General features: G+C 37.6%; 49 protein-coding genes (2 of these 49 cut by a window edge). 15 read left to right on the plus strand and 34 right to left on the minus strand.

The features are described 5' to 3' along the window. From CWD90_RS09165 to CWD90_RS09250, 18 genes are all read right to left on the minus strand, one after another. Window positions 1-325, minus strand: partial view of a PorP/SprF family type IX secretion system membrane protein gene (locus tag CWD90_RS09165; protein ID WP_103475654.1) — the 5' portion only. Its footprint begins 1637 nt before the window's first position; 325 of the gene's 1962 nt are visible here — the first part of the coding sequence; the start codon lies at window positions 323-325; its stop codon lies off the left edge, out of view. A gap of 258 nt (window positions 326-583) precedes the next feature. Next, a complete protein-coding gene (locus CWD90_RS09170) occupies window positions 584-1864 on the minus strand; it encodes a TolB-like translocation protein (protein WP_103475655.1) in 1281 nt (426 codons plus the stop codon). Between the two features lie 243 nt (window positions 1865-2107). Further along, window positions 2108-4663: a c-type cytochrome gene (locus CWD90_RS09175; protein ID WP_103475656.1), complete on the minus strand. Its 2556-nt coding sequence runs from the start codon at window positions 4661-4663 to the stop codon at window positions 2108-2110. A gap of 269 nt (window positions 4664-4932) precedes the next feature. Continuing rightward, window positions 4933-5307 carry a group I truncated hemoglobin gene (locus CWD90_RS09180; RefSeq protein ID WP_103475657.1) on the minus strand — a complete coding sequence of 125 codons (375 nt, stop codon included), beginning with the start codon at window positions 5305-5307 and terminating at the stop codon, window positions 4933-4935. A 361-nt stretch (window positions 5308-5668) separates the two neighbouring features. Further along, complete coding sequence (locus CWD90_RS09185) at window positions 5669-6457, minus strand: anti-sigma factor (RefSeq protein WP_103475658.1); 789 nt, start codon at window positions 6455-6457, stop codon at window positions 5669-5671. A gap of 1 nt (window position 6458) precedes the next feature. Beyond that, window positions 6459-6992 (minus strand): RNA polymerase sigma factor, encoded by a 534-nt coding sequence (locus CWD90_RS09190; RefSeq protein ID WP_103475659.1) that lies wholly within the window; start codon window positions 6990-6992, stop codon window positions 6459-6461. A 66-nt stretch (window positions 6993-7058) separates the two neighbouring features. Then, on the minus strand, window positions 7059-7646 hold the full coding sequence (locus tag CWD90_RS09195) for a superoxide dismutase family protein (protein ID WP_103475660.1): 588 nt from the start codon (window positions 7644-7646) through the stop codon (window positions 7059-7061). A 258-nt stretch (window positions 7647-7904) separates the two neighbouring features. Then, a complete protein-coding gene (locus CWD90_RS09200) occupies window positions 7905-8546 on the minus strand; it encodes a YceI family protein (protein ID WP_103475661.1) in 642 nt (213 codons plus the stop codon). Window positions 8547-8670: 124 nt separating this feature from the next. Continuing rightward, window positions 8671-9888 carry a bifunctional alpha/beta hydrolase/OsmC family protein gene (locus CWD90_RS09205; RefSeq protein ID WP_103475662.1) on the minus strand — a complete coding sequence of 406 codons (1218 nt, stop codon included), beginning with the start codon at window positions 9886-9888 and terminating at the stop codon, window positions 8671-8673. A 4-nt stretch (window positions 9889-9892) separates the two neighbouring features. Continuing rightward, on the minus strand, window positions 9893-10576 hold the full coding sequence (locus CWD90_RS09210; RefSeq protein WP_103475663.1) for a DUF2490 domain-containing protein: 684 nt from the start codon (window positions 10574-10576) through the stop codon (window positions 9893-9895). Window positions 10577-10792: 216 nt separating this feature from the next. Beyond that, window positions 10793-12169, minus strand: coding sequence for an amidohydrolase family protein (locus tag CWD90_RS09215; RefSeq protein WP_103475664.1), 1377 nt, complete (start codon window positions 12167-12169; stop codon window positions 10793-10795). Between the two features lie 115 nt (window positions 12170-12284). Then, window positions 12285-13019, minus strand: a complete 735-nt coding sequence (locus tag CWD90_RS09220; RefSeq protein WP_103475665.1) for an NYN domain-containing protein — start codon at window positions 13017-13019, stop codon at window positions 12285-12287. Between the two features lie 43 nt (window positions 13020-13062). Beyond that, complete coding sequence (locus CWD90_RS09225; protein WP_103475666.1) at window positions 13063-13635, minus strand: YdeI/OmpD-associated family protein; 573 nt, start codon at window positions 13633-13635, stop codon at window positions 13063-13065. A 3-nt stretch (window positions 13636-13638) separates the two neighbouring features. Beyond that, a complete protein-coding gene (locus CWD90_RS09230) occupies window positions 13639-15261 on the minus strand; it encodes a M1 family metallopeptidase (protein WP_103475667.1) in 1623 nt (540 codons plus the stop codon). Next, window positions 15258-16046 carry a dienelactone hydrolase family protein gene (locus CWD90_RS09235; RefSeq protein WP_103475668.1) on the minus strand — a complete coding sequence of 263 codons (789 nt, stop codon included), beginning with the start codon at window positions 16044-16046 and terminating at the stop codon, window positions 15258-15260. The genes CWD90_RS09230 and CWD90_RS09235 overlap by 4 nt, the downstream gene beginning before the upstream one ends. A 24-nt stretch (window positions 16047-16070) precedes the next feature. Then, complete coding sequence (locus CWD90_RS09240) at window positions 16071-17402, minus strand: M28 family metallopeptidase (RefSeq protein WP_103475669.1); 1332 nt, start codon at window positions 17400-17402, stop codon at window positions 16071-16073. A gap of 54 nt (window positions 17403-17456) precedes the next feature. Continuing rightward, window positions 17457-18626 carry an MFS transporter gene (locus CWD90_RS09245; protein ID WP_103475670.1) on the minus strand — a complete coding sequence of 390 codons (1170 nt, stop codon included), beginning with the start codon at window positions 18624-18626 and terminating at the stop codon, window positions 17457-17459. An 89-nt stretch (window positions 18627-18715) separates the two neighbouring features. After that, the gene (locus CWD90_RS09250) at window positions 18716-20935 is read right to left on the minus strand and encodes a bifunctional alpha,alpha-trehalose-phosphate synthase (UDP-forming)/trehalose-phosphatase (protein WP_103475671.1); all 2220 of its coding nucleotides are present in this window, start codon (window positions 20933-20935) and stop codon (window positions 18716-18718) included. Window positions 20936-21038: 103 nt separating this feature from the next. Between CWD90_RS09250 and CWD90_RS09255 the strand changes: the two genes are divergently transcribed. Then, window positions 21039-22850: a glycoside hydrolase family 15 protein gene (locus tag CWD90_RS09255; protein WP_103475672.1), complete on the plus strand. Its 1812-nt coding sequence runs from the start codon at window positions 21039-21041 to the stop codon at window positions 22848-22850. A 76-nt stretch (window positions 22851-22926) separates the two neighbouring features. Here the strand turns inward: CWD90_RS09255 and CWD90_RS09260 are convergent, their stop codons facing one another. From CWD90_RS09260 to CWD90_RS09270, 3 genes are read right to left on the minus strand one after another with little or no spacing between them, the layout of a single operon-like run. Beyond that, window positions 22927-23691, minus strand: a complete 765-nt coding sequence (locus tag CWD90_RS09260) for a TIGR02757 family protein (protein ID WP_103475673.1) — start codon at window positions 23689-23691, stop codon at window positions 22927-22929. Then, window positions 23688-24251, minus strand: a complete 564-nt coding sequence (locus CWD90_RS09265; RefSeq protein ID WP_103475674.1) for a CPBP family intramembrane glutamic endopeptidase — start codon at window positions 24249-24251, stop codon at window positions 23688-23690. The genes CWD90_RS09260 and CWD90_RS09265 overlap by 4 nt, the downstream gene beginning before the upstream one ends. Continuing rightward, window positions 24248-24910 carry an ABC transporter ATP-binding protein gene (locus tag CWD90_RS09270; RefSeq protein ID WP_103475734.1) on the minus strand — a complete coding sequence of 221 codons (663 nt, stop codon included), beginning with the start codon at window positions 24908-24910 and terminating at the stop codon, window positions 24248-24250. The genes CWD90_RS09265 and CWD90_RS09270 overlap by 4 nt, the downstream gene beginning before the upstream one ends. A gap of 270 nt (window positions 24911-25180) precedes the next feature. Between CWD90_RS09270 and folE the strand changes: the two genes are divergently transcribed. The 5 genes from folE (at window position 25181) to CWD90_RS09295 (ending at window position 28900) form a co-directional block, all read left to right on the plus strand. Beyond that, a complete protein-coding gene (folE, locus tag CWD90_RS09275; protein ID WP_103475675.1) occupies window positions 25181-25780 on the plus strand; it encodes a GTP cyclohydrolase I FolE in 600 nt (199 codons plus the stop codon). A gap of 80 nt (window positions 25781-25860) precedes the next feature. Beyond that, window positions 25861-26163: a hypothetical protein gene (locus tag CWD90_RS09280; RefSeq protein WP_103475676.1), complete on the plus strand. Its 303-nt coding sequence runs from the start codon at window positions 25861-25863 to the stop codon at window positions 26161-26163. A 118-nt stretch (window positions 26164-26281) separates the two neighbouring features. Beyond that, the gene (locus CWD90_RS09285) at window positions 26282-27502 is read left to right on the plus strand and encodes a sulfite oxidase (RefSeq protein ID WP_103475677.1); all 1221 of its coding nucleotides are present in this window, start codon (window positions 26282-26284) and stop codon (window positions 27500-27502) included. Then, window positions 27503-27988 (plus strand): monoheme cytochrome C, encoded by a 486-nt coding sequence (locus CWD90_RS09290; protein WP_103475678.1) that lies wholly within the window; start codon window positions 27503-27505, stop codon window positions 27986-27988. A gap of 30 nt (window positions 27989-28018) precedes the next feature. Next, entirely contained in the window at window positions 28019-28900 is an 882-nt protein-coding gene (locus CWD90_RS09295; RefSeq protein ID WP_103475679.1) for a sterol desaturase family protein, read from the plus strand. A 33-nt stretch (window positions 28901-28933) separates the two neighbouring features. On the opposite strand, the gene CWD90_RS09300 is transcribed toward CWD90_RS09295, so the two are convergent. The 7 genes from CWD90_RS09300 to CWD90_RS09330 form a co-directional block, all read right to left on the minus strand. Then, the gene (locus CWD90_RS09300) at window positions 28934-31150 is read right to left on the minus strand and encodes a TonB-dependent receptor (protein WP_103475680.1); all 2217 of its coding nucleotides are present in this window, start codon (window positions 31148-31150) and stop codon (window positions 28934-28936) included. Between the two features lie 732 nt (window positions 31151-31882). Then, the gene (locus CWD90_RS23450) at window positions 31883-32203 is read right to left on the minus strand and encodes a DUF6787 family protein (RefSeq protein ID WP_103475681.1); all 321 of its coding nucleotides are present in this window, start codon (window positions 32201-32203) and stop codon (window positions 31883-31885) included. Between the two features lie 30 nt (window positions 32204-32233). After that, on the minus strand, window positions 32234-32689 hold the full coding sequence (locus CWD90_RS09310; protein WP_103475682.1) for a DUF6146 family protein: 456 nt from the start codon (window positions 32687-32689) through the stop codon (window positions 32234-32236). Window positions 32690-32834: 145 nt separating this feature from the next. Continuing rightward, entirely contained in the window at window positions 32835-33467 is a 633-nt protein-coding gene (locus tag CWD90_RS09315) for a DUF937 domain-containing protein (RefSeq protein ID WP_103475683.1), read from the minus strand. A gap of 83 nt (window positions 33468-33550) precedes the next feature. Next, window positions 33551-34501 carry a D-2-hydroxyacid dehydrogenase gene (locus CWD90_RS09320; protein WP_103475684.1) on the minus strand — a complete coding sequence of 317 codons (951 nt, stop codon included), beginning with the start codon at window positions 34499-34501 and terminating at the stop codon, window positions 33551-33553. A 309-nt stretch (window positions 34502-34810) separates the two neighbouring features. Then, window positions 34811-35875, minus strand: a complete 1065-nt coding sequence (gene serC / locus CWD90_RS09325; RefSeq protein ID WP_103475685.1) for a 3-phosphoserine/phosphohydroxythreonine transaminase — start codon at window positions 35873-35875, stop codon at window positions 34811-34813. 213 nt (window positions 35876-36088) lie between these two features. After that, a complete protein-coding gene (locus CWD90_RS09330; RefSeq protein WP_103475686.1) occupies window positions 36089-37150 on the minus strand; it encodes an acyl-CoA reductase in 1062 nt (353 codons plus the stop codon). Between the two features lie 86 nt (window positions 37151-37236). Here CWD90_RS09330 and CWD90_RS09335 point away from each other — a divergent pair, with 86 nt between their 5' ends. Beyond that, window positions 37237-37587, plus strand: a complete 351-nt coding sequence (locus CWD90_RS09335; RefSeq protein ID WP_103475687.1) for a 4Fe-4S dicluster domain-containing protein — start codon at window positions 37237-37239, stop codon at window positions 37585-37587. 179 nt (window positions 37588-37766) lie between these two features. On the opposite strand, the gene CWD90_RS09340 is transcribed toward CWD90_RS09335, so the two are convergent. Further along, the gene (locus CWD90_RS09340) at window positions 37767-40442 is read right to left on the minus strand and encodes a TonB-dependent receptor (RefSeq protein ID WP_103475688.1); all 2676 of its coding nucleotides are present in this window, start codon (window positions 40440-40442) and stop codon (window positions 37767-37769) included. A gap of 171 nt (window positions 40443-40613) precedes the next feature. Here CWD90_RS09340 and ychF point away from each other — a divergent pair, with 171 nt between their 5' ends. Next, the gene (gene ychF / locus CWD90_RS09345; RefSeq protein ID WP_103475689.1) at window positions 40614-41708 is read left to right on the plus strand and encodes a redox-regulated ATPase YchF; all 1095 of its coding nucleotides are present in this window, start codon (window positions 40614-40616) and stop codon (window positions 41706-41708) included. Between the two features lie 128 nt (window positions 41709-41836). Here the strand turns inward: ychF and CWD90_RS09350 are convergent, their stop codons facing one another. Both CWD90_RS09350 and CWD90_RS09355 read right to left on the minus strand, forming a co-directional pair. Then, window positions 41837-42955, minus strand: coding sequence for a GTP cyclohydrolase (locus CWD90_RS09350; protein ID WP_103475690.1), 1119 nt, complete (start codon window positions 42953-42955; stop codon window positions 41837-41839). 68 nt (window positions 42956-43023) lie between these two features. Continuing rightward, a complete protein-coding gene (locus CWD90_RS09355) occupies window positions 43024-44100 on the minus strand; it encodes a transporter (protein WP_239986495.1) in 1077 nt (358 codons plus the stop codon). A gap of 88 nt (window positions 44101-44188) precedes the next feature. Here CWD90_RS09355 and CWD90_RS09360 point away from each other — a divergent pair, with 88 nt between their 5' ends. Genes CWD90_RS09360 through CWD90_RS09375 form a run of 4 tightly spaced genes read left to right on the plus strand, consistent with a single transcriptional unit; the run spans window position 44189 to window position 49647 of the window. Continuing rightward, window positions 44189-44452, plus strand: a complete 264-nt coding sequence (locus CWD90_RS09360) for a DUF4834 family protein (RefSeq protein ID WP_103475692.1) — start codon at window positions 44189-44191, stop codon at window positions 44450-44452. Window positions 44453-44471: 19 nt separating this feature from the next. After that, window positions 44472-46907 carry a YfhO family protein gene (locus CWD90_RS09365; RefSeq protein WP_103475693.1) on the plus strand — a complete coding sequence of 812 codons (2436 nt, stop codon included), beginning with the start codon at window positions 44472-44474 and terminating at the stop codon, window positions 46905-46907. Continuing rightward, window positions 46907-48187 carry a glycosyltransferase family 4 protein gene (locus tag CWD90_RS09370; protein ID WP_103475694.1) on the plus strand — a complete coding sequence of 427 codons (1281 nt, stop codon included), beginning with the start codon at window positions 46907-46909 and terminating at the stop codon, window positions 48185-48187. Before CWD90_RS09365 ends, CWD90_RS09370 begins: the two co-directional genes overlap by 1 nt. Then, window positions 48178-49647 carry an oligosaccharide flippase family protein gene (locus tag CWD90_RS09375; protein ID WP_103475695.1) on the plus strand — a complete coding sequence of 490 codons (1470 nt, stop codon included), beginning with the start codon at window positions 48178-48180 and terminating at the stop codon, window positions 49645-49647. Before CWD90_RS09370 ends, CWD90_RS09375 begins: the two co-directional genes overlap by 10 nt. Window positions 49648-49716: 69 nt before the next feature. On the opposite strand, the gene CWD90_RS09380 is transcribed toward CWD90_RS09375, so the two are convergent. Beyond that, the gene (locus CWD90_RS09380; RefSeq protein WP_103475696.1) at window positions 49717-51096 is read right to left on the minus strand and encodes a hypothetical protein; all 1380 of its coding nucleotides are present in this window, start codon (window positions 51094-51096) and stop codon (window positions 49717-49719) included. 216 nt (window positions 51097-51312) lie between these two features. After that, window positions 51313-54096 (minus strand): excinuclease ABC subunit UvrA, encoded by a 2784-nt coding sequence (gene uvrA / locus CWD90_RS09385; RefSeq protein WP_103475697.1) that lies wholly within the window; start codon window positions 54094-54096, stop codon window positions 51313-51315. A 243-nt stretch (window positions 54097-54339) separates the two neighbouring features. Here uvrA and CWD90_RS09390 point away from each other — a divergent pair, with 243 nt between their 5' ends. Then, window positions 54340-54921, plus strand: a complete 582-nt coding sequence (locus CWD90_RS09390; RefSeq protein ID WP_103475698.1) for an RNA polymerase sigma factor — start codon at window positions 54340-54342, stop codon at window positions 54919-54921. Window positions 54922-55661: 740 nt separating this feature from the next. Next, window positions 55662-56243, plus strand: a complete 582-nt coding sequence (locus tag CWD90_RS09395) for an RNA polymerase sigma factor (RefSeq protein WP_103475699.1) — start codon at window positions 55662-55664, stop codon at window positions 56241-56243. 232 nt (window positions 56244-56475) lie between these two features. Here the strand turns inward: CWD90_RS09395 and CWD90_RS09400 are convergent, their stop codons facing one another. Continuing rightward, window positions 56476-57141, minus strand: coding sequence for an endonuclease III domain-containing protein (locus tag CWD90_RS09400; RefSeq protein ID WP_103475700.1), 666 nt, complete (start codon window positions 57139-57141; stop codon window positions 56476-56478). 87 nt (window positions 57142-57228) lie between these two features. Between CWD90_RS09400 and bcp the strand changes: the two genes are divergently transcribed. Beyond that, window positions 57229-57671, plus strand: partial view of a thioredoxin-dependent thiol peroxidase gene (bcp, locus tag CWD90_RS09405; protein WP_103475701.1) — the 5' portion only. Its footprint extends 7 nt past the window's final position; 443 of the gene's 450 nt are visible here — the first part of the coding sequence; the start codon lies at window positions 57229-57231; its stop codon lies beyond the right edge, outside the window.

Genomic DNA, 57671 nt, shown 5'->3' on the forward strand with positions numbered 1-57671 from the left:
CCCCGTCCAAATGGGTATAGATCCCAAGGCCAACCGCCGCATTGTCATTGAGTTTGTTGCTATAACCTAAAAAATAATTTTGATTGTTATCAGCGAAGGTCGCATACTGGTTCCTGTGTAAGATATTAAGGTAAGATTTATTTTCCCTGACCAGTGAGAAGGCCGGATGAATTAAAAATCTATTGAAGACTAATTGGTTGTGATAGGATGTGGTTGAACTAAAGTCTGAATTGGCTTCTTGACAATATATAGTGGTTTCGCAAAGCAGAATGCAAACAAATATAAGGAAGTATACCTTCTTAAAAGTGGCAACTCTGCAGTTCATCCAAGGGGAAATTTATGTTATGCCGATCATAATGTGTTCTTTATAATCATATATCGGGTATCTCTCTGTTAACTTGGATTATTCATTTAAAATTGACCACTAACCTGGTCGGGGCTTCGGAAAATTAAACTTGATATAGTCCAAAAATAACAGAGGACCAAATTACAATTTTGTAGGTAAATTCCTACTGTTAATTTATCATAGGTTTGTGGTTCAAAAGGTGGCCTATTAATTTAAAGCCTACAATTGATGTTGGCATTACTCTTCAAAGACTGTGTTTGAATAATTAATTTGTGAATTATCATTGATAGATTCCAAAATATTTAATGGTCTTTTATCCAATAACCTTTCCTTTTTATCCTTGGAATAAGTGAAAGCTACCCGTTGAGGATTACTTTTACTGGCACCTCGATTAGACATAACGTACCCCATTCCGTTTTGTCCGGTTAGTAAAATTGAAAAGTCATCTTCAATACTATTAATGTTATTTCCTAGGTTGACAGAGGTTCCTACTTTTTTATGATCAACTTGCACCATGTACACATCAAGTCCACCAAAACCTTTTCGTCCTTCAGATGCAAAAACTAGGGAAGACCCCTCTATTATCTTTGGATATAGGTCATTGTCGTCCGTGTTTACTTTTTGACCTAGATTTTTAGCTGTTCCAAATGAACCGTCTCTTTGAATGTCTGCCACGTATATGTCATACTTTCCAAAAGTTCCGGGCATATTAGAAGCAAAGAACAATCTTTTTCCGTCAGGTGAAACTGTTGGGTGAATGGCCGAGTAATGTTTGGGTACCAATGCAACTTCTTTTATGTTTTCCCATTTCCCATTTACTTTATTAGCCTTGTAAATTCTGTGTACCAATTCCTTTTTGGAAAGGACCCCATATAGTGGTTTTGTATAAACGGCCTTGCTAAAATAAGCCGTACGGCCATCGTCAGTAATTGCAATTGGCGCATTGTAGGCAAACTTGAAATTTTCCCTAATCTCAATACTGGATGCCGAATCATTTCCTAGACCCAAATCTTCTATTGTAAGTTCTTGTGTTGCTACAGCTTCTTGGCTCTGTTGAAAATTAAAATCTCGATATTTGCTTTCCTTACTATTTGTAGTGGTATTTGCCACAGGATTACCGTTTATTTGATAATCCACTTTAATTTGGGCAAGCCAATCTTTATCTTCGGAAGGACTTTCCAAGTTGGTAGATCTAATACTTTTAAGGGCAAAAAGATAACGTTCATAATAACTTGAACTTACCGTGGTATTAGCGGTTGCGTCAATTAATTTTTTATACCAAAATGTAGCTTCTTGATAATTTTCTACCAAAAAGTTAGCATTGCCCAAGTCCTCAAATATTTCATTTTCTTTATATCCTAATTTAAGGAGTTGTTGATACTTATCAGCTCTGTTGCTGTTTTCGTAACTATTAGGGTTGTCACGGCCCAAAGTCTTAGCTTCTTGTGCCGACATTGAACAGAAGAATAAGGTAATAATGCAGCCAATGACTCCTCTGAAATTAATGTATCGGTTCATATTATTGGATATTGGGGTGTTATACGAAGCAAAGGTCTTGAAATTTGTAGGAATAGTTATTAGTAATATTTCATAGGTTTTTATATTTCGAGGCTGATTTCTACCTAATTAGGATATGATTGGGTTTACTTTATGCACTTGATTTTCTAGTATTTCATAAAAAAATGGTCCCGAGAATTCTCGGGACCATTTAAGAATATGAATACAGCAGTCTGTGGTGGATATTCTGCCTTAGTTCTGTAATTACTTAAGTTCGGATTTCCTTGCCTGTGATTTTAAGAAAGAAAACAGGTCAATAACTTCCTGCTCATTCAATCTATTTAATAGTGAAGGCATCATTGCCGATCTTTTGGAAACTACCTGCGTCTTAATATTAGCCTTGGCCAACTTTGTTAGTTGTTCCGCGTTTAAAGGGTTTTCGTTGATAATAATAGTATCATTGGTTTCATTAATAATACGTCCCCAGTGTCCTTTATCGTCGTTCATGGTAATTTCTACGGCCTCATATTGGTCAGAAATGGTCTTATTGGGATTAACGATCGCTTCGGCTATATCCTTCGTAGAAAACCGCGAAGTTACCTGAGTTAAGTCAGGACCTATGCTGGCCCCATTTCCCTGCAAGGCATGGCAAGAGCTGCACAGTACTGCTTTGAACATATCTTCACCATTTTTCAAATCCCCATTATCACCTGCAGAATCGTACAGCGCAACAATTTCTGCTACAGACCAGTTTTTACCAGGTCCTTTTGGGTGAGGAAGATTGGCCAAATCCGTGCTGTTCAACTGAATTAGTTCCTCGCCTGATAAAGTCAATAGATTTTCCTTTTCGGCTTGTGGTACGTGTACCAATGCATTTTCTCTTATTTTTAATAAGAACTTGGAGTAACTTTCACCACCGTTGGCTGCGAAAAGTCTTGAATAATACGTGAAATATTTTTCTCTCAATGCTTTGGTCCAACCATTAGGGGCATAACTTAATGCCTTTACATAGTGTATCAGTTCAGCAGGAGGAGTATTGGATTTCATTCGCTCAATGGTTCCTCCATATTGCTCACTACGCCCGGTCACATCTTTTTCTATTATCGTCGTAATTTTTTTGGTTTGGGCCAAAGTGTCCAATAACTTCATTGTTTTTGCTACAACCGAAGGATTTTCTACATATGCCAATAACTGAACTAATTCCCTATTAACCTGGTTGTTCAGAGTTGGGTAGGCGGGATCTAATTTTTTAGAGACTGCGGATTTAACATTTTTGTTAAAATCACCTCTTATAAATAGTAGATCACATGCCCTAATAAAATCTGTTTTTAAATTTGTTGTTAGATCAGGGAAGGAAATGGACATTAATTTATTCATGGCGTTTTCCCTATTTTCCTGATTCCCGATCCTAGCTAGGGCAATACCACTTTGAATTAAAATGGATGGATCGCTTTCGGAAACTAGTCTTTCTTGAATTGTTTGCACATCTTGGTATTCCAAAGCTACCCTGGCCGCATATCTAATTCGTCTGTCTTGGTGTTGTAAGGAAGACCAAATAAGATCTATATCCCCTTTCTTTCCCGATGCAAATGACTCCAGCTTTCTTCGAAGCTGTTGTTCCTCCGTAACAGCAGTATTTTCTACTTCCTTGCCCTTATCCTCTCCATTATAAAATACTCGGTACATTCCGGACTCCAATCTTCTGCCACCAGTAAGGAAATACATGGCGCCATCATCCCCGGCAACTCCATCTGTCAAAGGGAGGGAGGCCCCTGATAAAAATTCTTCCTTGGTGCCTTTATAAGTGGCTCCATCCGGTGTCATTGAAATAAAATACATGGTTCCAAAACTCCAGTCGAACACAAAGAGCCCTTTTTTATAATATTCCGGAAAATCCAAAGTGTTTCCTGCTAATACTCCAGTAGGAGACCCTTGTCCTATGTCTACTACACTTGGCACATTATCGGGGTAATAGGCTGGCCATTTACCAGATCCAGTTCTCCAACCAAATTCGGATCCATTGGTTATATGGCATACTCTAATGGGTCTGTACCAAGGAGACCCCATGTCCCATTCCATGTCAGAATCAAATGTAAAAAGCTCCCCATCTGTATTAAAGGCGAGGTCATAGGCATTTCTAAATCCAGTAGCAATAACGGTTAATTCTTTACCGTCCTTATCGGTTCTTGCCACCCAGCCACCAGGTGCCACCACATCATTTGCATGGCCTCTAGGATCCTTAATGGCATCGAAGAGTTGATCTTCGTCCCAAATGGGTTTTTGAATTGAATTAAAGGTTTTTGGCAAAAGGGTATGATTTCCCCCAGACATGTAAATATATCCATCAGGACCTAAAATGATTCCATGTGGGCCATGTTCGCCCCTTCCAACGAATTGGAATAAGAAATCAACCTTGTCCAAGGCTCCATCGGCATCAGAGTCCGTTATTTTATATAAACCGCTTTCCTCTTGGTTATCTGAATTGGACATGACGTAAAGGCTATTGTATGCCCATAAAAGTCCATGTGCATTACCTATTTTTAAAGGAATGGAATCAACTTTAATTTTTTCTTTCGAACCAATTTCGGGTACCTCTACATAATATAAAGCACCATATTGGTCAGATGTAATAAAGCGTCCCTTATCATCTTTGGTAATAGATACCCAAGATCCTTGGTCCATATCACTTGGACTATATAATTTTTCTACCACGAAACCATCTTTGACTAAAATGTTCGGGTCAGATTCAACTGGGGCCGGGGACTTACAGCCCAAAATCATAATAAAACACACCAATAAGGATGTACTAATTCTACTCATACCTGAATTTATTTAAATGTTTAAGCAATTATTTTTCAAATCATTGATAGTTGGTTGGTTATCGACTGCGAAATGAACAATAATAACACTATCCTAAGCATCTAATATAGGTAAAAGTTTAAAACCTTTAATAACTGAAATCTATTTCTATAGTGTCATCGGTGTTTTTACTGATTATACTGAAAATTGACACTAAATTTGGCTGTAATGTTAAATAAATATAAAAGCACTATTCGTTGAAACTGGTCGTTATTTGACGGAATGTCTGCTTAAAGACGGATGACTCCGCCTTTAAGCGAGTATAGGATTGCCAATACATCTTTCTTGTCTTCATCCCCAAAATTATTTTTATCCATAGCTTCCAAAATATCATCTACAGCAGCCAAAAATTCTTGTTCCGATATATTCATGCCTTTGTGGGTTGAAACCATATCCCTGCCTTTGTATTCTTGGGGTCCACCGGCACCGGCACAAAAAAAATGGACCGTATGTTGTTTAATGGCCATTAGGCGTTCTGGTTGATCTTTATAAGGTATAAATCTTGGACTTACATGTGGATTGACCATATGGAGATTTACTACATCATCTACTAATTTGGTAATTCCTTTTAGTTCACCTAATCTGTTATAAAGTGTCCGTGTCATAATATTATTCTTTAGTGGTTTATTTCCTTATCAAGATTAGGCTCTTTTTCGGAAAAGCAATGATGTAATTCATTCAAATAATTACATTTTTAATGCATTGGTAACTTATTTGGTCAATTTTAGCTTGCCAAAGCTGTTGTCCTTTTAGTAAAGAGGATACAATGTATTTTTATTGAATAAAATTTAAACAACAGGATGGGTATTGGAGGGCAATGCCTTAAAAATTATATAGTTAACAGCTATTTTATTAGTGGAACAATTGTAAGATTATGGCAACATTTTTTAAATATAAAAAGGGTTTGCAGCAGAATATTCCGCTACAACCCTTTTTATTTGTATTGTGGTTAACTTGCCTAATTTTTTAAGAAGTGGCCACCCCTAATGTATATAATTGTTCCAAATTGGGTGATGTACTACCACCAGCAGGTTCCAACGTTATACCAAATGCTTCCGACTCATTGGGATTGGCAAGGGCAAATACTTTATTGTCATCCTCAATAAAGTCCGCTAACAGTCCCATGCTGGTAGGCGTTAATGGATTCAGTTTTAAGGACCACACCTGGTAAACAAATCCATCCGGGGGATCAGGTAATCCTTGGGCATCTATAAATACTTTCTTTTCATGCTTGTTCCAATAAGCTTTGGCGTATGAGGTAGGGGAGACCGTTTGTCCTCCCAAGGCTACTACCGTAATATTTTTATCGCGAATAGTGTTTAATAAATCTTCTGTCTTTTCCAAGGAATTTTCAGAATCGGCAATCTGCTGTTCCATGGCACTATTTTCTTGTGAAACCACTTCTATATCCGACAAAAGCTGATTGTTCTGTTGGTACAGCCAAATTAACCCTCCCATAAATATCAAGGATACTGCCCAGCCCAAATAAGCAGTCCAACCAACGCTATTTCGGGTTTCCACAGTTGGGGAAGTACCTTCCTTGGCCATTCTATTGCGGATATCACCAAAACCCAATGTTCCGGGGGAAACTGTTTTGGTCAAAGTAAGGACAGATGTTTCAATGGCCTCTATTTCTTTTTTTATCTCTGGATATTTTTCCGCATTTAGATACACCTCCAAATTTTCTAAATGAGAAAGTGTTCCAGCAACGTAAAGTTCCAATATGCCTGATCCTATGTATTCCTTTGTATCCATATTATAATGCCATGTTGTTCCTAATTTGGGAAATGCAGCTTCTATTTCTAGTTTTTACGGTCCCCAATGGAATATCCAATTCTTTTGATACTTCTTTTTGCGTAAAGCCCTTAAAGTAAAGTAGCTCTATTATCTCTACACACTTTTCCTTTAAATTTACTAATAGTTTTTTTAAACCGATGGTATCTTCCTGGCCAACTTCACTATCTTCCTTGCTTTCCAAAATACCTACGAAGTAATCTGCGGAAAGGTTCTTTTTACTGTTTTTATGCGACTTACTACGTATTTCATCGATAGCTGCATTCCTGGCAATATTTAATATCCATGTAAAGAATCTCCCCTTTGAGGCATTATAGCTCGCGGAATTGTTCCATGCCTTCATAAAAACATCCTGACAAATTTCTTCAGCAATATCAGTATTCTGAACAATGGTGTTTATTACGCCACATATATTTTCAGAATACATAGTATACAGCTTTTCAAAAGCGGCAGTATCCTTTTTTTGAAATTGTTCTACAATTACATCTAATTCCATTCAAGAAATTTTTTAAAGATAAAAAAAGCTACTTTATAAGCAGCTTCATGATTTTGTTAATAGTTATTATTCAATAATTCCTGCGCAACTTATTCTTCCTCCAGCATCTCCAGTGGGTTGGGTAATAAAATCATCGACCCCTTGATGTACGATTACTCCCTTCCCCAAAAGGTTTTTGGCCTCATCATCACATCCCAAACACCATTCATTGGTAGAAAATTCCACCGTGGCATTGCCATCGGTATCTGCAGTAAAATTACCAATATCCCCTTTATGATAGCCATCCTCAGAACCCCATTTGCCATGAGGGGCAAAGGTAGGATTCCAATGTCCTCCAGTAGATTTCCCATCGGCAGAAGAACAGTCGGCCTTTTCATGAATATGGATTGCATGTTCACCAGGTGTTAATCCAGACAGTTTTGTTTTCATGCTCACCGTTCCGTTTTCTTCAGTAAAACTAACTTCTCCTTTCACATTACTGTCGCTTTTTGGCTCCAATGCGAATGTAAGTGTCTTTACATTTATTTTTCCCTTAATTTTCGTAGCTACAGATTTAACCTCTTCTATACCCTCCTTTGAATCTTTTTTCACTTCTTTACAGCTATAAGCAGTAATAAATAGAACTGCCAAGAACAATGCATTTATATATTTCATTTTTAAGTTATTTTTTGTTATGAATAAAATTACCAATTAATAAAGGAGATATCAAGCTACCGCATGATATGTGTTATTATTGAACTGATTAGAGTTAAAAATACAATTTGCTTAAACTGAAAATCCCCGTTTTTGATTATTTCAAAAACGGGGATTTACTATTAAACTATGTTTCACAATTCTACTGAACGGGCATTGTCAATTGGTCCTACCAGCTCATTTGGAATTATTCTTATGAAACATTATGCGCTACAAGTCTTACTTTTCTTGCAAAAGAACATCAGCATGTACGGCAACTTCACTCCATGTTTTACTTACACCATCTTTTCCGGTGTGCAATACTTCGCAAGCTTTGTTTATGGAGGTTACCGCATTTAAGGCGTCCCAATTCTCCAAATTCATTACTCCGCTAAATGAATACCTGTTATCCCCTGATATTGTATGGTCTAAAGGAATATTTGCCGTTTTTCCATTTAAAGTAACGTCTATAGAGCATTTATCCGCTCCTGAAACTTTAAATTCCCCAGAAATAAGTTCTGTATTCTCCATAACACCAAAGAAGAACTCCAAAATTTTTGGGTCTCTTGTACCGGTGGCATCATTGGTAAACAAGCTACTTACAGGAATACTAAATGTAGTTCCGTTTAGGGCTTGCAGTGCAGTAATACCCTCATTGGTTTCTTTAATATTGATTTTGGTAAACTTGCCACCAACAGGTAATTTTTCGGTGGTCTTATAGGCCGTGAAACTAACTTTGGTAGAATCTTTTACCAAACTAAATTTTTGGGAAGATGTGGCCTCCAATTCTACGGCCTGTTCATCTTGTCCCTTTTTAGCATCCTTACAGCTTATTCCAGTAATTAGAAGCAAGCTTAAGCATGCAAAAGCAATTTTTTTCATGTTGTTTTATTTGAAATATTAGCTATAAAGTTAAGCATAAATAATATCGTTGAACAATTCTTTAAAATGATTTAATAATATTTTAATTGAGCAACTTGATATAAGGTTGAAGGCGGAAATAGTTCTATTTATTTATCAATGTGGTGATCACCCTTGTTTCACTGTGCAAAGTTCTGTGGACGGGGCATTTATCGGCGATTTCCAAGATTTTGGAAATTTGTTTCTCGTCTAGGTCCCCAGTCAGTTTTATGGCTCTATTAAACGTGTCTATTTTTGCCTCACTCGATTCACAGTTCCCGCAATCGGCTGCGTGTATTTTCTGATAGGACGTATGCACTTCTACGTTTACCAAAGGCCATTTTTTTCTTTTGGTGTACATCTGAATGGTCATCACAGTGCAGGCCGATAGTCCTGCCGAGACCAATTCATAGGGAGAGGGTCCAAAATTGTTCCCGCCATAGGAAACAGGCTCATCAGCAATCATATAATGGCTACCAACTTTCATTTGGGTGGTAAATCCGTCTTCCTTGTCTAAACTGGCTATGACCTCTTGTTCAGTTTCAAGGGCTATAGGACCAGGCATATCCAAATACCTTTTGGACCAACCTCCTATAATTTCACCAGCATAGGAAGCGTCTATAGGGTCGTTCAGTAAATGATCTGCCCCATCTAGGGAAACAAAGCTTTTGGGATGGTGTGCCGCTATGTAAATTTCCTCGGCATTTTTAATTTCGACAATAGTATCTTGTGGTGAGTGTAAGATTAAAATTGACTTATCGATATTTCTTAGGGTTTCTTGAAAGCTGTGTGATTTTAGATCTTCCAAAAACTGTTGTTTTATAGTAAAATTTCTGCCTCCAATATTTACTTCAGCAACACCTTTATTGTTGATAGCATCAATATCATTTTTAAAAATATGTTTAACATGTAACGGACTGGATGGAGCACCAATAGTAGCAATAGCCCTAATGGAGGATATTTTTTTCGAAGCTAGAATGGCCGCAGCTCCCCCTAAAGAGTGACCAATAATCAATGTAGGGGAAGTGTAGTTTTCTTTTAGGTAGTTGGCGGCTTCCAATAAATCTTCAACGTTTCCTGAAAAATTGGAATCGGAAAACTCACCTTCACTTTCCCCAAGACCGGTAAAATCGAATCGCAAAACGCCAAAGCCCAGATCAGTAAGGGCTTTACTTATATTTTTAACAGCCTTAAAGTTTTTATTGCAGGTAAAACAATGGGCAAATAGCACAAAATTATGTGGAAGTTGGTTGACCGGGAAAGCCAAACGTCCTACCAAAGTTTCACCATTGGCATTCTTAAAAGTTACTTTTTGCAGATTCATAGCACTATTTTTTTTTCAGGATACTTCTTAAGTCGGGATTATAGGTAATACCTATCTGAAGTCGCTCATAATTTAAGGAAGAAAATTGATTTTTTAAGTACCCTAGTTGTAGGCTCATATTATCGGTCACGTTAATTCCAAGAGCAGCGTAAAGGCGATTTTGATTAAAAAAATCATCTTGCAAGTTGACCATAATCTCGTCATAAAAATTAAGGAAAAAGGTATTGGTTAAGGGAAGGGTGAGCTGCAAACGATACCGTATCCTATGCTGAACATCATTGAGGATACCATAATCCAAAAAACGTTGTTCCAAGATATATCTGTGTTCCAAATTAAATTCCCATACTTTGTTTTTTAAGAAAAATCGTTCAAAAATGCGATGCTCATAAAGGTGCGTTTCATTGGAAAACTCCATAAAAGAAGCATCTGTGGTAATATAGCCATACCCAAAAGTGGCAATTGTGTTTGAGTCTATATGGTAGTTTAATCCGGTACGTAAAAGTAATTGGTTAAAATTTTTGGCTTGTTCATAATAACGTAATTGTGCTTCCGTATGAATACTTAATTTGTTGGTAATCCTATTGGTACCGAAGTACATGTGCCAAGACCCCAACTTGTTTTCACCATTTTCCTGGGCCAGTACTGTAAACGTTGAGATAAGGATAAGTAAGCCTAAAATTTTCTTCATAGTGTAAACTAGTTTCTTGTTATTGTATTTAAGGTATTAATGTAGTTTTAATGATCTGCTGTCTAAAAATGCATATTCTACCAAAATCCCCCATCTTTTAGGGTTTCTAGTAAAATTTTATCGAATTTAATATTGATTTCGGGTTAATTCAAGGTTTCAAAATAGCATTAGAATTCTTCCTTGTTTGCTTAAGGATTATTTTTTGAATGACCAATATTAGTTATTTTTTGAATTATTGGCAATTTCCTTCAACTTTTCGTCAATGGATTCTTTGGACAACCATTTTCCACGGACCATAACACCTATAATTTCTTTTAAGGCGGAAATATCTTTCAAGGGATTGGAATGTAATAAAACCAGATCTGCGTCCAATCCTTCTTTTATGGTACCGAAAGTATCTTCCATTCCAAAAAACACAGCCGGGTTCACTGTTCCTGACTGTAAGATTTCCAATGGGGTAAGTCCGGCTTGGATCATCCCTTCGGCTTCATGGTGAATTGAGAATCCAGGAACGTTGAACAGTTGGGGGGCATCCGAACCCAATAGTAGACCATGTCCATTATGCTGTAATTTATAAATCAACTGCCTTCTTATGGAGGTAAACTCATTCCATTGCTCCTCATTAAAACCGGTATCCGCGCCGGTGGACTCATCTTTCCTTCTTTTCCATTCTTCCAAGGTGGAAACGGGCATATATTTCATTTCAGGTTGCTCCAACAATTTATCGGAACTTATAGGGGCAAACCATCTTTCAAATAAACTTTGTGTGGGAACTACCCACACCTTTTTTTCCTTTGCCAGCGCCACCAATTCATCTATCTTGGAAGTATCGGCAATAGGGGTAAAGGCAAAGCCGAAAAATCCATTTGCTGAAGGGTCAACACCTTCCGATTCCGGTACAAGTCCTTCCAAAAATCCATCTACATGGTCTATGGAGGCGTATTTACTGTCCAAAGCGTGACGTATGCCTACCATTACCGGAACGTGCCCTGAAAAGGGAATGTTGAGTTCATCGGCGGTTTCTGCCATCTGATCAAATACTTCCAATTGCATCCCGGGATGAATTTTCAAAAAGTCGTATCCAGCATCTTTATACGCCGTAACTTTCTGTATTGCCCCCTCTTTGGTGGCAACGGAATTTCCATTAAAAGAGGGACTTGAAGTAAAAATACGGGGACTCAAAATATCGCCATTCCTAGCTTGCTCCTTTAATTCTAGATGGGTAGGGTGACCCAACATACCCCGAATAGTGGTTATGCCATTGGATAGGTATAAAAACAAGGTTTCCTTAATGCGCTCATCACTAGTAGGAGGTTGTGGAATATGCGCATGCATTTCCGCAAGTCCAGGGATTAGAAATTGATCTTTACCTTGTATTATAGTAAGGTAATCATCTACCTTTTCGATCGATTCCACTATTTTTTTGATCTTCCCCGAATCAATCACCACCTGCTGATTTTTCAGAATATTTCCGTTTCCAACATCAACAATATTGACGTTGGTTATCAATATGGCGGTAGGACTAACTTCCTTCTTGGTTGGGGAACAAGCAAGAAAGGCAATAAAACAAATGAGTAAACTAATTTTTTTCATTTTGATATAGGTTTTAAGTTAGTGCCATTGCTTTTATGACCAAAATAAGGATATTCCAAAAAAAAATTATTGTAAACTAAATTGTGTTTTAGATCTTACTAAAAAAATGGGGAGTTTATCTATTCCTAACGTAGATCAATTTAAACCTTCCCTTCACATTTTCACGTTGGTCTATTTCAAAGTTTTTAATGGATTTTATTAAGGGAGTCAATTTTTGAAAACCATAGTTTCTAGAATCAAAATTAGGTTGCTTCTTTTGAAGTAGACTTCCTACATCACCCAAGAATGCCCAGCCATCGTCATCGGCAAGGTCGGAAATAGTAGAAGCAATGAGTTTAATTTCCTTTTGGGTAATTTTGTCCACATTGTCCTTCTTTTCCCGCTTGCTATCCGTTGTTTCCGAAGCATTTTCCAATGTTTGATTTTTAAGGATCTCTATATAGATAAACTTGTCACAGGCTACAATAAAGGGGTTGGGAGTCTTCTTTTCTCCAATACCAATTACATTCATGCCAGCTTCCCTTAACCTTGTAGCCAAACGTGTAAAATCACTATCACTTGAGACAATGCAAAATCCACCAACCTTATTGGAATACAGGATATCCATAGCATCAATGATCATAGCCGAGTCAGTGGCATTTTTTCCGGTTGTGTACGCATATTGTTGAATAGGAGTTATGGCGTTTTCCAATAACAAGTTCTTCCATTTGGACAATTTGGGATTGGTCCAGTCGCCATATATTCTTTTTATTGTAGGGTTGCCATATTTCGCAATTTCCTCCATCATCTCCTTAACATAAGCAGAAGGGATATTGTCTCCGTCTATTAATACTGCTAGATTTATTTCCATTATAAGTGATTTATTGTATTAAGATTTTTACTAAGCTAACCATTTATTGGTTTCTCGACTTTATATTTTGTTTGCAGAGCGATATAATTTCGGTAATACGCTTTTGTCTAGTGTCTTCCCGTTTAGCTTGGTGGAGCCAGTAGAGATAGTTTTTTCTATAACTAGGTGCAAAACCTTGATAATTTATATGGGCTACTTTCTCTCTGTTGAACACTAGTTGTAAATCTTCTGGGATTATGCCATTTTCAACATCGTCCAAGGCCTTCCAGGAACCATCAATTTTTGCTATTTTAACTTTTTCAAGCCCACTGAAGTGCATTTTTTTCGAAGCGGTAAGCTCTTTAATATAGTTTTTGTTTAACCTACTCCAAACGCTTTTTGGTTTTCTGGGGCAGAAATATTGCCTTCTTTTCCCTTCTCCAAGGCTTTTGACCGTACTGTCTATCCATCCATAACAGATGGCAACTTTTACGGCATCTTCCCACCGCATGCTATCCTGTTCATGTGCTACCTTGTAAAAAATAAGATGTACTCCAGAACTACTCGCATGATTATTGTGCAACCAGACTCGCCATTCAGTGTCGTTTCTAAAATAAAATTCTTCAATTACTTTCAAAAATTAGATTTTTTTGGAGTCCACATAAAAATTTTCATCCACACCAAAAGATTGTACGGTCTTTTTCAAGGTTTCTGATTTCCACTCCGCTGTAGGGTACAACCAGTTTACGGCACCATTTACATTGACCTTTAGGGGCATGTCAAAACCATCTACAATATGTACATAACGGTATTGTAATTGTTTGCCCTTCACGCTATATTCTAATGTAGGAATCTTATTATTGCGCAGGTATTGATCAAAAAATTGGGTAAGGTCTATACCTGAATTTTTGCTAATATAATCCTCTATTTGTTTGGTAGTAACGGTTTTATGGTAAAATTCCTTATTGAGCCCTCGAAGAATAGTCCGCCATTTTTCATCATCTTCCACCAATTGCCTTAAGGTGTGCAACATATTTGCTCCCTTATAGTACATGTCTCCTGAGCCTTGCTTGTTAACGTTATAAGGACCAATTATAGGCTTGTCATTTTGAATATTTTCACGGGTACCAACAACATAGTCTGAGGAGGCCTTTTTCCCGAAGTGGTAATCTAAATACAGGTTTTCCGAGTAGGCCGTAAAACTCTCATGAATCCACATATCTGCCATATCCTTGTAGGTAATATTATTGGCAAACCACTCATGTCCGGATTCATGGACCAATATGAAGTCGAATTTTAATCCCCAGCCCGTTTTTGAAAGGTCTTTGCCCAGATATCCGTTCTGGAATTGATTGCCATAAGTTACAGAACTTTGGTGCTCCATACCCAGATATGGTACTTCTACCAGCTTATAGCCGTCTTCGTAAAAAGGGTAGGGGCCAAACCAATGCTCAAAAGCTTCCATCATTAATGGGGCCTGTTTAAACTGTTTTTTTGCTTTTTCCAAGTTGTCTCGAAGAACATAATAGTCCATCGCCAATTTTCCCTTTTCGCCATTGTAGGTTTCGTCAAAATGGACATAATCGCCCATATTTATATTTACCCCATAATTGTTGATTGGGTTGGCCACGTACCAATGATAGGTATTGCTATCTTTATATTCTTCCACTTCTAAAAGATTACCATTCGAGACATCCATCAATCCTTTTGGAGTAGTAATGCTTATAGCCATACTATCTACTTCGTCGTACATGTGGTCTTTATTAGGCCACCACACACTGGCGCCTAGACCTTGGCAGGAAGTGGCTACAAAGTGTTTGCCATTGTTATCTTTTTTCCATGAAAAACCACCGTCCCATGGTGCTCTTACTGCTTCTTTAGGATGTCCTGAATAATACACCACTACCTCATTTACATCTCCTTTAAGCTGTGGTTTTTGCAAGGTGATAAAATGTGCATTCCCATTCGATTCTATCTTGAGAGTTTCTCCATCTTGGGTAACCTTTTCAATAATTAAAGGCGGTTGTAGGTCTACTTGTAGCCGCTGTTGCTCTTCTAAAACGGTGTAACGAATTAGGTTACTGCCCGAAATGTATTTCTCGTCGGGTTCAACCCTAACATTTAAATGATAAAAATTAAGGTCCCACCAGCTCCGCCCAGGGGTTATACTTCCCCTAAGGGAATCCTGTTCCGTGAAATTTTGCTGTTGTGCATAGGAGAAGACCCCTAAGACCAGCAATAATGCTGAGATTATTTTTTTCATTTTAAAAGTGCTACTAATTTTTTCCAAGACTTTTCATAGGCCATTGTGTTGGGACCATAGGCTTCTTCGGCCCCTCTTCTCATAAAAGCATGTCCTGCGCCTTCGTATATATCAAAAGAATAGAGGTTACCATATTCTTTCATAGTTTTTTCCGTATCGGGAATAGTGGCATTTACCCTATTATCGGCTCCACCATAAAAACCATAGACGGGGGATTTAATATTTTTTAAGGTCGATAAATCTTTGGGGGCAGTTCCGTAATAAACCATGATACTTTCAAGGTTCGGGTTTTGTGTGGCATAATTGAAACTCTGAGATCCACCCCAACAAAATCCAATAACCGAAACTTTTCCATTGCTCGATGGCTCATTTATTACATGGGTATACACCATGTCTAAATCCTTGGTAACTTGCTCTTGTTGCAAGGCATAGATGGCTTCCCTAGCTTTATCCGAATTTTCAAAATCGGTCGTTTTATCAATACCCTCAACAGTATTGGATATAAGGTCTGGAGCAATTACCAAAAATCCCTGGGCGGCCAATTCGTCCGAAAAGGTCCTTGCCCAGTCGTTTAGGCCCAAATTTTCGTGAATCAGGATAACCGCCTTGGTCGATGCATTACTTTCAGGGTATACCACAAAAGCCTTTAGTACACTGCCATTATCCCTTGTGAAATCTACCCATTCCTGATGTCTTGGGGATTGCGACAATTTATTTGATTCTTGGCCTAACAATAACCCGTTAAAACCCAACATTACGATAAGTAATTGAAAATTTAACTTCATAAAATTTTATTCTAACCTCTTATATTATCTTAAAATACCATTTGGAAAAACCACAACACTTTCAAACCCATCCTTCCCAATGGCTGAAACCCCAAAGAAAAAATTATCAATTACCACTCCCTCCAAAGTAAATTCAGTGACATCACCTACAAACCTACTATGATCCCAAGTAGGGCTTGTGGTATCCCGCCAATATATTTTATATCCCACTGCTCCGGGAACCTTGCTCCAATTAAACCTTGCCGAAGGTGCTACGATCCCTCCAATTTTCACATCATTGGGAGCGGGAGGTGCCCAAGCCAAAGAGGCTAGGTTAATGGCATTTACAGAGGTTAGTTTTTTTGCATATTCAAAATTTACATGCTCCAGAACATCGCCATAGGCAATTCCATTTTCTACCCTAATGTCCTGGTGCTGTTGGGTGTAATTTTCGTGGGCTTCCATTATCCTTATTCCGGCATACCCGGCGTCATTAAATGGTCGATGGTGTCCCCCACGTCCAAATCGATCCAATCTATAGATCATCATGGGGTTCATTTCGGGCATATAGGTTTTTACGTTTTTATGCACATAACGCGCCAATTGTCTTGAAATACCATCGACTTCACCGCCATAAAAACGGCGCATATTTCTTTCCCTTTCTGTCTCAGTGGGGGATACAGCCTCTGAAAAAATTCTAAAATCGGTATTGCTAATAGTTCCATCAACACCTTTTATGTTACCGATCATATCGTTATTGAATATCCCAATAATATCCCACTCCTTTTCCTTGGCACTCTTGGCCAAACCCTGACCTCCAAAAAGACCCTGCTCTTCTCCAGAAAGCCCTAGGTATATTATACTGTTCTCAAATTTGTATTGTGAAAGGACCCTTGCAGCTTCTATGGTTCCAGCCATACCACTGGCATTATCATTGGCACCAGGGGAATCGAAAGTATAATTGTTGGCATCGCTGACACGTGAATCTATATCCCCGCTCATAATAATATACCTATCAGGATATTTTGAACCCCTTTGAATGGCCATTACATTAACCACAAAAACATCTTTAGGTATTCGGTTGTTCTCGTCCTTTTTTACCAAGTCCTTTTGGAAGGACACTTCAAGACAATTATTGCAATTGTTGGAAATCTTGTCGAATTCACTCTTTATCCATCGCCTTGCCGCACCAATGCCCCTAGTATTGGAAATTGTATCGCTCAGCGTATGCCGGGTACCGAAATTAGCTAATATGGTGACATCATTTTTTATTCTTTCGGATGACACCTTGTCTATTATATCATATATACGCTGGTCTGTCTGCGCAAAAAGGCAGTAAGAAAACAGAAATAAACATGCAGTAGTTATTTTGAGCATTAGTCTTTGATTTGTATTGGTAATTTACGTTTATCCATAAAAATAGCTTCTTAATTATTTGTTAAGTCCTCTTTTTTGCAGCGCCAATATCCCTAGTATTGGACCAATGGCCAAGAAGGTGAAAATATAGCTCGGATCAACAACATCCAACCAAAAAGTTAGCAATTGGATACTGATTATACTGATGCTGAAGCCTATACAATTTACAATAGTAAGTGCGGTACCCTTCAATTGTTGAGGAACTGCATTGGCAACCAATGTGGAGAATTGTGGCGAATCGGATACTACAAATATTCCCCAGAGGCAAAATAATAACAGGAATAGGTAGTTTGGCAAGAGAAAAAATAAGGGGGAAGCAATGCACAGGAATCCGGAGATTAACAACGAGGCCATGGCTACCTTTTTACTACCCATTTTTAGTGATATATGTCCGCCAATGGCACAGGAAATCCCTCCTAGGGCAATAATAGCCCATGTCCATAAGGAAAATGGAAGCTGTATTGTATGCAAGGCGTTGTAGGATTTTATGGCAAATGGAATAAAAGCCCAGAACGCATAAAGTTCCCACATGTGACCAAAGTAGCCTATTGCCGCTTTTTTAAAATCTGGTATTTTAAAAAGGGCAATTCCAGCTCTTAATTTTAAAACCTTGCTTGGTTTTCTGTATGGGCCATTGGGGACCAGAAAATACATGGCTGTCCCACCCAGAATTGCCATCAAAGAGGTTATTTTAATTACAATGGTATAGTCTTCCCCTAATTCCAAACCCTTTAATAAGTGCGGGAATGCAGAACCTAAGACCAGTGCACCCACCAAATATCCCAAGGCCTTGCCCAATCCTTGTTCATAATAATCTGCGGCAATCTTCATGCCTACGGGGTATATCCCAGCCAGAAAGAATCCGGTACCCAACCTGGCCATAAAAAGTACAGTCTTAGAAATATCCCCGGCAAGTAGCAGCGCATTGCAAAGGGCTGCTAAAAAGGCACAGGTCATAAAGACCTTGGCAGGCGAATACCGGTCGGCAATCATTAAAAGAGAAAAAACCAAGGTGCCTATTATAAAGCCTAATTGTACTGAAGTAAGCACATAGCCAATTATTTCTGTCCCCAAGCCGGTTTTTAAAATCAGGTCATCTACTACGGCATTCCCTGCAAACCACAAGGAGGTACACGCAAATTGCGAAATAATAATGATAGGAAGAATAAATGACTTTTGCTTCAAATCATAACCTTATTAGGAAATGGACAATAAAGAATATATTGGGCCAAAATGAATTAAAGTAACCCTCAGCGCAACAAACCGGTTGTCCACTATTTTTTTGGTTGATCAATAAAATGTTCAAGCAAGCCCCGAACGTTCTTAATACTGTCCACGTAATATTGGGCCTGAGTTTTTTGTCGCCCTACTTTTACGGTGATAGCGCTATCCGGTAATTCCTGGAACATAAATTCATCGGTCCAGTCATCTCCTATGGCAAAAACAAAATCATACTCCTTTTGGGCAAGTACGCGCGTTGCTGCCCGCCCTTTGTTTACATTACTACTCTTTATTTCTATAACCTTATTTCCGTTCAGTATACTCAAATCGTCATTAGCGATTAAACTAGTGAGAACCGTATTGAGTTCTGTAGCCCTTTTTTGTCCAAAATCTGGATCGGTCTTTCTGTAGTGCCACGCGAGCGAATAATTTTTTTCCTCAATAAAGCTACCAGGTGTCCTGTCCACAAAAGATTCCAATACGGGATGAATTTTTTCCATCCAATCCCTTTTTACATTTTCCAACATTCTAAACTCTTCTCCATCCTCTGAAATCCATACCCCATGCTCCACGATCATATTATACTTCTTTGGCAGAAACCATTTCGTAAAGGTGTCTTTGTCCCGACCACTTATTAGATACATATCCGTATTTTCCTGTGCTGCAATTTGATCTAAAAGCTCGTATAATTGCTTATCGGGATTTGCCTTTTGCGGATCAGTGTTGAAGCCTGCTAGGGTGCCATCATAATCTAGAAACAGTAATCTTTTTTTGGCTGTCCTATAATCGTTGGTAATAACTTTCAACATATCGTTGGACAACCTGTGGGACTTATAAGAATGGTCTATTTCTTTTTGATTTTGTAAAGAGGTCATAAAGTCATTGGCCCATTTTTCAACATTATATCGTTCAAGTCTTTTTTGTAGTATTGAATTTCTTGCTTGTTGCTCTTCTACGGGCATATTGATGGCCTCATAGAGCGTGTCTGCGATTTCTTCAAAATTATTGGGATTTATGAGTAGTGATTCGTTCATCTCATTGGCGGAACCTGCCATTTCACTAAGGATAAGTACACCGGTTTGATCTGTTCTTGTGGCAATATATTCCTTGGCCACAAGGTTCATCCCATCCCTTATGGGCGTTAACCAGGCAATATCACAAGAGGTATAAAGATCTATAAGGTTTTCGAACGGCATAGAGCGATAAAAATACCAGATGGGTGTCCAACTTACGGTAGAAAATTCACCGTTGATTCTCCCTACCAACTCATCTATTTCCTTTTTCAACAATTGATATTGAGGCACATTTGATCTAGAGGGCACTGCAAGGACTATAAGCCTAACCTTTTCTTTGTATTGGGGGTATTTGTTCAAAAAATACTCAAAAGCATTGAGTCGCTTAGCAATTCCTTTGGAATAATCCAACCGGTCTATTGATAAAAAGAACTTGGCATCAGGGGCCGATTCTTTGTGCATATCCAGTCTACGTTGTAATTCCGATCTTTGGCTAGATTTGTTGTCATCATGTTTTTTCGCAGCATCACTAAATTTCTTATAATCAATTCCCATGGGAAAGGAATCTACTTTTATAACACGGTCCTCAAGATGGATATCGTTAAAACTCACTTCCAATCCCAACAATCGCCTTACCGAACTTAAAAAATGTCTTTCGTAGTCATAGGTATGAAATCCGATCAAATCCGATCCCAACAGTCCCATTAGTACTTCCTTACGCCAAGGCAAGGTTCTAAATATCTCATAGGAAGGAAAAGGAATATGTAAAAAGAAACCAATGGAAATATCCGGGCGTTGTTCCCGGACCATTTGGGGCACGAGCATCAATTGGTAGTCATGTACCCAAATGGTATCATTGTCCCCTGCTTTTTCCAAAATTGCATCCGCAAATTTCTGGTTCACGGATTTGTAGGTATTCCAGCTTTCAAGCTCAAATTCTGAATATTCCAAAAAATAGTGAAATAGTGGCCATATTGTACGGTTGCTAAAGCCATAGTAAAAACCATCTACCTCTTCTGAACTAAGATTTACTTTAGAAGATCCGTGCTTTGCCAGAGCTTTGTCAATTTCAGGAGCGAGTCCGTCAGGGATTTCTTCGTCCGTTAACCCACTCCATCCAATCCATAAGCTATCACCTCCTTTATGAACAGATTTCATACCAGTTGCCAATCCGCCTACACTTGGTATTGCAGTGATGCTTCCATTATCAATTTGTAATTGTACGGGTAGTCTATTTGAGATTATGATAGTTTTGGCCATAATTTGACATTTTTCAGTGTTATTCGAATTTAATTTTCCTAAATTTCGGTAAAATGATGTGTAAATCCTACTAATGAGGGTTATTTAAAGGATAAAATATAATATGGATAATTTAGATTACGGAATAATAGGAAATTGTAGAAGTGCTGCATTAATTTCTAAGAAAGGCTCATTGGATTGGTGTTGTTTACCTGAATTTGATTCCTCTTCCATATTTGCTAAAATTCTTGATGAAGAAATAGGGGGAAGTTTCGAAATTTTAGTGGATGATTCATACGCTATAGACCAAAAGTATATTCCTTTAACTGCTATTTTGGTTACGACCTTTTCGGATGGTAAAAATAGTTTTGAAGTTCAGGATTTTATGCCACGTTATCATAAGCAAAGCGGAGGCCATAATGCACCTCCAGAAATTATCCGTTATATAAAGTTAATTTCTGGCAAACCCGTGTTCAGGGTGCTTTACAATCCCAAATTGGAATACGCCATGGGAAAAACAAATACCTATGTCAAAAAACATTTCATAGCCAGTTTAACCCATGAAGTTAAGTTCGATACCTTTTTTCTCTACACTTCCTTTGATAAAAAAAGTGTTTTGGAACAGGGAGAAGTAGTTTTGGAAAATGATGGTTATTTTCTCTTGGGTTATAACGAAAAGATATTGGAACCTACTTTGGAAAGGGTATACCTAGAATTGGAGCGCACCAAGGTATACTGGTTAAATTGGTCTAGTAAGACGCCCACTTATAAGAAGTACGATACTGAGATAAAAAGAAGTGCCCTAACCTTAAAAATGTTGAGTTATGATAAATCTGGGGCAGTGCTGGCAGCCATAACTACATCACTACCAGAAACTATTGGTGAGGTTAGAAATTGGGATTATCGTTTTTGTTGGATTAGGGATGCCTCGATGGTCATCAAGGTTGTTGCTCAATTGGGGCATAAGAATATTGCCAAGCGGTATTTACAATTTATCATAGACCTCATGCCCGATAAGGATGAGAAATTGCAAATAATGTACGGCATCAACAAAGAGAAAAAGTTAACGGAAGAAACCTTGGACCATTTAAACGGGTATAAGGGCTCCAAACCTGTTAGAGTAGGGAATGCGGCCTATAAGCAGCGTCAGAATGATATTTATGGAATCTTAATGGATGTCATTTATACCCAATTGGAAAAATTTGATACGGAAATAGAAAATGGTGAGGAACTTTGGGGAATTACTAAGGGAATTGTTTGGATCGTAAATAAGCATTGGCAAGAGGCCGATAAGGGGATATGGGAATTTCGTACGGAGGATAGGCATTTTACATTTTCTAAAGTTCTCTGTTGGACGGCTGTTGATAGAGCTATTAAAGTGGCCGAAATTTTTGGCAAGCAACGTAAAATTGATAAATGGCGAACCTTGGAAAAGGAAATTCGAGAGGATATTCATATGCACGCCTGGAATGAAGAAAAACAGGCATTTACCCAATCTTATGGGTCACCACATTTGGATGCCTCGGTTTTATTAATGGAGTCTTACGGTTTTATTGACCCTAAAGATCCTAAATATGTAAGCACGGTGCTGGCCATTGAACGTGAACTATGTAATGACGGACTTCTATATCGTTACAAGAATGAAGATGATTTTGGATTGCCCTCGTCCTCCTTTACTATTTGTACTTTTTGGTTTATCAATAGTCTATTTAAGATAGGCCATGAAGAAAAGGCCATGAAACATTTTGATCAATTATTGAGTTACAGCAACCATTTAGGTCTGTTCAGTGAGGATATAGATTTTAAGACCAAGAGATTATTGGGGAACTTTCCACAGGCCTATTCGCATTTGGCATTGATAGAATGTGCTATGAATTTTTCAAAAAAACACAGTGAAATGGAAATTTTAGAATCCCTTAAGGATCACGATAAATAATTACGGTTATAATCTAGACTCATCAGTTTATAGAAGGTTATGTCTATAACGGTCCAAGAGAAAAAGGTTTAATACTTTAGAATTTTTCAAACACCCCCAACCCAAATAAGGCAAAATCGTACTTTACGGGGTCATGGGGGTCTAATTTTCTAAGATTGGCATCCAATTCGGCCAAGGCTTTTCCGTCATTCTGTTTACGAAGGATTAAGCCTAGTTTCCGGGCCACATTACCGGAATGGACATCCAATGGACATGACAGTTGCGAAGGTTTAATTTTATTCCAAATGCCAAAATCCACGCCAGTGGTATTGTCTCTAATCATCCAACGCAGAAACATATTTATTCTTTTTGCAGCAGATCCCTTTATGGGGTCTGACACATGTTTTGTGGTCCTTGGTAAGTGGTCCAGTTCAAAAAATACAGTCTTAAAATGGGAGATGGCAGATTGTAGTGAAGTTATATCGCTTTTCTGGGCAAATAACTCTTCCAAACCTGAATGACGGCTGTAAATGTTATTCAAACTGCGTATAAAATACCTCAAGTCTTCTCCGTTAAAGGTTCTATGTACAAAGGCTTGAAGTTTTTCAAGATCCCGCTCCTCATGGTTCATTACAAAGTCGAAAGGGGAGGAGTCCAACATTTCCATCATTCGTTCCGCATTGTTGATAATGCTTTTTCGGTTGCCCCAGGCAATCGTAGCTGTTAGAAAGCCACTGATCTCTATATCTTCCTTCTTTGTAAATTTATGTGGAATCTGGATAGGGTCCGTAGTTAAGAAATCGGGATGATTGTATTGTTCTACTTTGGCATCCAAAAATTCTTTTAGTTCTTGCTGTGTCATTCCAGGGGAATATTTAAAATTTTATAAAGAAGTATTGGCGTAATGAGTATGGCATTGTAGGAAGCGTGCAGACCAATAGACCAAATTAGTCCTAATTTAACACGGACATAACTTAAAAACGCCCCTAAAATAAGTTGGGGTAACACCAATAAAGGCGCTATATAATATATCTCTTTGGGCAGGTCAAAATTGGTTATATGAACCCCAGCAAACAATAAAATGGAAGCGTATAGAATGTAATTGAAATATTTTTTTCCCCTGAACCAGATCAAAGGACCTCTAAACAGCGTCTCCTCTGCTATTGGAGCAACAATTACCGTTATAAAGAATAATGAGATTGTTGAATAGTTCTCAAGAAAGCTTTCTATGGCATGCTCCCCAAGGTCTATGCCCAAAAAGCCTATTAACCTCTCATTTAATATGCCAACACCCATGCCGAGCAAGATTCCCCAAACGAGAAGGGCAGAAATAATTCTTAGCCTTAACGGATTTTGGATATGGAGCAATCTAGTATATTCCGGAGCCTTAATAAATATCCATACTTTATAAAGTATTTTCATCGAGTAATGGATCCATCCACCATAGTGAGTTTTCTATCCGCCATATTTGCCAATTCCTCATTATGCGTGACAATGACAAAAGTTTGTCCAAATTTGTCCCTAAGATCAAAGAATAACTTATGAAGATTATCGGCACTTTCAGAATCTAAATTACCGCTGGGTTCGTCGGCAAAAATAACGGAAGGGTTGTTGACCAAGGCCCTAGCCACTGCCACGCGCTGTTGTTCCCCACCGGAAAGTTCATTGGGTTTATGTTGTAATCTGTGCGAAAGTCCCAAGAAATCCAAAAGTTCTACCGCTCGTGCCTCGGCTTTTTCTTTTTTTGTTCCCTTAATAAAGGCAGGGATACATACATTTTCCAAAGCGGTAAACTCGGGTAGTAACTGGTGGAATTGAAATATAAACCCAATATGGCTATTACGAAATTTGGCCATGGCCTTGTCCGATAGTTTAGTTACGTCCTCTTCATTAATCAGTAAGGTACTGTCATTTTTATTACTTTGCGTATCCAAAGTTCCCAGTATTTGTAAGAGAGTGGTTTTGCCGGCTCCAGACGGTCCAACAATGGATACAACCTCTCCTTTTTGTATGTGAAGGTCCACTCCTTTAAGTACCTGGAGATTTCCGTAAAATTTATTGATATTTGTAGCCTTGATCATCGTTTTGAAATATGGGTTGAAAGTAAACATTAACGAGAAGATTACAAAATGCTTATGCTTTACGATGCCTTTTTAATAGTGTTTAAATGTGATATTAACATCGATTATATTACACTTTAATTCTATTTTTATATTCTTTTTTAATTATGTGGTAATGCTTATATTGTGAATGCGACAAATTCATAATCCATCAAAAGGAAGTAGGATGTTAGTTTATAATACTGTTGGGATAAACGAGCCGATTAAAAATAAATTTAGGACTAGAAATTTATGAAACAATATAGAAGTTTGGAAGAATACAATCTAGAAATTACTGACGAGGTTAAGTCTAGATATTCATCGATCATCAATGAAATTGGAGAAGATCTCACTAGGGACGGATTGGTTAAAACACCTGAGAGAGCAGCGAAGGCAATGCTTTTTTTAACTCAGGGGTATAAACAAGATGCTGTAGAGATACTCAAGGGGGCGATGTTTAAGGAGTCTTACAATGAAATGGTCATTATAAAGGATATTGAAATGTATTCTTTGTGCGAACATCATATGTTGCCCTTTTTTGGAAAAGCCCATATAGCCTATATTCCCAATGGCCACATTGTTGGTCTGAGTAAGATACCTAGAGTAGTCGATGTCTTTGCAAGGCGATTGCAGGTACAGGAAAGATTGACCAATGATATCCTAGAATGCCTTAACAATACTTTAAAGCCACAGGGCGTAGCTGTAGTGATCGAGGCATCTCACATGTGCATGATGATGAGAGGGGTGCAAAAACAAAACTCAGTTACCACTACTTCAGGATTTAGAGGTCAGTTTGAAAAGATAGAAACCCGAAACGAGTTCTTAAAATTGATCAGTTCAGATTTATCCTAAAACCAGTCAAGATCAAGGGGTCCATATTTTGGCACTCTATTTGATTTAAAAGCTGTTGTAAATTATTATTATTATTAAATATGTCAACATTAAAAGACCATAAATTAAGAAATCTATTTTTGGGATTGCTTTTTGACGGGATAGGAATGCTTTCCTTTATAATTCCTGGTATTGGTGAATTTTCAGATGTTATTTGGGCTCCTGTGGCCGGATGGCTAATGACCAGATTGTACAAAGGGAAGATAGGACGGGTTGCTGGGGTAGTAACCTTTGTAGAAGAAATGCTTCCTGGCCTGGATGTTATCCCCACCTTTACGATTATGTGGTTTTATACCTATATTTTTAAATCTTTCAAAAAAGAAAAATTTATATCGGTCAAGTAGTTTAACCATCAGCCCATTATAGAATAAGATAGGCCGATCCAAATGTATTAAGTGACCATTGTTACTTAAAATTTCCAATATCTTTCTTAGATTTATCTTCTATTACAATTCAAGTTAAATGAAAAGAAGAAATTTTGTCAAAAAAACCACCTTAGGTTCTTTGGCTGGAATACTAGGTATGGAAATTGTTTTTGGATCTAACATACCAGAAAACTATACCTTATTGGGGCTTCAGGACCCAGACCCATTTCAATTGTTCAATAAGGATAAGGAAATGGTAGTGCTCAATAGCAAACCGTGGAATATGGAGGCTGTGGCCCATTTATTGGACGACAGGATAACGCCCAACAAATATATGTTTATCCGCAACAATGGTTTGGTTCCGGAAAATATAAATGAAAAGGAGTGGACCATTACATTCGATGGGGAATCGGTCAAAGAAAAGAAATCTTTTACATTGGAAGAACTCAAATCAAAATTCTCCCATCACACCTATCAACTTACCGTAGAATGTGGAGGTAATGGTAGGAGCGAATTTGATCCGCCGGCGAAAGGGAACCAATGGACTATTGGAGCAGTTGGCTGTGCTTCTTGGACAGGGGTTCGTCTCAAAGATGTTTTGAAGGAGGTTGGAATAAAGGATGATGCCGTCTATATCGGCTATCATGCGGCAGATCAGCATTTAAGTAGGGACCCTCAAAAAGAGCCTATATCTAGGGGTGTACCTATGTCAAAGGCTTTGCAGGACGAAACATTATTGGCTTTTAAAATGAACGGAGAGGATATTCCCTTGGTTCATGGATACCCATTGCGTTTGGTTTGTGGTGGATGGCCCGCATCTACTTCTGGTAAATGGGTAAACAGGATTAGTATTAGAAATATAGTCCATGATGGCGAAAAAATGATGGGAACTTCCTATAGGGTTCCTTGTCACCCAGTGGCTCCAGGGGAGGAAGTTAAGGATGAGGACATGTGCATTATAGAATCCATGCCAGTAAAATCTTTGATTACCTATCCAAAATCAGGCGCCATTATTTCCAAGGGTAAAAAACTTAATATTAGAGGTCATGCTTGGGCAGGGGAATTAGAAATATCCAAAGTCTCGTATTCTATTGATTTTGGGGCCACTTGGTCCGATTGTACTTTGGAAAAGCCCGCGAACAGGTTGGCTTGGCAGCATTTTAAAGCCAGTATCGGTTTTCCAAAAACAGGATATTACGAAGTATGGGCTCGGGCCACAGATACCCACGGAGTGAGTCAGCCCATGTTATTGCCAGGTTGGAATCCCAAAGGATACCTGAATAATGCATGCCATAGAATTGCTGTTAAAGTTAGTTAAATGAACAAGCAAAATAATTTTAGAAAACAGGTCAAGTCCATTTATAGTGTTTTAGTGGTTTGCTTCGTCATGGTGATACTTATAGGCGTTTTGGGAATTGCCTATATGATGGATCCATCTGCCTTTTCGTTTAAAGGGGATGCACCCAGTTCAGAAATAATTGGCACAACCTCCGAAGATGATGATTGGGATAAGATAGAAAATGGCATTCATTTACGCACGGGATTTAAAGACGGAGAAGGGTTAATGGCCGTAGTGAATAATTGCACCAATTGTCATTCCGCCCAATTAGTGATACAGAACAGAATGAATGAGGAGCGATGGGTAGAGACCATTCGTTGGATGCAAAAAACCCAGAACTTATGGGATTTGGGAGATAATGAAAAGGTAATTATAAATTATTTGGTCACAAATTACCCTCCAATGAGTAAGGGAAGGAGAGAAGCGCTGACCAATATCCAATGGTATCCATTGAAGGAGGAATAGGGGAGTGGGACAATGTTAAGGAAATAGATCTTGGGAAAATATTTTGAAGCTTTTATTAATGCGTTTATAGGAACTGCGAATTGGACATGGAAGTCCATTATATTCGAAGTGCCTTGGTATACCAATTATTTCTGGGGGTTGATTATTATTTCCCTATTGGTTTGGATGCTGGAAATTTTATTTCCTTGGCGTAAGAATCAATCTATTTTTCGAAGGGATTTTTGGTTGGACGGCTTTTATATGTTTTTTAATTTCTTCCTTTTTGCCATTGCCATAAGTGGTTTTTATAAGTTATTGGGACTACTTTTTGGAGACTTGGGGATTAATAAAAATAGCTTGGCTATATTGGATATGTCACAATTTCCTTCTTGGGTCCAATTATTGATTTTCTTTTTGGTTTTGGATTTTGTCCAATGGTTTACCCATATTTTACTACATAAATATCCATTTTTGTGGAAATTCCATCAAATACACCACAGTGTTAAGGAGATGGGCTTTGCCGCCCACTTAAGGTATCATTGGATGGAAAACGTTTTTTACAAACCTTTAAAAACTTTTGGGGTAATGATCTTAGGGGGATTTGAACCGGAACAAGCCTATATTGTACATTTTTTGGCAATTTCCATTGGTCATTTTAACCACGCCAACATAAAAATTACCTGGGGTCCCTTGAAATATGTTTTAAACAATCCCGTAATGCACCTGTATCATCATGCGCACGATTTGCCAGATGGGAAATACGGCGTAAATTTTGGAATCAGCCTTAGTCTTTGGGATTATATTTTTAAAACCAATTATATCCCGGAGGATAGTGGCACTATTGAATTGGGCTTTAAAGGAGATGAGAAAATTCCGAAGTCTTTTTGGAAACAATTAACCTACGGCCTAGGTAAGCCTAAACCGTCGGGATAATTTATTTAAATGTCATACAGTCATATTTGGACCTTAAAAAGGAATGCTTAATCCAACTGAAATATTCCTTCCTGGATTTAATATTCCATCGGTCTTCAATCGGGACAAATGGGATATATAATTTTCGTTCAGTAGGTTGTTTGCGCTTAGCCTAACATTAATATCCTGATTGGCCACAATAAGTTGGCCACCCAATCCTATATTTAACAAGGTGTAGCCGTTTGTAGGTGTCTCAAAATCACTTATTTTATTTTGTTTAAATACTGAGTTTAAGGTTGCAAATGCATAACTACTGTGTATCCATTCTTTATTTTTTTGAAATTCCACTCTTAGCGTATTGGTCATTGAGTTGGCAGGGATTAGGGGTAGATTGCTTCCATTTTTTAATTTGCCCCTCACGGTCTGATAACTGCTTTCCAAGTGCAGCCAATCCAGGGGGTGGGGGTGAAGATGAAATCCAAATTCCCCACCGTACAACTCGGCATTTTCCTGCTCATACCTAAAAACGGCGTCCGCTCCCTCAAAAGTTCCATCGGGCGCAATAAACACGTAATCCCTAATGGTGTTGTAAAAACCGTTGGCGTAAAATTCCAAATGTTCACTTTTATATTCCAAGGCCAAATCTGTTTGTAGATTTTGTTCGTTACCTAAATTGGCATTACCTATTTCGTATCTATTGGTACCTTCGTGCACTCCATTGGAGGTTAGTTCTGCCAAGTTTGGGGCCCTAAAGCCAGAGGCTATGTTTAATCGGGTGTTGAAGTTCTTGGCAAAATTATACTTGTATCCTATGTTGGCATTAAAGCTGCTGAAATCTCTACTTAATTCGGCTATATAACCTTCTTCCCCAACAATACCATTTTGGTCACCATTAATGGCTCTATGGTCGTATCTAATACCGAGCTGTACATCATTTTTGTCATTAAAATGAATATGAGAGGTTGCCAAAAACCCAATATCATTGGTGGTTGCATCCGGTATCAGGGCTTCTTCCCCATAATTGGTGTTGGTCTGATGTATGCCCTGTGCGCCCACAATGGTCTCAAACTTTTTCCATTTAGGAAGGTGATATAACAAATTGTAGTTTAAGGTAGACAAATTCATATCCAAGGCGGCTGATCCCACGTCTTCAAATTCCTTTCTATTATTAAATATATAACCAAGGGTTAAATCCAAACTCGACCTATCAAAAAACATGTTGGTTTTAGAGCTTAGTATGTGGTTGTTTATAGTTTGGAAAGGGAGGTCAGGTTTGCGTTCATTGGTCTGAATCCCTATTTCTTCCGGAATGCCCAAATCAGATTTGTTGTAATTGTACCTAACTTCTGTTTTAAAGTTGGTGGACTGATATGCGGTCCCCAATTTGATGTCACTTTCCTTAAAACGGGAATTGGTTACCTTATCGCCTTTTCCAGTGGTATAATCCACATGTGAAGTAGTTCCGGCCCTGAGTAAATACTTCATTTTATTTGCTGAGGTCCTTATTCCGAAGTCCCCATTTAATCCTTGGGTGTTGGAATAGTAATTAAGGTTGAGATCTCCCTCTGTTTTTTTTGCATCGGCGAATTTCTCTGGATTAAGATAAATTACACCGCCCATGGCATCGGACCCATATAACAAAGAAGCAGGTCCCTTAATTACTTCCACACTCTCAATGCCGGCATCATTCACCCCAAGTCCATGTTCATCTCCAAATTGTTGATTTTCCAAACGGATTCCTTGAGTGTATACCAAAACCCGATTGGAGGTAAGCCCCCTAATAACAGGTTTTCCAATGCCTACTCCTGTAGAAACTACATTTACACCGGGAATATCTGTAATTCCTTCTGCCAGTGTTGTGGCTCCTTTGGTCTTTAGTGTAGCCATTTTTGAATACTCCACCTTCATGACATTTTCACTTTGTAATTTATGGAAAGGAGTAGAAACTATTACCTCTTCCATTTCAATGGCACTGGGCATTAATGTAATATTTAATTGGTTTTCCCCATTCGTAATGTTTATGGTACTTGAATAGCTTTGAAACCCAATATATGAGGCTACCACTTTGTAGGATCCAACGGGAAGCTTATCTATTTTATACTCCCCACTAGTATTGGTAACACTTCCCTTTTCCAATTGAGGGAAGTATATGGATACCTGTTCCAAAGGCTCTCCATTCTCTTGATCGGTTATCTTACCGCTAAGGTTATTTTGGGAACTGACGACAATGAATGTCAACATGCTTAGCAATGACAAGAATATTTTTTTCATTTATTGAAATTTTATATGTTGTAAATTGGCTTATTGGCCATTTACATGCACTTTGTTATTTTTTAATTGAATTTATAAGCTCCGGTTTTTACTTATTGACTTATGGGCAGATTGTGCATATTTTAAAAATTAAGACATGCACTTTTTAAAATTTTTTAGCTATTGCCCAAAGTTGTGTCAAATCATGATAGTTCGTTATATGGCAATAGGCGCATATATGTCCAATCAAGAGCTTATTAGGTAGCAGTGAGTAATTGTCCACAGACAGATTTCAATCGTTATATATTTTAACTGGATTGAGTATCCTCCGTGATGAAAACCATACGCTACTAATTTATTATTGGCAATTTATGATAGACGGGGAGGGCCTCTACGGGAGAAATGAAGTTTTTGATACTTGCTTAAGAAATTATAGAAGTTTATGATTTTCGTGGATTTGGGGATCACTGAAAATGTCAGGAACTCTTGTTGTAGACTAGAATAAAAAGGGGTTAAATTGAATTTATGATAATCGCAATCCAGTTCTACCTCATGTATGTGCAGTTTACCTTTTTCTTTACAAACAAAGGTATGATGCTCAAAGATGGCATGTTTTAGTTTTAAAACAGAAGGAAGCGTTATTAAGCCGACCAAGAGGGCAGCAATAAAAGAAAATAAGGTATTTCTTAAATTAATCTTCACTCTTCAAATCTAGTGGTATAGCCACAAAATATTTGTTAAGAAAAATATAAATTATTTAATTATAAAACCTAAACCGAGACGGCTTAACATTTTTTTTTCAAATTCCCAGAAGAATTTGAATTGGCCAAACAACCACCCGTAGATTACTAATAGAAATTGATAAATGGGGAAGATTAATAAAATTCTAAAACATAAATAAATAAGACCTCCCCAAATAAAATCGGGAGAAAAATTATCCCTATTCAATCCGATCCAATTAAGAAAGGGTTTTGCAGCATAAACCGCTGATGAACCTGTAATGGAGAATACTATAAAAATTATCGTGAGCTGCAGATTAGAGCTTACTCCCCAACGTTGTTTTAATTTCTTCATACGCTAATAAATCGACACAAAGATAACTTTTTATACACGGGGAACAAATGGCCCCAATCTTTGATTGTATTTACGTTGGAAATAAATAAAGTAATTATATAGTTTATAATTCACCTCATAACCATAATCAGTATTGGAGTTATAGTCGATCTGCAATTCATAAAGATTGGGACTATATCTAAAGGGTTGTGTTACCCTTGAATTCCACTCCAGGACATAGATTCTGTTTCTATTTTCCAAATAAGATTGGGAATAAAAACCTTCGGGCTTGGCAATGCTCTGTAGCCAAAAGTCAAATCCAGGTTCTATAATAATAATTTCATATGCCGTTTTATCGTCCTTGATGGATATGGTGTCACCTTTGGTTTGGGAAAAAGCCGCCTTCTCATCATCTGTAATGGAAATTGCTTTCTTGGAACTGCTGCAATTGACTATAGATAAGATAAACAACGCCAGGATGCCGATAGTAAATATATATTTTTTCATTGCTCTTTATTTTCAATACTCCTTATTAAAATGTGGGAAAATAATGTGTTTTACTCCTACCATTATTATATCCGATTCTTCCTTATAAGGTACAAAAAAAGCCATTTGAATAACAAATGGCTTTTCATAAAAAATGTTAAATCTGTTATTTTCCAAAAAGCCCACCAAGTAAGCCTCCTAATCCACCTTTCTTTTTACTGGTTCCCATAACCATTCCTGCAACATCATCCAAAATGCTTCCATCACCATCGGCATCCAACAGGGTTGTAATTAAACTTTGGTTCTGTTGTGGCTGTCCTCCCAACATGCTGCCCAATAAACTATTTAATCCATTGGAATCATTTACATTGCTTTGAGCCTTTTGTTTTCCCAAATACGCCATTACCAAAGGAGCTGCTATTTTAAGGATTTGTGCTACAGAACCAGCATCCAAACCTGATTTCTGACTCAAAGCATTCTCAACATTAGCTTGCTTTCCTCCAAAAACATGTCCCAATATACCAGCACCGTCATCCATTACTGACTGATCTACACCGCCTCCGAATAAACCTCCAAGGTTATCCAATAACCCGCCATCGTGTTTGGATGATAATGCATTCATTAGTCCCTCGGCCCCTTGAGGTGAGGAAGCATTTTTTTTCATTGCACCTAACAGCAGTGGCATTGCCATACTTAAAACGTCTGCTGTTTTACTTTCCGGTTGTCCTGTTTGACCAGCAACACCACTAATTAGTTGTTTTCCAAGAGGGCTACTTAATAAATCCAATAATCCTGACATTTTTATAGTTATAAGGGTTAGAAATTAATTTTCATCAAGGTACAAAAAAGAGATTAAATGGTCTGTTTAATCCCATTGGGCAATTATTTGTAAAGTTCTATAATTTGGGATGCCAATTCCAGCCCTATCCGATCTTGGGCTTCCTCGGTTGCAGCTCCAATATGTGGACTTAAGGAAATATCGGGGTGCATTAAGATCCTTATTTCCGGTATAGGTTCAGACTCATAAACATCCAATCCGGCAAAGGCAACCTTCCCGCTTTCCAAGGCATCAACAAGGGCCACCTCATCCAGGATACCTCCGCGTGCAGCATTTACAATACCAACACCATTTTTCATCAATTCAAATTCCTTTTTCCCAATCACATACGATTTTTGGGCAGGCACATGCAGACTGATAAAGTCCGAAGTTTTTAATAGATTTTCTAAAGAGATTCCTGTAAGTTGGAACGAAATGGATTGGCCATCGAAAAAAGGAACCGTAACGGTAGCCTCATCCAATAGGGAGTCGGTAAAAATAACTTTCATACCTATCCCTAAAGCTATTCTTGCAGTTGCTACACCAATTCTTCCCAATCCGATTATTCCTAAAGTTTTGCCTCTTAGCTCAATGCCTTTGGCATAGGCATTTTTAAGTTTTTTAAAATTACTATCCCCTTCCAAGGGCATATTTCTATTGGCATCGTGTAAAAACCGCACCCCGCTGAACAAGTGGGCAAAGACCAATTCGGCAACAGAGGATGATGAAGCTTCCGGAGTGTTTATTACATGTATGTCTTTGGATTTGGCGTGTGCTACATCTATATTATCCATACCTACACCACCGCGGCCTATTATTTTTAAGGTAGGGCAAGCATCTATAAGGTCTTTATTTACTTTAGTGGCACTTCTGACCAATAACACCGAAATTTTATTCTGATTGATATAGGCAACAAGTTGTTCTTGGGCCACATTGACCGCGAGAATTTCGAACCCAGCATTTTCCAATGTCTCTATACCACTTTTTGATATTCCGTCGTTTGCTAAAATTTTCATTATAAATGCTATTTATTAAATTCTAAATTTTGAGTGTCCGTATAAACTTTACCGGAATTAAAAATTTTAGTCAATATGTGGTTGATGTGCCATTTACCAACGAATATTGACGTCAAATTCCCATAAACGATTCAATTCCCATTGATCAACCTAAACGTCATCCAATTTATCAAGGGTATATTCTATGGCCTTGGCTCTTTTTACAATGAAATCATTTTTGATTAAGACAGCACTGGAATCAGAGGTCATGATCTTCATTTTTACTAGAGTTTCCAGAATTGGTCAAAGTTGGCAAAGCAATTTAGTTTTCTAGGCCTTCCTCTCCAATTCGCTCATCACATCTACTAAGGTACCAACACTTTCCAAAGAAAGGGCATTGTACATAGAGGCTCTGTAGCCTCCAACCGAGCGATGTCCGTTTAATCCAATTATTCCGGCCTCCTTGCACATCCCATCAAATACGGCTTTAAGTTTTTCCTCGCCAAGGGTGAAGGTGGCGTTCATATTGGAACGATCTTCATTTTGTGCGTAGCCTTTAAATAAAGGATTCAAATCTATTTCTGAGTACAATAGCTGCGCCTTCTTTTCATTAATCTCCTCAATAGCAGCAATTCCTCCCAAGTTTTGAAGCCATTCCAAGGTAAGCATTGAAACATAAACGGGAAAAACAGCAGGTGTATTAAACATACTTTCCTTATCTATATGCACTTTATAATCCAACATTGAAGGGATTTTTCTGGTTACCTTTCCCAAAATTTCTTCCTTTATCACCACTAAAGTAGTTCCTGCCGGTCCCATGTTCTTTTGGGCCCCAGCATAAATAAGGTCAAATTGGGAGAAATCCAATTGTCGGGAAAATATGTCGGAACTCATATCGCAAACCAAGGTAGCCGCTGTTTTTGGAAATTTCTTTATTTGAGTTCCAAAAATGGTGTTATTGGAGGTAAGATGTAAGTAATCCAGGTCGTTGGGAATGCTATAGCCTTTAGGTATATAACTAAAATTTTCGTCTTTGGAGGAACCAACTTCGATAACCTCTCCGAAGAGTTTAGCTTCCTTAATGGCTTTATCTGCCCAGGTACCTGTATTGAGATACCCTGCTTTCTTTTCCAGTAGATTATAGGCGACCATTAAAAATTCCATACTAGCACCGCCATGTAAGAACAAGGCTTGATAGCCCTTCCCCTCCAAATTCAATAGCTCTAGGGCCAATGATCTGGCTCTATCCATAACGGCTACGAAATCCTTACTTCTATGTGAAATTTCGATAAGGGAAAGTCCCATACCATTAAAATCCATTACAGCTTCAGAAGCTTTCATAATTACTTCCTGTGGTAAAATACAAGGGCCAGCACTAAAATTATGTTTTTTCATTTATCTTATTTTATGGTTGATCAAAGATTATACTCCATGCCCAAGGTATTTTTAGTAATAGCAATGACATGGCAGCAATAATCTTAATTAATTGTCATTTGTCTTAATTACTGTTATTATTGAAAAATCGCAAAATTCAGTCTTTATATTTTACAAGGGTTAAAGGTCATAAATATTTTAGGAAGTTAGGTACTGTCCTCAAAAATTATTGTATTATGTTTTCAACAAAAAATCAACAGTATCAATATTATCGGCGTAATCGCTTAAAGATGGTTTTTGGGTTTGGCCAAAAAGAATCTCATCATTCTTAAAGCCATTGGCCACTACACACTGAATCTTTTCCTTTTCATTTGTTAGTCTGATTTTTAACTCCTCAAGGGTATCATAAAACTCATAAAAAACGGTGGCAATTGGAGAGCCATAGTTTTTATCTTCTTTTAACATAAGAAAACCATTTTCCAATATTTTGTACAAACTCATAAGGTATACAGCCTTGTTATAGTCATAATTATTGGCATACTTATGATGTTCTATGATGGTATTGAAGGGGTAGACGGCTTTAAAAAGGGCATCAAAATTATAATCTTTAGGTACAAATAATTTTGAAACGCTCCTACAGCCCAAGCCGTAATATCTAAAAATATCCTCTCCTAAAGCTTCTAATTCTTCACTGGTTTCGGTACCGCTTAGAATGGCTACCGAATTCCGATTTCTTCTAATGATATTAGGTTTTTTTCCGAAATAGTGCTCAAAATATCGCGATGTATTGTCGCTTCCCGTAGCAATTACAGCATCAAAATCCTCTAGTTTGCCATCGGCAAAGGAAATTTGGTCCTTAAGGGAAGGTTCCATTTCAATTAAATATTGGCCAACAAAGGGCAGTAATATTTTGTCATTGGAAGAGAGTTTTACTAGGGCCTTATTTCCAGTGATTATAGTGCTTAAAAAATCATGAAATCCCACCAAAGGAATATTGCCAGCCATAATCAAGGCGACACATTTTGGATTGCTTTTATCCAATTCATAGGCCGCTAACCAATTTTCCAAAGTTGATGGTGTCAATAATTCCGCCCAACTCTCTAAACTAAATAAAATGTTTTCAGGGGTAAACCAACCATTCTTATGTCCGGCCAAGGTCAGTATTTCATCGAATTTTATAAACCATGTATGCTGATTATCATCTATTTGAGTTTGGTTTTTTGCATATTTGCAATATTCTTTGAAAAAACTACCAAGTTTAACAAAAGCATCAAGTCTATGTCTAAGGTCAGTCATTATATTTGTAAAAGATTTTATTAGGCTTTACCTTTGTACAAAAGTATTGATACTGAAATTAAATCAGCATAAAGAAATAGAAAAATATGGCAATTATAATAACAGATGAATGCATAAATTGTGGAGCTTGTGAACCAGAATGCCCAAATACTGCAATTTATGAAGGTGCGGATGATTGGCGTTATAGCGACGGAACCCTTTTAAAGGGCAATGTAGTTTTACCTAATGGTAAAGCAGTTGATGCCGAGGAATCACAGGAGCCAGTAAGTGACGAGATATATTTTATTGTTCCGGATAAGTGTACGGAATGTAAAGGATTTCATGACGAACCCCAGTGTGCCGCGGTTTGCCCTGTGGATTGCTGTATTCCGGATGACGCCAATGTAGAGTCTGAAGAAGTACTTTTGGGCAAGCAACGTTTTATGCACCCTGAATAGGTCATTTAATAATATTTTTCAGCAATCCCTTTGTGGTTTTTGGGTTGAATATTTGTTTCCTTAGGTTGTTGGGGAGATTTTAGAATGATTCCTCCTAAGGAATAAGGGTTGTTGAATTTTGACGAAATAAAGAAGGTTGCCTTTAAAGGCAACCTTCTTGCATTTTTACATAATGTTTTTTAAAATGTAAATCCTACTTTGGCGTAGTAATAAGCCCCTCCAAATCCCATTTGGACAGAATCCCAATAACCACCACCTTCTACCCAGTCATCCTGCTGATCTGGATATACATTAAGTAAGTTATTGGCACCGACATTTAATTTGAGGCCATCACACAATTCGTAACCAAAAACAAGATCGGTTATCAGCCTGGCGTCATAGGTATCAGTTGCCTGATTTATTTGGTCATCAAAACTGTCGTAATCCGCGGTGGGTTCCAACATCTGATAATCCAATAATTCTACCTTGCTAAAATGGGTAAAAGCCAGCCCGGCATCAAACTTGTCCTTCTTATAATTCATATTTAGGGTAAATTTACTTTTTGGTGCGGAAGCCAATAAGAATCCTTTATCCCTCTCTCCAAAGAAGGTTTGCTCATCCAAATTTCCATTATTTACCTTGTCGATCTTCATGTCATTTATATTACCTGTAAAGGTCGCCGATAGCCTATTGCCATCGAAGTTTTTCTTCCAGGCCAATACAATATCCAAACCGGTGGTTTTTGTGTCCACGCCATTAACAAAAAATTGCGCGGCTTCCACGTTGGGAATCTGTGGGGCATCAAAATTACCCGTTAGCACTATCCGATCGTCTACTTTAATATAATACCCGTCCACTGTCGCGGTGAAATCCCCAAAAGTTGCGGCAAAACCTAAACCGGCATTAAGTGCCTTTTCTTCTTTTAACTGGTCTATTCCAAATGAAGCAGTAACAGGACTGTTATTAGGTGATAACAATGATTCCAATGCCGCGCCACCTACAAAATTCGTGAACTGTAAGTTATAGTATTTCTGGGCTAGGGAAGGGGCTCTAAAACCTGTACTCACAGAACCTCTTATATTTACATTGTCCGATGCCTTTAACCTTGCGGCCAATTTCCCGTTCAGGGTACTTCCAAAATCACTAAAATTCTCAAAACGCGCTGCAGCGTTTAAAAGAAATGTTTCAGTAAGATCAAATTCTCCATCAGCATAGAGGGAAAAATTGCTTCTACTTCTATCAACTTCGTTTTTAGGACTATATCCTGGAAAGCCTTGTGAACCGCCTGGACGAGCATCACCCGAGTCTGGATCTGTAGGCTGGGTCTGATTGGCAGGGTCCGTTATTAAGAGGCCATTTACGTCATAAGTGCCCCAGGATCCTTCTTCACCGGCGAAAATGATGAAGTTTTCGGTTCTATACTCGGAGCCAAAAGCCAAGTTCATGCCTTCCAAAACATCTTCATAATATTTGGAAAAATCTAAATTCACCGTGTTTTGTGTCAGGCTATGCCCCCCTGCATCAAAATCGGTAGGGGAAACATCTTCTAAAGAAGCATTAAGTGTTCCTTTAATGTAATAATGAAAGTTATTCTTGCCATAGGTATTGCTTATATCCAGTTTCCAGCCACTATCCAATTCTGTTTTAAATCCGGCCGAAAAAGAATTATCTATGATGTTCGAGGTGATTCTTGGTGTAAAACCGTTTGGATATATTGAGGGGATTACCCTGTTACCGCCATTTCTTGTAAAGGCATAGGCATCGGTATCCCTATAATTTCTTCCACCAAAAGCATATACTTCAGAATGGTCGGAAAGGGGTACAGAGGCATTTAACATTAAATTAAATCCATCTATGGCAGCTTCTCCAAAGCCTCGTCTAAAATCGAATCCAGGTCGCAAGGTCTTATTCTTACTAACATATTCTGTAGTAACATTTACAAAGCCACCATCATTTCCAATAGCGGCACCAAAATTAACACCTGCCTTTATGGAACCTCCGTCAAAATTTCGGTCACTAGCCATAGCGTTTCCATCTTTTTCGGTATCCAATCTATTACCATCGGTATTGGGTGTTCCAGCAGGAAAATCTCCTTTGGCATTAGTGCTGTACGCGCCATAACTTACGAAACCTGATACTTTATCCGTTTGGTTTTTCAGGACAATGTTGATTACCCCTGCTATGGCATCCGAACCATATTGTGCGGCTGCACCGTCACGTAATATTTCTATTCGTTTAATGGAAGATGCAGGAATCGCATTTAAATCGGTCCCGGTATTACCTCGGCCCCTAGTTCCAAAAACATTGACCAAAGAAGACTGATGCCTTCTTTTTCCGTTAATAAGTACCAAGGTCTGGTCTGGTCCAAGCCCTCTAAGTGTGGCCGGGTCAATATGGTCAGCACCATCTGATCCTGATTGTTTATTGGCGTTGAAGGAAGGAGCTGCATACTGCAAAAGTTCATTCACTTCAACACGGCCGGATTGGGTAGCAATTTCTGCGATGTCAATTACGTCTACCGGTACTGCCGTGTCAGTTGAAGTTCGTTTCGGGCTCCTTGAGCCTACCAATTGAACTTCGTCCAACATCATCCCTCCGGATAGAGAAACATTGATTACCGATTTTCCAGAAACAACTTCCTCCTGGGTGTTATATCCTATATAGCTAAAAACTAGGGTTGCATTATCAAATATGGATATTTGATAATTGCCATCAAAATCCGTTGTTGTTCCATTGGTAGTACCTTTTTCCACAATGTTTACACCGACCAAGGGTTCGCCACTTTCATCTGTTACGTTACCGGACACGGAGTTTTGCGCAACCAACAAAGAAAGATTGCCTAACAAAACAAGTGTCAATAAAATAGTTTTTTTCATAATGATTGAGTTTTAGTGTTTAACTTCTAAATTTAAGTAATTTATTTTTACCTAATTTAAGATGGGCTTTGTATGTTTATAAATGGACATAAATAGTATCTTTGCAGCTGTTTAAAAAAAGCTGGGAGAAAGGTTTTTAATAATAGCTCCAGTTTGTAATTGATCTAGACCATGAAAGCAGGTATCGTAGGATTGCCCAATGTTGGAAAATCAACACTTTTTAATTGTTTGTCCAACGCAAAGGCACAAAGTGCCAATTTTCCATTTTGTACCATAGAACCTAATATAGGTGTCGTAAATGTACCGGACGCAAGATTACAGAAATTGGAAGAACTTGTGAATCCAGAACGTGTATTACCGGCAACTGTGGAGATTGTGGATATTGCGGGATTGGTAAAGGGAGCCAGTAAGGGGGAAGGCCTTGGCAACCAGTTTTTAGGTAATATTCGTGAAACAGATGCAATTTTGCATGTACTCCGTTGTTTTGATAACGAGAATATAGTCCATGTCGATGGTTCGGTCAATCCAGTAAGGGATAAAGAAACGATTGATATCGAATTGCAACTAAAGGATTTGGAGACGGTGGATAAAAAACTTGAAAAAGTAAAGCGGGCCGCCAAAACCGGAAATAAGGAAGCTCAAAAAGAGGAAGCAGTTTTATTAAAAATAAAACAAGGTCTTGAAACAGGTACATCGGTACGAGCCCTTGATATTAGTATTGATGATAGGGTGGAGTTTGTTAGGCCTTTACAGTTTATAACGGATAAGCCTGTAATGTATGTTTGTAATGTTGACGAAGATGCAGCCACCACAGGTAATGCCTATGTGGAACAAGTTAAAGCCGCAGTTGCCAATGAAGAGGCCGAGGTTATCTTTTTGGCTGTGGGTACTGAAGCCGATATTACGGAATTAGAGAGTTATGAGGAGCGACAAATGTTTTTGGAAGATTTGGGGTTAACAGAGCCCGGTTCTGCCAAATTAATTAGGGGAGCTTATAAATTATTGGAATTGGAGACTTATTTTACGGCAGGAGTGAAGGAGGTACGCGCGTGGACCATTCCAGTGGGTGCTACAGCACCACAAGCCGCTGGCGTTATTCATACCGATTTTGAAAAAGGGTTTATTCGAGCAGAGGTTATTGCCTATAATGATTTCGTTTCTTTTGGAAGTGAGGCTAAAGTGAAGGAAGCTGGAAAAATGCGTGTGGAAGGTAAAGAATACATTGTAAAAGATGGCGATGTGATGCATTTTAGGTTTAATGTGTAATCCACTTAATTAAAAATATTAAACGTTTGACCCGCAGTATTTCGGATGCGGGGAAAAGAAAAAGCCAACTTGTACAAGTTGGCTTTTTTTTGTTTGGCCCAATAACTAAGGGCTACGAAATTCTTCGGTTATAATTCAAATTTATAGGTTCTCCTTCGTTTATGGATTTTTGGATCAAAATGCTTCCATAACTGGCGAATAGCTACATTATCCGCCAATTCTGGGGTCCTAACGCAACCCTCAATGCCCTTTTGCGTAAAAGTTTTGTGATATTCGCTGAACATAACTGCTGTAACACCTTTGTTTTGATATTCCGGATGAACCCCGATCAAATAAAAAATAACCTCTTTGCTATTTTTTTTGGCATTCAATAGGTGGAATATTCCGAATGGAAATAACTTTCCCTTAGCTTTTTGTAACGCCTTGGAGAACGAAGGCATAACTATTCCGAAAGCAATTAGTTTATCTTCCTTGTCGAGGATAAATTTAATGTATTCGGGATTTATAAAACTGATATATTTTTTCTTAAAATATTCTTTTTGGATATCGGTAATCGGCACAAACGAGGATAGGGAAGCATAGGATTCATTGAAAAGATCGAACATTTTATCCGCCATGGGCAGGACATCCTTGGTTTTGGTAAAATTAAGTGCTTTAACACCATACCTTTTTTTTACCAAGTCGTTCGCCTTTTCAAAAAATTTGGGATTTGCGTTGCTAAACGGAAATTTATTTTCCACGTATTCCTTTTCCTTGATAAAACCGAACTTCTCAAAATGATTTAGATAATAAGGATGGTTGTACCAAGTAATCATGGTACCTATATGGTCAAACCCTTCCGTAAGTACGCCAACCTTGTCCAAGTTGGAAAAACCCACAGGGCCTTCCATATAAGCTAACTTATGTTCTTTTCCAATTTCGGCCACTTTGCTTAATAGTGCTTCCGTTACCTCGTAGTCATCAATAAAATCGAACCAACCAAAACGCATTTTCTTAACGTTTTGCTGATGTACTTCCAGTCGATTGACAATGGCAGCCACCCTACCTACTATTTTGTTGTCCTTGTAAGCCAGATAGAACCAAGCATCCGCATCTTTAAAGACGGGATTTTTGTTTTTGTCAAAGGATTCCAACTCGTCATTGATGATAGGAGGAACCCAATAAGGGGAGTCCTTATATAGTGAAAATGGGAATTTTACGAAATCTTTAAGTTCCGATTTTGTTTTTGCTTCTTTTAAAGTAACCATACTATATTTCTTGTATGGTCCAATATTAGCAATATTAATCTATAGGAAAAAGTACTATTGTTAATTTGTTAGAAATCTATTTCGGAATCGTCCCTATTCCTTTCCTTTTTCTTTAATTTTTTCAATTGTTTTTTTGTAGGCCCTAAATCTATATCCTCAGCACCGGAACCTTTATTCTTTCCTTTTTTCTTTTTCTTCATGGCGTTCTTGCCTATAGGGCCTCCATTTTCTCCTGCATTTTGATCTTCAATGGCCTTTACCTTATCCTTGTGCATGTCTATCCTATAAGAAAATCCCATTGCCGCAAAAATCCTGCTAGGGGTATTTTTAAAACTGGCCCCGAGGTGCATGTCTACTTGCATATTTTCACCTAACAAATGGGCAACACCGCCTCTTAGCAGCACGTCGGAGTACCTGTCACTTTTTATACCTTGGTTTTCTACGAATACACTCCATTTAGGGTCTCTAAACGCATGGGATAATGACACGGTATAATTCCATTCCGGAAAATCGGTACCCAGTCTGTCATAGGCGATATTGGAAATAAGTACAAATCTTGGGGTAAGCCTACTTTGGGTAGCCAACATAACCCTTGGAGAGACTATTGGGTCGCCCCTATAAAATGGATTGTCGCCCAATACAAAATTGGCACCTGCATAGATCGAGATGGCGGGGATCAGGTTTTTTAGCTTAAAACCATAGTTTGCCTTCCAACTGTATAAATTGGGTTTATTGTTTTCAGGATTCTTAAATGGATCGTAGACTAAATATTTTAACCCTATCCTGTTTCTGGAGAAATCGGTGTTCTTAATTTCAACACTAGTATTGGTATATGTTTTAATTTGGTTATCGAAAGTACCTTCATAATTCAATTCCAAGGTTTCAAAAAGTAGGCCATAGCGCAAGGATAGATCTGCCCCAAAAATATTGGATTCGGTAGCAAGCCTTGTATGGTCCTGTTGTTCATAGGCAACACCAAATTCAGCTTGCAACACATTTGTACCAACGGCATAAGCACTTACAGACAGCCCAGGTCGGTTGGAGTTGATAACATCGGTATATTGTGAAAAACCGGCCAATGGAATGGCGAAAATTCCCAATATTAGCATTTTCATTAGGCAATTCGTTGAAACATTATATTCCATAGGTACTATTTTATTATTATTTTAAGACTTTTGCACTATTATTACAACGTTAGAATTGTATTTTTGATATAAAATTTGTCAACTAATTATGGGTTTTTTAAAAACGATACTAATTGTACTCTTAGTATACTATTTGCTTAAAATATTGGCTAAATGGTTTGCTCCTAGAATGTTTAGATATGCTGCAAAGAAAACGGAGGAGCATTTTAAGGAAAAGTTTGAAGGTTTTGCCCAACAAAACAATCAAAATGAAGAACATATAGGCGATGTTATAGTTGATAAGAAAACCACCAAAAACAAGAACACCTCAAAAAATGTTGGAGAATATATAGATTTTGAGGAGATTGAATAACTTTTTACCATAGCCAACCATGAGAAACGGTCTAAGAGCCTTTTTTATCCATTTTTTTGCAACCGCATTTTTTATTATTGTCGCCCTCGCTTATTTCCATCCCGTATTACAAGGCAAGGTAATAGAACAATCTGATATTGTTCAGTTTACAGGAATGGCCAAAGAACAAAACGATTTTCGAAAGAAAACCGGGGAAGAGCCTTATTGGACCAATAGTGCCTTTGGTGGTATGCCTACCTATCAATTAGGGGCATATTACCCACATGACTATGTTAAAAAATTGGATCGGATAATCCGTTTTTTACCAAGACCTGCAGATTATCTCTTTATATATCTTATCGGTTTTTACATTTTACTCTGTTGTCTTAAGGTAGATTATAAATTAGCTGTTTTAGGTGCTCTGGCCTTTGGTTTCTCCACCTATATGATAATTATTTTGGGGGTTGGGCATAATGCCAAGGCCCATGCAATAGGGTATATGCCCATGCTTTTGGGTGGAATTATTCTGGTTTTCAGAAAAAAATACCTTTGGGGGTTTCTTCTTACGGCTATAGCCATGGCCTTGGAGGTGGGCGCCAACCATTATCAGATGACCTACTATTTTATGTTATTGGTACTTATACTTGGAGGTGTTTATTTAGTAGATGCCATTAAGGAAAAGAAAGTGAAGCATTTTGGGGTGTCGGTCGGAATCTTAGTTTTAGCTGTGATAATTGGAATAGCCGCCAATGCTACTAGTCTATTGGCTACTAAAGAATATGCAGATTGGAGTACAAGGGGTTCATCCGAGCTTACGATAAATGCCAATGGAGAACCTCAAGATAAAGGTTCCGGTCTGGATCGGGATTATATTACCCAATTTAGTTATGGTATTGCGGAGTCCTTAAATCTGTTTGTTCCTAGACTGTTTGGAGGTTCTGGGGGTGAAGATCTGGGAGCCGATTCCAAAACATATACTTTTTTAACGGAAAATGGAATTTCCAGGACCAAAGCTCTGGATTTCACAAGTACATTGCCTTTGTATTGGGGAGACCAACCCATTGTTGCCGCTCCGGCCTATATTGGGGCAATTGTGTTTTTTCTCTTTGTGATGGGACTTTTTTTGGTAAAAGGAAAGATGAAATGGTGGCTTCTGGGGGGTACAATTATGGCCTTGCTACTCTCTTGGGGCAAGAATTTTGGACTACTTACGGATGTCATGATCGACTATTTTCCGATGTACAATAAGTTTAGGGCGGTATCATCAATTCAGGTTATTCTTGAACTATGTGTACCTGTTTTGGCCATCTTGGGTCTTGCACAACTTTTTGATAATAAGCTGGACGCTTCTAAGAAACTAAAGGATTTAAAACTCACTTTTTTCATTACTATGGGAATCGGAATAGTACTTTTTTTAGTAAAAGGAATGTTCGATTTTGTAGGACAAAGTGATGAAACTTACAGGCAGTATTACGGTGATGACATTGTTGCCTTAATTGTAGCAGATCGAAAGTCTGTTTATAATTCAGATATTTTACGGTCATTGATCTATGTTGCTTTAGCAGCTCTAGTAATTTGGTTCTTTCTAAAAAATAAATTGAAACAGAATCTGGCGATTGTTATTTTGGGGGTTCTACTCTTGTTCGATTTGGTAGGTGTGGCCAAGCGTTACGTAAACGAAGATGATTTTGTAGCACAAAGGAGAATGCTGGAGCCCTTTCAAGAAACTGATATGGACAAGCAGATTGCCAAGGACACCTCTATTTTTAGGGTATACGACCCTTCCGAGATAGGTGGTGGAGGCCGTACGGCATATTTTCACCAGTCCATTTGGGGCTACCACGCTGCTAAACCGTCTGGAATCCAAGACTTGTTCGACTTTCATATCTCAAAGAATAACGTTCGCGTTTTAAGTATGCTCAATGTGAAATATGTGGTGCAACAAGACGAAGAAGGTAAAAATTATCCAGCAGTAAATCCTGATGCCAATGGCAATGCGTGGTTTATAAATGAATTGGTGCCGGTTTATAATGCCAATGATGAAATAATGGCGTTAAATTCTTTGGAAGTAAAGAACAAAGCCGTTTTTAATAAATCCAAATTTGCCGATTTGGAGGAGCTTAATTATATTACAGATTCTACAACGACCATTAAGCTTACCGATTATAAACCCAATCATTTGATTTATAGTTCTAATAATGCCAAACCGGGCATAGCTGTATTTTCCGAAATGTATTATCCACATGGTTGGAATGCCTATATCGATGGGAAATTAAAGGAACATTTTGAGGTGAATTATGTGTTAAGGGCTTTGGAAATACCTGCTGGCCAACACAAAATTGAATTTAAATTTGAGCCGACCCTTATTAAAATTGGGGGAAATATTACCATGGCCAGTTCTATACTGATGATACTTGTGTTATGTTTTGGAATTGGACATGCCTTTTGGAAATCTAGAGAAAAACCAACGGCTTAATGCAGAGGGTCCTCATCATTACGTATTATTGGCCGCCTGCAGGTGGACCTGGAGTGCAGCGATGGTTGAAATTTGTGAAATACCTAAGGGATTTTAATATAGAGCCCATAGTTTATACCCCAGAAAACCCCAATTATCCTATTATAGATAACACTTTTTTGGAGGAAGTGCCAGAGGGCATTAAAGTTTACAAGAAGCCTATTCTTGAACCCTATGGATTTGCGCGAATATTTTCCAAGAATAAGACAAAAAAGATTAGCTCTGGTATAATAGATCCCCATAACCAATCCGTTATGGAAAAATTGTTGTTATGGATTCGTGGCAATCTGTTTATTCCCGATGCAAGAAAGTTTTGGATAAAACCATCTGTTACTTTTTTGGCGACTATTATTGAACAAGAAGGTATTGGAACTGTTATAACCACAGGGCCACCCCATAGCATTCATCTTATTGGTCTTGAATTAAAAAAACGAAGCAAAGTGAGGTGGATTTCTGATTTTAGAGATCCTTGGACCTCTATTGGATATCATAATAAATTGAAACTTACGGTTTCCTCCCGAAAAAAACACAAGCGTTTAGAACAATTGGTATTAAATGAAGCCGATAAAATTATAGTTACCAGCGAAACTACAAAACAGGAGTTTTCAAATCTGACCAAAAAACCTATAGAGGTAATAACTAATGGGTATGATACCGTAAATGAAGGTCCAGGGATATTGGACATAGATTTCACGGTTTCACATATTGGGTCTCTTCTAAGTGGTAGAAACCCCAAAAACCTTTGGAAGGCTATTTCTGAATTGATTCACGAAATTCCCGACTTTAAAAAGTACTTTAAGTTACAATTGGCGGGGGTTATAAGTTCGGATGTCTTGGAAAGCATCTATTTTTTTGGGCTTCAACCTTATACCCAACTTCTAGGTTATGTTTCCCATGAAGAAGCGTTGCAGTATCAAAAAAAATCCCAAGTATTATTATTGATAGAGATAGACTCAGAAGAGACCCAAGGAATTATCCCAGGAAAAGTATTTGAATATATGGCTGCAAAAAGACCTATATTGGGCGTAGGCCCAACCAATTGGGAGGTAGGAAGCCTTATTTCAGAGTCTAATACCGGTAAAACTTATGACTACCAACAGGCTAATGAATTGAAGAGCACTTTGTTGGCGTGGTTTCAGGATTATAAGAAGGAACAATTGGTATTGTCTTCTGCAAAAATAGAGCATTACCACAGAAGGGAATTAACTAGGAAGTTGTCCAAGTACTTAGCATGGGAATAGTCTTAAAACAATCATTGAACAATACATTGATTACCTATGGTGGTTTTGCCATAGGGGCTTTGAATCTACTCTTTTTATATACACGATTTTTGTCGGATGAATATTTTGGATTGGTCAATGTAATACTTTCGGCATCTTCTGTTTTGATGCCACTTTTGGCATTTGGGATTCCAAATACCATGATCAAATATTATTCCGGTTTTCAAGAACTTAAAAGTAGAGATAGTTTTTTGACCTTAATGGTATTATTGCCACTTGTTCTTGTGATACCTATTGCAATGGTGTCCTATTTTGCCAATGAGGCTATCGGCGATTTTTTATCCAAGGAGAACCCTATAGTTAAAGGGTATGTTTGGCATATTTTTATTATTGGGATGGCGATGGCTTATTTTGAGGTATTTTATGCCTGGGCCAAAGTTCAGATGAAGTCCGTTTTTGGGAATTTCATGAAAGAAGTTTTCAGTAGAATAGTGGTTACCATTTTACTTTTAATGGTGTATTGGAACTTTATTTCTGTATTAACCTTTCTAAATACATTGGTGGGGATGTATGTTCTCAGGACCCTGATAATGCAGCTATATGCCTTAAGATTACTGAATTTAAAGTTAGATTTTAAGCTTCCGGACAACACTCGTGAAATTATTAATTATAGCGCACTTATTATTTTAGGCGGATCGGCAGCAATTGTTTTACTGGAGGTAGATAAGGTAATGCTCAATCAATTTATTGAAATTAAAAATGTGGCCTACTACAGTGTGGCTGGTTATATTGCAACTGTTATAGCTGTTCCGTCAAGATCCATGCATAATATAACCTATCCTTTAACCGCTGAGATACTTCATAAAAAGGATTTAAAGGCACTAAAAATACTATATCAAAAGAGTTCCCTGACTTTATTTATAGTATCTGGGCTCATATTTATTTTGATTGTTTTAAACCTAAATGATCTTTATAATTTATTGCCCAATTCTTATCGCGGTGGATATGTTATTGTTTTCATCATCGGCATTGCCAAGGTATATGATGCCTTATTGGGCAATAACAATGCTATAATGTATAATTCAGATTATTATAGGTCACTGCTTCTAATGGGGGTTATATTAGCCATTTTAGCCATATTGTTGAACCTGTGGCTTATTCCAAAATATGGTTTGGATGGAGCAGCAATAGCTAGCTTTATGGCCTTTTTTATTTACAATACCATAAAACTGGTTTTTGTAAAAATGAAATTTGGTATTCAACCCATTACCAAGGAAACTTTTAAGGTTGTATTTTTACTCTTGATCTTATCTGCCATATTCTACTTTATATCATTTCCTTTTCATCCTGTTGTTAATATTGCTCTTAAGAGTATATTGATTATCCTCTGTTATGTCCTTATTTTATATAAATTTAGAATATCGGAAGATGTCTATGGAGCAATTTCATTTTATTTAGGTAAGTTGGGGAAGAAGAAATAAGACAAAGTAAAACCCCGCAGGAACGAATTCGCTACGGGGCTAAACAACTAACCAACCTAAAAACTATTTTTAATTACTTCTAGAACTTCTTCCTCTCGAGGAAGTTGTTGACGTTTTTCTTGCACTACTGGAAGAAGACTTTGCCACAGACCTTTTCGCAGTACTTTTCGACTGTACATTTGGTCGTTTTACGGACGTATTCCTTACGGATGAACCGCTATTACTTCTACTGGAAGAACTGCTTCTAACAGAAGTATTTCTTGGGCTTCTACTAACCTCCTTTTTTACCGTTGTTCTGGTATTTCCGGAAGGTCTGGAAACAACAGCTTTGCTTCTTGTTATAGAACTACCATTTCCATTATTACTTCTTGTAGTCGTTGTTCTACTTACTGTTCTTTGACCATTGCCCTTATCATTAGAGCGAATTGAAGAACTTCTGGAAACGGATTTGTTATTTCTAGAGCTAGGAGAATTACTCCTAACCGTGGTGCTTCTCTTTACTGTATTATTTCCATTGTTATTACTGCGTTGAGCAGTGGATCTTGAAACATTATTATTTCGACCTACAACATTGTTACTTCTGGACGTTGTACTTCTTGAAACATTATTGTTCTTTCTATATCCATCATTGTTGTTTCTGGACGTTGTACTTCTTGAAACATTGTTGTTCTTTCTATAACCATTGTCTCTACTTGCTACAGACCTATTTGACCTAAGGTTGCTTTGACTTCTATATCCATGGTCCCTCACGGCAACTCTTTTATCATTTCGGTAAACTGAGCTTCTATTGTTATGATGCCCTTTATCGTACTTATAATGGTGACCTACCTTAGCATATGCTTTTCGGTAGTTTTTATGATAGGGCCTATAGTATGAGTATCTAACAGGTTCGTAATACCTTCTGTAAGGGCTGCCAAATACAAAGCCAAAACCTAAGGCCGGTCTTACAAAATAGCTGTGGAAAGGACTATATACGTAATGCCTGTTGTAAACATTTATATATCCACTTTGATGGCTAAAATGACCATTATGGTTATAATACACATATAAACCACCAACCCTGGATACTCTTCCTCTGTTATAGTTGATATTTACTTCCCCTATTTGACTTACCCTTCCGTAGTAGTCATAATATACAGGAACATTCTCAACCTGAATAACTGCACCGTAATCGTCATACTGTACATAGGGGTTATAATCATAACCTGAATTAAAAGTTATATTAGCATTTCGAAAATTTACATTGGCATTCACACCACCTCCATTGTCAATATAAAAATCGAACTCACCATCTGGGTAAACTGAAAATGTTATGCCATTTTCAACAAAAATAAATGAGTTATCATTTCTATAAGTATTGCTTGTGGCAACCTTATCTTCCAATGAAGCGGCCATGGTACCTGTAGTACCTAATATAAGCGCTGTAAAAAGGAGTATTAAATTTCTCATGATATAAGGTTTTAAATTAGAATGCAACTATTTACATTCAGTTAGTATATACCAAACAACATGCCAAAAATTACCAAATAACTATAAATATCTCATTACAAGGTACTTATGATTTAAAATTCATAGCCAACTTGGAGAGCGGTTTTTATTATAGTGTTTAAAACAGATGGTAATTAGTATTTAACCATTTCTAAAAGCCAAGTACGATTACGGTTATTAGTGCGGTAATTTTTCTTTTAAATACTTGGCTGTAAAGGAAGTTTTGTTTTTTGCAACTACTTCAGGCGTACCCTGTACCAAAAGTTGGCCTCCTTTATTTCCACCTTCCAGACCTAGGTCTATAATGTAATCGGCACACTTGATCAAGTCTATATTATGTTCTACTACAATTATAGAATGCCCTTTGGCAATTAGCGCGTCGAATGATTTGAGTAATTTCTTTATATCGTGAAAATGCAGACCTGTAGTAGGTTCGTCAAAAATAAATAGGGCTTTGTCCTTTGTATTTCCTTTTACTAAAAATGAAGCTAATTTTATACGCTGGGCTTCTCCTCCAGAAAGGGTAGAGGAGGATTGTCCCAAAGTTACATACCCTAGGCCTACATCCTGGAGTGGCTTTAGTTTTGTTACTATTTTAGATTGATTGTTTTTTTCAAAGAAGGCGACTGCATCATCAATGGTCATGTTGAGGACGTTGTCTATATTGGCATCTTCAAATTTTACCTCCAAGACTTCTTTTTTAAATCTTTTGCCTTGGCAGGTTTCACATTCCAAATGTACATCGGCCATAAACTGCATTTCTACAGTAATCTCACCCTCCCCCTTACATTTTTCACACCTTCCCCCATCTACATTAAAGGAAAAGTGTTTAGCCTGGTACCCTCTTAATTTGCTTAATTTTTGACCGGCAAAAAGATTGCGGATATCGTCATAGGCCTTTATATAGGTTACGGGGTTTGATCTGGAGGATCGTCCTATGGGGTTCTGATCCACGTATTCTACATGCTTAAGGGATTCAAACTTCCCTTCCATGGAACTAAACTGTCCTGCTTTTTCGCCATAGCCACCCAGTTCCTTTAGAATTATAGGATAAAGTAGTTTTTTTACGAGTGTACTTTTACCACTGCCCGATACCCCGGTGATTACGGTTAATATATTTAAGGGAAAGGTGACATCTATATTTTTTAGGTTGTTTTCACGTGCTCCCTTAATTTCAATGTAATTTTTAAAAGGCCTTCTGGTTTTGGGAACGGCAATTTCCATACTGCCATTTAGGTATGCCGCTGTAAGGGAATTGGATTTAAGTATTTCATCCATGGTGCCATGGGCAACCACCTCACCACCATGTGTGCCAGCTTCTGGACCAATATCTATAACCTCGTCCGCAGCCTTCATTATATCCTCATCATGTTCTACTACAATTACTGTATTCCCTAAATCACGCAGCGATTTCAAAACTGTAATTAGGTTTTCGGTATCTTTTGGGTGTAGTCCTATACTAGGTTCGTCCAGAATATACATGGAACCTACCAAACTACTCCCTAATGAGGTAGCCAGATTAATCCGTTGACTTTCCCCACCAGATAAAGAATTGGATTTTCTATTTAATGTTAAATAACTAAGTCCTACATTAAATAGAAATCCCAATCTACTTTCTATTTCCTTAAGTAGGCGGTCAACAATTTTCTGCTCATTGGAAGTTAGTTTAATTTCTTTGAAAAAGGTGATAAGGTCTTCTATGGGCAATTCTACAAGATCGGAAATAGATTTTCCAGAGACTTTAATATAGTCGGTCTCTTTTCGTAAACGTTTTCCTTTGCAGGTACTACATTTAGTTTTACCGCGATAACGGGAAAGCATGACCCTGTTCTGTATTTTGTAACTCTTTTCTTCCAGGCCCTCAAAGAATTTATGGATACCGTTAAAATAGCTGTTCCCTTCCCAAACCAGTTGTTTATGTTCTTCGGATAGTTGAAACCATGGTTTATGGATAGGAAAATCGAATTTGTACGCCACATTTACCAATTCATCCCTGTATCTGCCCATACTTTCTCCCCGCCATGGAAAAATGGCATTTTCATAAACCGAAAGCGAAGTATTGGGTATCACCAAGTCTTCATCTATTCCAATAACGTCCCCATAGCCCTCACATTTAGGGCAGGCACCATATGGATTGTTAAAACTGAATAAATGTACATTAGGTTCTAGGAATTGAATTCCGTCCATCTCGAACTTATTGCTAAAATGGGTGTTTATTCCTGTTGCAAGTTCCTGCACTATGCATTCGCCTTTCCCTTCAAAAAAAGCAGTATCAATAGCATTGCCCAATCTATTAAAGAAATCGTCATCATTTTTAAAGACAATTCGATCTACCACCAGCTGGAATTCCCTACCTACTTCTTTTAAATCCTCATCTATCCTTGTTACCACCCCATTGTGCAGTATTCTAGCAAACCCTTGCTTAGAAAGCAATTGGAGCGATTTATCAGGATCTCTATCTTCACTAATGCTAATAGGGGCAAGTAAAAGCATTTTTGTACCTTCCTCAAAAGTCTTTATATGTTCCACGACGTCCGATACGGTATGTTTTTTTACCTCTTTACCGGATAATGGGGAAACAGTTCGGCCAATGCGAGCAAACATTAATTTTAAATAGTCATATATCTCTGTTGAAGTGCCAACGGTGGATCTGGGGTTGGTAGAATTTACTTTTTGTTCAATAGCAATGGCCGGAGCTATACCTTTAATATAATCTACCTTGGGTTTATCCAATTTTCCTAAAAACTGTCTTGCGTATGAGGATAAGCTTTCTACATATCTTCTTTGCCCTTCAGCGTAAAGGGTATCGAAAGCTAAACTGGATTTTCCGGAACCGGACAATCCAGTAATGACTACTAGCTTATTGCGTGGTATTACAACATCTATATTCTTTAGATTATGGAGCTTTGCTCCCTTAATTATTATATTATGCTTTGGATTAACATCTGTAATAGTGGTCATGCTCGTATTTAAGTTGGCAAAGATACGATATGTGATTTTTATTAGCTAGTAGGCTTTGTCTTACAGTTAAATATTATTCATTGAAGGAAAGTTCTTTGAATCGATTTAATTTTTTCTATATTTGATGCAGAATAAACCCTAAATAGCCTATACGTAACAAATTACTTTTTAAAATCTTATTTGCTCTAGTGCACTTGTAACAGAAAACAGGTATAGCATTTTAGCCTTAAAAAAGTAATTTGTATGGAACTATTAATTGAGGATTCAGTATTAGTAAGAGACTACATGAATGGGGACGAAAGAGCCCTTGAAACACTAATCAACCGTCACAACCAACGTCTAAGCAGTTTTATTTATTCCAAAGTCCAGGACAGGGAGACCACCGAAGATATTTTTCAAGACACCTTTATTAAGGTTATTAAGACCTTAAAGAAGGGCAATTATAATGAGGAAGGAAAATTTTTACCTTGGGTAATGCGGATTTCACATAATTTAATAATCGACTATTTTAGGAAGAATAAACGAATGCCCAGATTTGAAGGCAATAGTGATTTTAATATTTTCTCCATAATTAGCGACGATAAGTTAAATGCAGAAAAACAACTTATTAAAGATCAAATAGATTTTGATCTTAAGATTCTGATCAAAGAATTGCCTAAAGATCAAATGGATGTTCTGGAAATGCGTTTATATAGGGACATGAGCTTTAAGGAAATATCAGAAAATACGGGAGTGAGTATTAATACTGCCTTGGGCAGAATGCGATATGCACTTATTAACCTTCGTAAGATAGTAGAAAGGCATAATATAATTTTAACGAATTAATAGGCTTTATAACTGCTTTTAGTTAATTTCTTCATAACACTTGCGTTATTTGATACTAGACGTATAAGATTATGAAGAAAATTACCGTTACTAATAAGAACAAAAGCAAACTAATGTCCACACGCAGGTCGAAGATAGATTTTTTACTGAACTACTCTAAATCACTGCACATCATTAAATGTAATGATGAAAAGCAGGAACATTGTTTGAACTAGACTTTTCCAATAATTTTCCCAATAGCCTTATTTAACCAATATTTGTTGGTTCCCATATGTATAAAGGAATAAGTAGGTAAAGTTGTTGGAATGGCATCCAAAGACTCTATTTATACTTTATCCCTGGAGACCTATTCTTTACTGTTATCTCTATATGGCCTATTTTCCATAGATTGGGAATATACCTCTGTATAAACATAGGGATTTCTATACTCCTTATTATATAGGTATTTTAACCTTTATATAATCCAACAATAATTATTACTCTTCTAAGTAATCCCATTAAGCACATCCAACTTCAATTTTGGCCAATTATTATGTGTAAAATAAGAAAATCGGCATTTGACATCATTTAATGGGGGTTTTACAACATAGTTTTTTTCTCACATGTGCATTTATATACTTTTATCCTGTTGCTAATCAACAATGAAGATTTTAAGTCTTCATTTAAAGAAGAAGTAATAAAAAATAAAGTCCGAACCGAAAGGGGAGGCCCCCTAGTTTAACCATAAAACAATAATTTGTATGGAACTGCAAATAGATGACTCAGTATTAGTAAAGGATTACATTAATGGTAATGAAAAAGCTTTAGAGGTTTTGATCAACAGGCACAACCAACGTATTAGTAGCTTTATTTACTCTAAGGTTTTGGACCGTGATGTTTCAGAGGACATTTTTCAGGACACCTTTATTAAAGTAATCAAAACCTTAAAAAAGGGAAATTATAGCGAAGAGGGTAAATTTTTACCTTGGGTTATGAGAATTGCCCATAATTTGGTGATCGATCACTTTAGAAGGAACAAAAGAATGCCAATGTTCGAGGGAAATGATGATTTTAATATTTTTTCTGTAATTGGTGATGATAAACTAAATGTAGAAAAGCAGTTGATCAAAGATCAGATCGATACTGATTTGAATTTGTTGATCGAAGAATTACCTGATGATCAAAAAGAGGTTCTTTTAATGCGTATTTACAGGGATATGAGTTTCAAGGAAATTTCTGAAAATACCGGTGTTAGTATTAATACCGCTTTAGGGAGAATGAGATATGCGCTAATTAACCTAAGAAAAATCATTGAAAAGAATAATATCGTTTTAACGAATTAATAGGTCATAGGTCGAGGAGTACAATATTTCCAATTTAGTGGCGTTATCTTATCATAACAATACTATAATCCTATGGAAAAAATTTACTCTGAACATCGAAACAAGTGTAAACTTGCGAAAGCGAGTCCTGAAACTATCAAGTTCCTATTGGGCTATTCCAACTCTTTACAAATAATTGAATATAATAATGTTCAGTTTGAAAATAATTTAAACTAGAACAAAAAATCCCAACCTACGAGTTGGGATTTTTTGCTTTATAATAGGCATGTAACACTGGTTTCCTGCCAATTGTTTTAGTAATAATGTCTTTTTCTAAATTCCATCCCCTTGCAGGGGAGTATTCCCGTCCGTACCATATAATCTGTAAATGAAGATCATTCCATATTTCTTTGGGGAATAATCTTTTGGCATCCTTTTCTGTTTGAACCACATTTTTTCCATTGGAAAATCCCCAGCGGTACATTAGCCTATGTATATGGGTATCTACAGGAAATGCAGGAATGCCAAATGCTTGGGAAACTACCACGCTCGCCGTTTTGTGTCCAACCGCCGGGAATTGCTCCAATAACTCAATCTCTTGCGGTACTTGTCCGTTATATTTCTCAATAAGGATTTTCGAAAGCCCGTAAATACCTTTAGACTTCATAGGGGATAAGCCGACAGGTTTAATAATTTCCCTAATCTCCTCCGCGGTCATTTTAACCATGTCATAGGGATTATCCGCCTTTTTAAATAATAAGGGTGTTATCTTATTTACACGTACATCCGTACTTTGAGCGGATAATAATACAGCAATTAACAGCGTATATGGGTCTTTGTGGTCTAAAGGAACAGGGATGGTCGGGTAGATTTCTTGTAGAGTTTTAATAGTAAAGTTTACTTTTTCCGCTTTCGTCATTTATTACGTAATTTTATAACTTTTAAATAAAGGAGCACCCACTAAAATGGCCGTGTTTTAGAATATAAATTTACTTAAATTTTCACTATGAATACTTTAAAAGTAGGGGATAAGGTACCCGAATTTACAGCTAGGGACGAAAATGGTAACGACATAAAATTATCTGATTACCAAGGAAAAAAATTAGTTGTCTTTTTTTATCCTAAAGCAAGTACTCCAGGATGTACAGCAGAAGCCTGCAACCTAAGGGATAATTATGATCAGCTAAAAGCGGAGGGTTATGAGTTACTCGGAGTAAGTGCAGATTCGCAAAAAAGGCAACTTAATTTCAAGAATAAGTATCAATTTCCTTTTCCCTTATTGGCAGATGAAGACCACACCATTCTCAATATTTTTGGCGTATGGGGCCCAAAGCAATTTATGGGGAGAAAATATGATGGGATTCATAGAATGACTTTTGTTATTGATGGCGATGGAGTAGTAGAAAAAGTGATCGAAAAGGTAAAAACCAAGGATCATGCCGCTCAATT

It is taken from the genome of Arenibacter catalasegens, assembly GCF_002909235.1.
GTDB lineage: Bacteria > Bacteroidota > Bacteroidia > Flavobacteriales > Flavobacteriaceae > Arenibacter > Arenibacter catalasegens.

Coding starts and splice junctions, on each gene's coding strand:
- CWD90_RS09170 (WP_103475655.1), bottom strand. CDS start 1,864: ATGAACCGATACATTAATTTCAGAGGAGTCATTGGCTGCATTATTACC.
- CWD90_RS09175 (WP_103475656.1), bottom strand. CDS start 4,663: ATGAGTAGAATTAGTACATCCTTATTGGTGTGTTTTATTATGATTTTG.
- CWD90_RS09180 (WP_103475657.1), bottom strand. CDS start 5,307: ATGACACGGACACTTTATAACAGATTAGGTGAACTAAAAGGAATTACC.
- CWD90_RS09185 (WP_103475658.1), bottom strand. CDS start 6,457: ATGGATACAAAGGAATACATAGGATCAGGCATATTGGAACTTTACGTT.
- CWD90_RS09190 (WP_103475659.1), bottom strand. CDS start 6,992: ATGGAATTAGATGTAATTGTAGAACAATTTCAAAAAAAGGATACTGCC.
- CWD90_RS09195 (WP_103475660.1), bottom strand. CDS start 7,646: ATGAAATATATAAATGCATTGTTCTTGGCAGTTCTATTTATTACTGCT.
- CWD90_RS09200 (WP_103475661.1), bottom strand. CDS start 8,546: ATGAAAAAAATTGCTTTTGCATGCTTAAGCTTGCTTCTAATTACTGGA.
- CWD90_RS09205 (WP_103475662.1), bottom strand. CDS start 9,888: ATGAATCTGCAAAAAGTAACTTTTAAGAATGCCAATGGTGAAACTTTG.
- CWD90_RS09210 (WP_103475663.1), bottom strand. CDS start 10,576: ATGAAGAAAATTTTAGGCTTACTTATCCTTATCTCAACGTTTACAGTA.
- CWD90_RS09215 (WP_103475664.1), bottom strand. CDS start 12,169: ATGAAAAAAATTAGTTTACTCATTTGTTTTATTGCCTTTCTTGCTTGT.
- CWD90_RS09220 (WP_103475665.1), bottom strand. CDS start 13,019: ATGGAAATAAATCTAGCAGTATTAATAGACGGAGACAATATCCCTTCT.
- CWD90_RS09230 (WP_103475667.1), bottom strand. CDS start 15,261: ATGAAAAAAATAATCTCAGCATTATTGCTGGTCTTAGGGGTCTTCTCC.
- CWD90_RS09235 (WP_103475668.1), bottom strand. CDS start 16,046: ATGAAGTTAAATTTTCAATTACTTATCGTAATGTTGGGTTTTAACGGG.
- CWD90_RS09240 (WP_103475669.1), bottom strand. CDS start 17,402: ATGCTCAAAATAACTACTGCATGTTTATTTCTGTTTTCTTACTGCCTT.
- CWD90_RS09250 (WP_103475671.1), bottom strand. CDS start 20,935: ATGGCCAAAACTATCATAATCTCAAATAGACTACCCGTACAATTACAA.
- CWD90_RS09255 (WP_103475672.1), top strand. CDS start 21,039: ATGGATAATTTAGATTACGGAATAATAGGAAATTGTAGAAGTGCTGCA.
- CWD90_RS09260 (WP_103475673.1), bottom strand. CDS start 23,691: ATGACACAGCAAGAACTAAAAGAATTTTTGGATGCCAAAGTAGAACAA.
- CWD90_RS09265 (WP_103475674.1), bottom strand. CDS start 24,251: ATGAAAATACTTTATAAAGTATGGATATTTATTAAGGCTCCGGAATAT.
- CWD90_RS09270 (WP_103475734.1), bottom strand. CDS start 24,910: ATGATCAAGGCTACAAATATCAATAAATTTTACGGAAATCTCCAGGTA.
- folE (WP_103475675.1), top strand. CDS start 25,181: ATGAAACAATATAGAAGTTTGGAAGAATACAATCTAGAAATTACTGAC.
- CWD90_RS09280 (WP_103475676.1), top strand. CDS start 25,861: ATGTCAACATTAAAAGACCATAAATTAAGAAATCTATTTTTGGGATTG.
- CWD90_RS09285 (WP_103475677.1), top strand. CDS start 26,282: ATGAAAAGAAGAAATTTTGTCAAAAAAACCACCTTAGGTTCTTTGGCT.
- CWD90_RS09290 (WP_103475678.1), top strand. CDS start 27,503: ATGAACAAGCAAAATAATTTTAGAAAACAGGTCAAGTCCATTTATAGT.
- CWD90_RS09300 (WP_103475680.1), bottom strand. CDS start 31,150: ATGAAAAAAATATTCTTGTCATTGCTAAGCATGTTGACATTCATTGTC.
- CWD90_RS23450 (WP_103475681.1), bottom strand. CDS start 32,203: ATGAAGAAATTAAAACAACGTTGGGGAGTAAGCTCTAATCTGCAGCTC.
- CWD90_RS09310 (WP_103475682.1), bottom strand. CDS start 32,689: ATGAAAAAATATATATTTACTATCGGCATCCTGGCGTTGTTTATCTTA.
- CWD90_RS09315 (WP_103475683.1), bottom strand. CDS start 33,467: ATGTCAGGATTATTGGATTTATTAAGTAGCCCTCTTGGAAAACAACTA.
- CWD90_RS09320 (WP_103475684.1), bottom strand. CDS start 34,501: ATGAAAATTTTAGCAAACGACGGAATATCAAAAAGTGGTATAGAGACA.
- serC (WP_103475685.1), bottom strand. CDS start 35,875: ATGAAAAAACATAATTTTAGTGCTGGCCCTTGTATTTTACCACAGGAA.
- CWD90_RS09330 (WP_103475686.1), bottom strand. CDS start 37,150: ATGACTGACCTTAGACATAGACTTGATGCTTTTGTTAAACTTGGTAGT.
- CWD90_RS09335 (WP_103475687.1), top strand. CDS start 37,237: ATGGCAATTATAATAACAGATGAATGCATAAATTGTGGAGCTTGTGAA.
- CWD90_RS09340 (WP_103475688.1), bottom strand. CDS start 40,442: ATGAAAAAAACTATTTTATTGACACTTGTTTTGTTAGGCAATCTTTCT.
- ychF (WP_103475689.1), top strand. CDS start 40,614: ATGAAAGCAGGTATCGTAGGATTGCCCAATGTTGGAAAATCAACACTT.
- CWD90_RS09350 (WP_103475690.1), bottom strand. CDS start 42,955: ATGGTTACTTTAAAAGAAGCAAAAACAAAATCGGAACTTAAAGATTTC.
- CWD90_RS09355 (WP_239986495.1), bottom strand. CDS start 44,100: ATGGAATATAATGTTTCAACGAATTGCCTAATGAAAATGCTAATATTG.
- CWD90_RS09360 (WP_103475692.1), top strand. CDS start 44,189: ATGGGTTTTTTAAAAACGATACTAATTGTACTCTTAGTATACTATTTG.
- CWD90_RS09365 (WP_103475693.1), top strand. CDS start 44,472: ATGAGAAACGGTCTAAGAGCCTTTTTTATCCATTTTTTTGCAACCGCA.
- CWD90_RS09370 (WP_103475694.1), top strand. CDS start 46,907: ATGCAGAGGGTCCTCATCATTACGTATTATTGGCCGCCTGCAGGTGGA.
- CWD90_RS09375 (WP_103475695.1), top strand. CDS start 48,178: ATGGGAATAGTCTTAAAACAATCATTGAACAATACATTGATTACCTAT.
- CWD90_RS09380 (WP_103475696.1), bottom strand. CDS start 51,096: ATGAGAAATTTAATACTCCTTTTTACAGCGCTTATATTAGGTACTACA.
- uvrA (WP_103475697.1), bottom strand. CDS start 54,096: ATGACCACTATTACAGATGTTAATCCAAAGCATAATATAATAATTAAG.
- CWD90_RS09390 (WP_103475698.1), top strand. CDS start 54,340: ATGGAACTATTAATTGAGGATTCAGTATTAGTAAGAGACTACATGAAT.
- CWD90_RS09395 (WP_103475699.1), top strand. CDS start 55,662: ATGGAACTGCAAATAGATGACTCAGTATTAGTAAAGGATTACATTAAT.
- CWD90_RS09400 (WP_103475700.1), bottom strand. CDS start 57,141: ATGACGAAAGCGGAAAAAGTAAACTTTACTATTAAAACTCTACAAGAA.